Annotated in this window: 46 protein-coding genes, 1 tRNA gene and 4 pseudogenes (1 of these 51 cut by a window edge); 44 read left to right on the top strand and 7 right to left on the bottom strand. The window is 69.8% G+C overall.

The window, feature by feature from the left end; all coding sequences use genetic code 11:
* The 9 genes from F3T56_RS31020 to F3T56_RS30980 form a co-directional block, all read left to right on the top strand.
* Nucleotides 1-1,359: the end of a non-ribosomal peptide synthetase gene (locus F3T56_RS31020; RefSeq protein ID WP_149828656.1), read on the top strand. The gene continues 3,909 nt to the left of window position 1, outside the view; the window shows 1,359 of its 5,268 coding nt (coding positions 3,910-5,268); the start codon falls outside the window, past its left edge; the stop codon is at nucleotides 1,357-1,359.
* A 32-nt stretch (nucleotides 1,360-1,391) separates the two neighbouring features.
* The gene (locus F3T56_RS31015) at nucleotides 1,392-7,817 is read left to right on the top strand and encodes a non-ribosomal peptide synthetase (RefSeq protein ID WP_149828655.1); all 6,426 of its coding nucleotides are present in this window, start codon (nucleotides 1,392-1,394) and stop codon (nucleotides 7,815-7,817) included.
* Nucleotides 7,818-7,890: 73 nt separating this feature from the next.
* Entirely contained in the window at nucleotides 7,891-8,649 is a 759-nt protein-coding gene (locus tag F3T56_RS31010) for a thioesterase II family protein (protein ID WP_246204076.1), read from the top strand.
* 37 nt (nucleotides 8,650-8,686) lie between these two features.
* The gene (locus F3T56_RS31005; RefSeq protein ID WP_149828653.1) at nucleotides 8,687-9,040 is read left to right on the top strand and encodes a nuclear transport factor 2 family protein; all 354 of its coding nucleotides are present in this window, start codon (nucleotides 8,687-8,689) and stop codon (nucleotides 9,038-9,040) included.
* Nucleotides 9,037-10,143, top strand: a complete 1,107-nt coding sequence (locus tag F3T56_RS31000) for a branched-chain amino acid aminotransferase (protein WP_216373022.1) — start codon at nucleotides 9,037-9,039, stop codon at nucleotides 10,141-10,143. The genes F3T56_RS31005 and F3T56_RS31000 overlap by 4 nt, the downstream gene beginning before the upstream one ends.
* A gap of 27 nt (nucleotides 10,144-10,170) precedes the next feature.
* Nucleotides 10,171-10,899, top strand: a complete 729-nt coding sequence (locus F3T56_RS30995) for an alpha/beta fold hydrolase (protein WP_342787009.1) — start codon at nucleotides 10,171-10,173, stop codon at nucleotides 10,897-10,899.
* A 165-nt stretch (nucleotides 10,900-11,064) separates the two neighbouring features.
* Nucleotides 11,065-12,276 carry a LuxE/PaaK family acyltransferase gene (locus tag F3T56_RS30990; protein WP_246204070.1) on the top strand — a complete coding sequence of 404 codons (1,212 nt, stop codon included), beginning with the start codon at nucleotides 11,065-11,067 and terminating at the stop codon, nucleotides 12,274-12,276.
* Nucleotides 12,273-13,628: an acyl-CoA reductase gene (locus F3T56_RS30985; protein ID WP_149828650.1), complete on the top strand. Its 1,356-nt coding sequence runs from the start codon at nucleotides 12,273-12,275 to the stop codon at nucleotides 13,626-13,628. Before F3T56_RS30990 ends, F3T56_RS30985 begins: the two co-directional genes overlap by 4 nt.
* Before the next feature lie 71 nt (nucleotides 13,629-13,699).
* On the top strand, nucleotides 13,700-14,914 hold the full coding sequence (locus tag F3T56_RS30980) for a cytochrome P450 family protein (protein ID WP_149828649.1): 1,215 nt from the start codon (nucleotides 13,700-13,702) through the stop codon (nucleotides 14,912-14,914).
* 235 nt (nucleotides 14,915-15,149) lie between these two features.
* Here F3T56_RS30980 and F3T56_RS47130 read toward each other — a convergent pair whose 3' ends face one another.
* On the bottom strand, nucleotides 15,150-15,563 hold the full coding sequence (locus tag F3T56_RS47130; protein WP_149828648.1) for a PIN domain-containing protein: 414 nt from the start codon (nucleotides 15,561-15,563) through the stop codon (nucleotides 15,150-15,152).
* Complete coding sequence (locus F3T56_RS30970; protein ID WP_149828647.1) at nucleotides 15,560-15,823, bottom strand: magnesium transporter CorA family protein; 264 nt, start codon at nucleotides 15,821-15,823, stop codon at nucleotides 15,560-15,562. Before F3T56_RS30970 ends, F3T56_RS47130 begins: the two co-directional genes overlap by 4 nt.
* A 371-nt stretch (nucleotides 15,824-16,194) precedes the next feature.
* Here F3T56_RS30970 and F3T56_RS30965 point away from each other — a divergent pair, with 371 nt between their 5' ends.
* Nucleotides 16,195-17,307: a tyrosine-type recombinase/integrase gene (locus F3T56_RS30965; RefSeq protein ID WP_246204067.1), complete on the top strand. Its 1,113-nt coding sequence runs from the start codon at nucleotides 16,195-16,197 to the stop codon at nucleotides 17,305-17,307.
* Nucleotides 17,308-17,362: 55 nt separating this feature from the next.
* Here the strand turns inward: F3T56_RS30965 and F3T56_RS30960 are convergent, their stop codons facing one another.
* The 3 genes from F3T56_RS30960 to F3T56_RS30950 form a co-directional block, all read right to left on the bottom strand.
* Nucleotides 17,363-18,037, bottom strand: coding sequence for a nucleotidyl transferase AbiEii/AbiGii toxin family protein (locus tag F3T56_RS30960; protein WP_149828645.1), 675 nt, complete (start codon nucleotides 18,035-18,037; stop codon nucleotides 17,363-17,365).
* On the bottom strand, nucleotides 18,037-18,357 hold the full coding sequence (locus F3T56_RS30955) for a hypothetical protein (RefSeq protein WP_149828644.1): 321 nt from the start codon (nucleotides 18,355-18,357) through the stop codon (nucleotides 18,037-18,039). The genes F3T56_RS30960 and F3T56_RS30955 overlap by 1 nt, the downstream gene beginning before the upstream one ends.
* 413 nt (nucleotides 18,358-18,770) lie before the next feature.
* A tRNA-Arg gene (locus F3T56_RS30950) sits at nucleotides 18,771-18,845 on the bottom strand.
* A gap of 203 nt (nucleotides 18,846-19,048) precedes the next feature.
* Between F3T56_RS30950 and F3T56_RS30945 the strand changes: the two genes are divergently transcribed.
* From F3T56_RS30945 to F3T56_RS30865, 17 genes and pseudogenes are all read left to right on the top strand, one after another.
* The gene (locus F3T56_RS30945) at nucleotides 19,049-19,510 is read left to right on the top strand and encodes a response regulator (RefSeq protein ID WP_246204065.1); all 462 of its coding nucleotides are present in this window, start codon (nucleotides 19,049-19,051) and stop codon (nucleotides 19,508-19,510) included.
* A gap of 165 nt (nucleotides 19,511-19,675) precedes the next feature.
* Nucleotides 19,676-20,761: an ArgS-related anticodon-binding protein NrtL gene (gene nrtL / locus F3T56_RS30940; RefSeq protein ID WP_172639226.1), complete on the top strand. Its 1,086-nt coding sequence runs from the start codon at nucleotides 19,676-19,678 to the stop codon at nucleotides 20,759-20,761.
* Nucleotides 20,762-20,931: 170 nt separating this feature from the next.
* Nucleotides 20,932-22,323: a diaminopimelate decarboxylase gene (lysA, locus tag F3T56_RS30935; protein WP_149828643.1), complete on the top strand. Its 1,392-nt coding sequence runs from the start codon at nucleotides 20,932-20,934 to the stop codon at nucleotides 22,321-22,323.
* Between the two features lie 187 nt (nucleotides 22,324-22,510).
* Nucleotides 22,511-23,803 carry a homoserine dehydrogenase gene (locus tag F3T56_RS30930; RefSeq protein ID WP_172639225.1) on the top strand — a complete coding sequence of 431 codons (1,293 nt, stop codon included), beginning with the start codon at nucleotides 22,511-22,513 and terminating at the stop codon, nucleotides 23,801-23,803.
* A gap of 6 nt (nucleotides 23,804-23,809) precedes the next feature.
* Nucleotides 23,810-24,868: a threonine synthase gene (gene thrC / locus F3T56_RS30925; protein ID WP_149828642.1), complete on the top strand. Its 1,059-nt coding sequence runs from the start codon at nucleotides 23,810-23,812 to the stop codon at nucleotides 24,866-24,868.
* Nucleotides 24,869-25,184: 316 nt separating this feature from the next.
* Complete coding sequence (gene thrB, locus F3T56_RS30920) at nucleotides 25,185-26,138, top strand: homoserine kinase (protein WP_149828641.1); 954 nt, start codon at nucleotides 25,185-25,187, stop codon at nucleotides 26,136-26,138.
* Nucleotides 26,139-26,547: 409 nt separating this feature from the next.
* Nucleotides 26,548-28,587, top strand: a complete 2,040-nt coding sequence (rho, locus tag F3T56_RS30915; RefSeq protein ID WP_149828640.1) for a transcription termination factor Rho — start codon at nucleotides 26,548-26,550, stop codon at nucleotides 28,585-28,587.
* Nucleotides 28,588-28,724: 137 nt separating this feature from the next.
* The gene (locus tag F3T56_RS30910; RefSeq protein ID WP_246204063.1) at nucleotides 28,725-30,488 is read left to right on the top strand and encodes a trypsin-like serine protease; all 1,764 of its coding nucleotides are present in this window, start codon (nucleotides 28,725-28,727) and stop codon (nucleotides 30,486-30,488) included.
* A 212-nt stretch (nucleotides 30,489-30,700) separates the two neighbouring features.
* Nucleotides 30,701-31,828: an LCP family protein gene (locus tag F3T56_RS30905; RefSeq protein WP_149828639.1), complete on the top strand. Its 1,128-nt coding sequence runs from the start codon at nucleotides 30,701-30,703 to the stop codon at nucleotides 31,826-31,828.
* Nucleotides 31,829-32,248: 420 nt separating this feature from the next.
* Nucleotides 32,249-32,470 carry a 50S ribosomal protein L31 gene (rpmE, locus tag F3T56_RS30900; protein ID WP_028804216.1) on the top strand — a complete coding sequence of 74 codons (222 nt, stop codon included), beginning with the start codon at nucleotides 32,249-32,251 and terminating at the stop codon, nucleotides 32,468-32,470.
* A 99-nt stretch (nucleotides 32,471-32,569) separates the two neighbouring features.
* A complete protein-coding gene (gene prfA, locus F3T56_RS30895) occupies nucleotides 32,570-33,646 on the top strand; it encodes a peptide chain release factor 1 (RefSeq protein WP_149828638.1) in 1,077 nt (358 codons plus the stop codon).
* A gap of 81 nt (nucleotides 33,647-33,727) precedes the next feature.
* Nucleotides 33,728-34,567: a peptide chain release factor N(5)-glutamine methyltransferase gene (prmC, locus tag F3T56_RS30890; RefSeq protein WP_149828637.1), complete on the top strand. Its 840-nt coding sequence runs from the start codon at nucleotides 33,728-33,730 to the stop codon at nucleotides 34,565-34,567.
* Between the two features lie 59 nt (nucleotides 34,568-34,626).
* Complete coding sequence (locus tag F3T56_RS30885) at nucleotides 34,627-35,274, top strand: L-threonylcarbamoyladenylate synthase (protein WP_149828636.1); 648 nt, start codon at nucleotides 34,627-34,629, stop codon at nucleotides 35,272-35,274.
* Complete coding sequence (locus tag F3T56_RS30880) at nucleotides 35,271-35,942, top strand: arsenate reductase/protein-tyrosine-phosphatase family protein (RefSeq protein ID WP_149828635.1); 672 nt, start codon at nucleotides 35,271-35,273, stop codon at nucleotides 35,940-35,942. The genes F3T56_RS30885 and F3T56_RS30880 overlap by 4 nt, the downstream gene beginning before the upstream one ends.
* A gap of 76 nt (nucleotides 35,943-36,018) precedes the next feature.
* A complete protein-coding gene (locus tag F3T56_RS30875) occupies nucleotides 36,019-37,257 on the top strand; it encodes a serine hydroxymethyltransferase (protein WP_149828634.1) in 1,239 nt (412 codons plus the stop codon).
* A gap of 129 nt (nucleotides 37,258-37,386) precedes the next feature.
* The gene (locus tag F3T56_RS30870; RefSeq protein ID WP_149828633.1) at nucleotides 37,387-38,757 is read left to right on the top strand and encodes an MraY family glycosyltransferase; all 1,371 of its coding nucleotides are present in this window, start codon (nucleotides 37,387-37,389) and stop codon (nucleotides 38,755-38,757) included.
* Between the two features lie 410 nt (nucleotides 38,758-39,167).
* Nucleotides 39,168-39,820, top strand: a pseudogene (locus F3T56_RS30865) (O-methyltransferase).
* A gap of 20 nt (nucleotides 39,821-39,840) precedes the next feature.
* On the opposite strand, the pseudogene F3T56_RS30860 reads toward F3T56_RS30865, so the two are convergent.
* Together F3T56_RS30860 and F3T56_RS30855 are read right to left on the bottom strand one after the other, a co-directional pair.
* Nucleotides 39,841-40,946 (bottom strand): annotated as a pseudogene (locus F3T56_RS30860) (HAD-IIIC family phosphatase).
* A gap of 17 nt (nucleotides 40,947-40,963) precedes the next feature.
* Nucleotides 40,964-41,818: pseudogene (locus F3T56_RS30855) on the bottom strand (acyl-CoA dehydrogenase family protein); the annotation flags it as partial.
* 164 nt (nucleotides 41,819-41,982) lie between these two features.
* On the opposite strand from F3T56_RS30855, the gene F3T56_RS30850 reads away from it, so the two are divergent.
* The 17 genes and pseudogenes from F3T56_RS30850 to F3T56_RS30780 all read left to right on the top strand — a co-directional run bounded on the left by F3T56_RS30850 (nucleotide 41,983) and on the right by F3T56_RS30780 (nucleotide 57,647).
* Nucleotides 41,983-42,525, top strand: coding sequence for an acyl carrier protein (locus F3T56_RS30850; RefSeq protein WP_149828632.1), 543 nt, complete (start codon nucleotides 41,983-41,985; stop codon nucleotides 42,523-42,525).
* Nucleotides 42,526-42,566: 41 nt separating this feature from the next.
* The gene (locus F3T56_RS30845) at nucleotides 42,567-43,187 is read left to right on the top strand and encodes a 4'-phosphopantetheinyl transferase family protein (RefSeq protein ID WP_149828631.1); all 621 of its coding nucleotides are present in this window, start codon (nucleotides 42,567-42,569) and stop codon (nucleotides 43,185-43,187) included.
* Nucleotides 43,180-43,971: a hypothetical protein gene (locus F3T56_RS48415; protein WP_246204061.1), complete on the top strand. Its 792-nt coding sequence runs from the start codon at nucleotides 43,180-43,182 to the stop codon at nucleotides 43,969-43,971. Before F3T56_RS30845 ends, F3T56_RS48415 begins: the two co-directional genes overlap by 8 nt.
* Complete coding sequence (locus F3T56_RS30840; RefSeq protein ID WP_342787010.1) at nucleotides 43,896-45,014, top strand: AMP-binding protein; 1,119 nt, start codon at nucleotides 43,896-43,898, stop codon at nucleotides 45,012-45,014. Before F3T56_RS48415 ends, F3T56_RS30840 begins: the two co-directional genes overlap by 76 nt.
* Entirely contained in the window at nucleotides 44,990-45,346 is a 357-nt protein-coding gene (locus tag F3T56_RS49465) for an AMP-binding enzyme (RefSeq protein ID WP_342787008.1), read from the top strand. Before F3T56_RS30840 ends, F3T56_RS49465 begins: the two co-directional genes overlap by 25 nt.
* A gap of 31 nt (nucleotides 45,347-45,377) precedes the next feature.
* Nucleotides 45,378-46,860: pseudogene (locus F3T56_RS30835) on the top strand (AMP-binding protein).
* Nucleotides 46,857-48,110 (top strand): type III PLP-dependent enzyme domain-containing protein, encoded by a 1,254-nt coding sequence (locus F3T56_RS30830; RefSeq protein ID WP_149828630.1) that lies wholly within the window; start codon nucleotides 46,857-46,859, stop codon nucleotides 48,108-48,110. Before F3T56_RS30835 ends, F3T56_RS30830 begins: the two are co-directional and overlap by 4 nt.
* Nucleotides 48,103-49,569, top strand: coding sequence for a cobalamin-dependent protein (locus tag F3T56_RS30825; RefSeq protein ID WP_149828629.1), 1,467 nt, complete (start codon nucleotides 48,103-48,105; stop codon nucleotides 49,567-49,569). The genes F3T56_RS30830 and F3T56_RS30825 overlap by 8 nt, the downstream gene beginning before the upstream one ends.
* A 312-nt stretch (nucleotides 49,570-49,881) precedes the next feature.
* Entirely contained in the window at nucleotides 49,882-50,295 is a 414-nt protein-coding gene (locus tag F3T56_RS30820) for a Cg1360 family ATP-synthase-associated protein (protein WP_149828628.1), read from the top strand.
* Between the two features lie 237 nt (nucleotides 50,296-50,532).
* On the top strand, nucleotides 50,533-51,327 hold the full coding sequence (gene atpB, locus F3T56_RS30815) for a F0F1 ATP synthase subunit A (protein ID WP_149828665.1): 795 nt from the start codon (nucleotides 50,533-50,535) through the stop codon (nucleotides 51,325-51,327).
* Nucleotides 51,328-51,399: 72 nt separating this feature from the next.
* Complete coding sequence (locus F3T56_RS30810; RefSeq protein WP_029382919.1) at nucleotides 51,400-51,648, top strand: ATP synthase subunit c family protein; 249 nt, start codon at nucleotides 51,400-51,402, stop codon at nucleotides 51,646-51,648.
* Between the two features lie 42 nt (nucleotides 51,649-51,690).
* On the top strand, nucleotides 51,691-52,239 hold the full coding sequence (locus tag F3T56_RS30805) for a F0F1 ATP synthase subunit B (RefSeq protein ID WP_425473665.1): 549 nt from the start codon (nucleotides 51,691-51,693) through the stop codon (nucleotides 52,237-52,239).
* Entirely contained in the window at nucleotides 52,236-53,051 is an 816-nt protein-coding gene (locus F3T56_RS30800; RefSeq protein ID WP_149828627.1) for a F0F1 ATP synthase subunit delta, read from the top strand. Before F3T56_RS30805 ends, F3T56_RS30800 begins: the two co-directional genes overlap by 4 nt.
* A 121-nt stretch (nucleotides 53,052-53,172) precedes the next feature.
* Nucleotides 53,173-54,771 (top strand): F0F1 ATP synthase subunit alpha, encoded by a 1,599-nt coding sequence (atpA, locus tag F3T56_RS30795; RefSeq protein WP_149828626.1) that lies wholly within the window; start codon nucleotides 53,173-53,175, stop codon nucleotides 54,769-54,771.
* 21 nt (nucleotides 54,772-54,792) lie between these two features.
* Nucleotides 54,793-55,707 carry a F0F1 ATP synthase subunit gamma gene (locus F3T56_RS30790; RefSeq protein WP_149828625.1) on the top strand — a complete coding sequence of 305 codons (915 nt, stop codon included), beginning with the start codon at nucleotides 54,793-54,795 and terminating at the stop codon, nucleotides 55,705-55,707.
* Nucleotides 55,707-57,143: a F0F1 ATP synthase subunit beta gene (gene atpD / locus F3T56_RS30785; RefSeq protein WP_149828624.1), complete on the top strand. Its 1,437-nt coding sequence runs from the start codon at nucleotides 55,707-55,709 to the stop codon at nucleotides 57,141-57,143. The genes F3T56_RS30790 and atpD overlap by 1 nt, the downstream gene beginning before the upstream one ends.
* A gap of 129 nt (nucleotides 57,144-57,272) precedes the next feature.
* Nucleotides 57,273-57,647 (top strand): F0F1 ATP synthase subunit epsilon, encoded by a 375-nt coding sequence (locus F3T56_RS30780; protein ID WP_149828623.1) that lies wholly within the window; start codon nucleotides 57,273-57,275, stop codon nucleotides 57,645-57,647.
* Nucleotides 57,648-57,671: the final 24 nt, after the last annotated feature.

The raw sequence follows: 57,671 nt of genomic DNA, 5'->3' as shown, positions 1-57,671 counted from the left end.
TGCATCACGCACCGCAACGTCGTCCGGCTGGTCCGCGACACCGACTACCTGTCCCTGGAGCCCGGCGACCGGGTGGCCCAGCTGTCCAACACCGCCTTCGACGCCGCCACCCTGGAGGTCTGGGGCGCTCTGCTCAACGGCGGCTGGCTGGTCGGCTTTGGCAAGGACACCGTCCTGTCACCGCCGCGGCTGGCGGCGGCCCTGCGCGACAACGACATCCACACCGTCGTCATGGCCACCCCGCTGTTCACCCAGGTCGTCGGCTACGACCCTGCCACCTTCGCGTCGACCCGCCAACTGCTGGTGGGCGGCGACTCGATGGACCCGAAGCGCGCCCGCGAGGTTGCCGCGCTCAACGGCCCGCTGCTGACCAACGGCTACGGTCCGACCGAGTCCACGACGTTCGCGACGACGCAGCCGCTGTCCGAGGTCCCCGAGGATGTCTGGCGCCTGCCGATCGGCGGCCCGATCGCCAACACCCAGGTGTACGTGCTCGATGAGCGGCTCAACCCAGTGCCGATCGGCGTGCCCGGCCAGCTGTACATCGGCGGCGACGGGCTGGGCCGCGGCTATCTGGGTCGGCCGGACCTGACGGCCGAGAAGTTCCTGCCGGACCCGTTCAGCGGGATGCCGGGGGCGCGTATGTACGCCTCTGGCGACCTGGCCCGCTGGCTGCCGAACGGCACCATCGACTTCCTCGGCCGGGTCGACTTTCAGGTGAAGGTGCGCGGGTTCCGCATCGAGCTCGGTGACATCGACGCCACGCTCACCGCGCACCCGGGCGTGCTGGAGGCGGTCACCGTGGTCGACGAGTCCACGGGCGAGAAGCGACTGGTGGCGTACTACGCCGGTACCCCGACGGTGGACGAGCTGACGCGGCACCTGGCCGAGCGCCTGCCGGAGTACATGGTGCCCGCCCTCCTTGTACGCCTGGAGGAACTGCCCAAGAACCCGAACAGGAAGATCGACCGGACCGCACTGCGACTGCCGGAAGGCGGCTCGGCCGGGGTGGTCGCGGACGTGGGTTCCGGGCTGTTGGCGGAGGTCGCGGCGATGCTCGCGGAGGTGTTGGGCCGGTCGGAGGTGGGGCCGGACGACAACTTCTTCGAGATCGGGGGTCATTCGCTGCTGGCGATCCGGTTGCTGGCGCAGGTCAAGCAGCGTTATGGGGTCGATCTGGCGTTGAACGAGCTCTTCAACGAGCCCACTGCGCGTGCCGTGGCCGGCCAGATCGCGGAGCGGACCGGCGGCGGCTCGGCCGGGGTGGCCGCCGACGCGGCCTCCGCGCCAGGCGGCGTGCCCGCCGGGCCGACCGCGGTGCCGCGCGCCGCCTATGTACGCCGGGACGGCAGCCGGTAGCCGCACCACCCCAGCAACACGGACCAACGATTGTGAGCGAGGACCAGATGAACTCGGGCCAGGTCTATGTCATGCCGGCATCCCCGGCGCAGGTCGGCCTGCGGCTGCTCGTAGAGCTCGACCCGACGTCCACGGCGTACAACGTGCCGGCCGCGATGCGGCTGACCGGGCCGCTGGACACGGGCGCGCTGGAACGCGCCCTGCGCGGAATGTGCGAGCGGCACGAGATTCTGCGGACCACGTTCACCGTCGCCGACGGACACGTGTCCCAGGTGATCCACCCGGAGCCGGCGCTCCGCCCGCGGGTGGAGCACCTGGACCTGAGCGGCCTGGGCGAGGGCGCGGCCGCCGCGTGCCGCGAGGAGTGCGCGCGGCGGGCGGCGGAGCCGTTCGACCTGGAGAACGGGCCGCTGCTGCGGATCGCCGTCCACCAGCTCGGGGACGACGACCACGTGGTGTCGCTTCTGATGCACCACATCATCACCGACGGCTGGTCCATGGGCGTGTTCATCAAGGAACTCACCGTCCTGTACCTGGCCGAGTTGGCCGGCGCGAGCGACGTGCCGCTCCCGCCGCCCGCCCTCCAGTACGCGGACTTCGCCGTGTGGCACGACGAATGGCTGCGGTCCGGCGTCCAGGACAAGCAGCTCGATCACTGGCGCGGCGTACTCCACGACCAGGACCTGGTGCTCGAGCTCCCCACGGATCGCGCACGCCCCCGGGTGCCGTCGTTCGCGGGCGACCGCGTCATCACTGTCCTCGACGACGAACTCGCCCGTCGTATGCGGACGACGGCGGCGCGCCAGGGCGCCACGCTGTTCATGGCGACGCACGCGGCGTTCGCGTCAGTGCTCGCCCGCAACGCGGCCCAGCCGCGGATCAGGCTCGGCGTCCCGTCGGCGAACCGCGATCACCCCAACACCGGGGAGCTGATCGGCTTTTTCGCCAACACCCTGGTCGTACCGACCGACTGGCGGCGCGGGATGTCCTTCGGCGACCTGCTCGTCCAGGTGCGGGAGCGTACGGCGGAGGCGCTCGCCCACGGCGACGTGCCGTTCGGTGAGCTGGTTCGGGCGCTCGGCGGCCGACGGGACCGGTCCCGCAACCCCCTCTTCCAGGCCATGATCGCCATGGACAATGCGCCCGGCGGCTTCGACCTGGCACCGGGCCTGACCGTGCACCGCTTCGACGTGCCGCTGGCCGTCGCCAAGTTCGACCTGACCCTGTTCGTCCACGAGGGTCCCGCCGGTGTCGAGCTGAGACTGGAGTACGCCACCGACCTGTTCACGCGCGCCACGGCCGACCGGCTCCTCGGCGAGGTTCTCGCCGTGCTGCGCGAGGGCGCACTGGCCCCGGACCGGCCGCTGAGCGGCCTGCTCGCGGTGAGCGAGGAGCAGCGGCGGCAGCTCACGCGCTGGTCGGCCGGCCCGACGGTCGTCCCGGAGGCCGAAGGCGCGTCCACTGCCCTCGGGCTCTTCGCCCGGCGGGTGGCCCGGACGCCGGACGCGGACGCGGTCGTCGCCGGTGACCGCCGCGTGAGCTACGCGGAGCTGGACGCCATGGCCGGGTGCATCGCCGCCGGGCTGGCCGGTGCGGGCGTCGGCGCGGCCGACGTGGTGGGCGTGGCCGTGCCGCGCTCGGTGGAGCTGGTGGCGGCGCTGCTGGCGGTGTGGAAACGGGGCGCGGCGTACGTGCCGCTGGACCCGGCGCAGCCGGCCGACCGGCTGGCCGCGATCACCGCAGACGCCCGCCCGGCCGTTGTCCTGGACACCGAGGGGCACGGGGCGGTGGTGGCGGGCGCGGCGCCGGTGCTGGACGTGCGCGCCCTGGTCTCCTCGGCCGCACCGGAGGTTCCGGCCCTGGCGTCCGACGGGCACGACCTGGCGTACGTGCTGTACACCTCGGGATCCACGGGCCGCCCCAAGGGCGTACAGATCACCCAGTCCGGGCTGTTCAACTACCTGACGTGGGCCGCGGCCGAGTACTGCCCGAACGAGCCGCCGGTCGCGCCGCTGCACACCACCGTGGGCTTCGACCTCACGGTGACCAGCCTGTGGGTTCCGCTCACCAGCGGCGGCTCGATGCACCTGGTGGACGAGGCGTCCCCCGTCGAGGGGCTGGTCGGTGCGCTGACCGGTCCCGCGCGGCCCACCCTGGTGAAGCTGACGCCCGCTCACCTGGAAGCGGTGTGCAGGCTGCTGCCCCTGGGCGCGCTGGCCGGGTTGCCGGTCTGCTTCGTCGTCGGCGGCGAGGCACTCCCGCCGAGCCTGGTACGCCGCCTGTTCGCGGTTGCGCCGGATGCCCGCGTGGTCAACGAGTACGGGCCGACCGAGACGGTCGTCGGCTGCTGCGTCGCGAGCGCCGTCGCCTCCGACGACCTGGGCGAGCGGCCCGGCATGGCCATCGGGCGGCCGGTCGGCAACACCCGGCTGTACGTGGTGGACGAGTGGCTGGAGCCGGTGCCGATCGGGGTGCCGGGCGAGCTGCTGATCGGGGGCGCGGGCGTCGGGCGAGGCTATCTCGGCGACCCGTCTCGCACGGCCGCGGTGTTCGTCCCCGACCCGTTCTCGGGCGTGCCGGGGGCGCGGCTGTACCGCACCGGTGACATGGTGCGGTACTTGCCCGACGGCCAGTTGGAGTTCCTGGGGCGCCGTGACCACCAGGTCAAGATCCGCGGCCAGCGGATCGAGCTGGGCGAGGTGGAGGCGGCGCTGCGCGCGATCGACGGCGTGACGGATGCCGTGGTCACCGCCGCGCCGGACCACCACGGCCAGTCCCGCCTGGCCGGTTACGTCACCGGCCAGGTGGACCCCGCCGCCGTCCGCACCGCGGCCGCCGCCGCGCTGCCCGACGCCATGGTCCCCTCGGCCGTCGTCGTCCTCGACACCCTGCCGTTGACGGCGAACGGCAAGGTGGACCGGGCGGCCCTGCCGGCGCCGTCATTTGCCGACCGTTCGGGGTACGTGGCGCCGCGCACGGAGGTGGAGCGGCAGGTCGCGGCGGTGTTCGCGGAGGTGCTCGGTGTGGGGCGGGTCGGCCTGGAGGACGACTTCTTCCGGCTCGGCGGGCATTCGCTGCTGGCCACGCAGTTGGTGGCGCGCGTCCGGGAGCGGTTCGGTGTGGAGTTGCCGCTGCGTGCGCTGTTCGAGCGACCGGTGGTGGGTGACTTCGCGCGGGCCGTGGCCGCGGCCCAGGCCGTCGATGTGGTGCCGCTGGTGCCGGTGGAGCGTACGGGGCGGGTGGAGGTGTCGTACGCGCAGCAGCGGATGTGGTTCCTGCATCAGCTGGAGCCGGACAGTGCCTCCTACAACGTTCCGGCGGCCGTGGTGCTGCGGGGCTCCCTCGATGTGGAGCGGCTGCGCGCGGCCCTGGAGGCGGTCGGGCGGCGGCACGAGGTGCTGCGGACGGTGTTCGCCGAGGTCGACGGCCGGCCCGTGCAGATCATCGGCGACGAACCCCTCATCGACTTCCAGGAGACCGACCTCCAGGACACCGACCAGCCCCGCGTCGCTGCCGAGCGGCTGGCGGCCGAGCTCGCCGCCCGGCCCTTCGACCTGGAGCGCGGCCCGCTGACGCGCTGGGTGCTGGCCAGGGTGGGGGAACACGAGTCCGTCCTGGCCCTGAACATGCATCACATCGTGTCGGACGGCTGGTCGGTGGGTGTCCTGCTGCGTGAGGTGCGGGCCGCCTACGCCGGTGCGGCCCTGCCTGAACTCCCGGTGCAGTACGCCGACTTCGCGGCCTGGCAGCGTGAATGGCTGGCTTCGGGGGTGCTGGAGGAGCAGCTGGCCCACTGGCATACGGCCCTGGAGGGCGCGCCGCCGGTGCTGGAGCTTCCGGCGGACTTCCCGCGCCCGGCCGTCCCCAGTTACCGGGGCGCCCATCTGCGTGCGCACATCGACGAGGACACGGCCGCGCGGCTCGACGAACTGGCGCACGAGCAGGGGGCGACGCTGTTCATGGTCCTCCAGGCCGTGTACGCTGCTCTACTCGCTCGGCGGGCGGGTCAGGACGAGGTCGTAGTCGGTGTTCCGGTCGCGAACCGCTCCCGTACGGAGACCGAGAACCTGATCGGCTTCTTCGTGAACACCCTGCCGCTCCGGACGCGTGTCGATGCCGGTCAGCCGTTCGCGGAGCTTCTGCGGCAGGTGCGGGACACGTCGCTGGACGCCTTCGCGCACCAGGACGTGCCCTTCGAGCGACTGGTCGAGGAGCTGGCGCCGGACCGTGACCTCGCCCGCAACCCGGTCTTCCAGACCATGCTCGTCCTCCAGAACGCACCGCGCACCGGCGTTGCCATGGGCGGAGTGGAGCTCACCCAGCTCGCGGTCGAGGACGGCACGGCCAAGTTCGACCTCATGATGCTGGTCGACGAGTCGGGCTCCACGCTCGACGTGACGCTGGAGTACGCGACGGATCTGTTCGCCGAGGGCACGGCGCGGGCGGTTCTCGACGACTTCGTGCGTGCCTGCCGGGTTCTGGCCGAACGCCGTGGACAGGTCACCGTTTCCGAACTGACCGCCGTCTCCGCACAGGAGCGCACCCGGCTGCTGGAGGAGTGGAACGCCACCGAACGCCCCGAGCAGCTCGGCGGGATCCTGCAGCGGCTGCGTGCTCATGCGGCGGTACGTCCGGATGCCGTGGCCGTGCAGGACGAGCACGCCACCGTCACGTACGGGGAACTCGTCGCGCGCACCAACCACCTCGCCTCCTGCCTGAGGCGTGCCGGAGTGGGGGTCGGTGACCGGGTGGTCCTCCATCTCGACCGTGGCATCGACGCGATCACGGCAGTGCTGGGTGTGCTGAGCGCGGGGGCCGCCTACGTGCCCCTGGATACGCGTGCGCCGCTTGCCCGGAGCGCCGGGATTCTCGGTGACAGTGGGGCGCGTGTGGTGCTGATTGGGCGTGATGGGGAGTCGGTTGCCCGGGAGTTGGCGCAGGGGGCGGGCAGGCCGGTCGATGTGCTGGTCGTCGACGGTACGGCTTCGGCAGGTTCGTTGAGCGAGTCGCTGGGTGATTCCGATGATCTGGCGTACGTGATCTACACGTCGGGTTCGACCGGCCGTCCCAAGGGCGCGATGGTGCATCGCCTGGGCATGGACAACCATCTGCTGGCCAAGGTCGAGGATCTGGCGTTGACGGGTGCGGACGTGGTGGCGCAGAACGCGTCGCTGACCTTCGATATTTCGGTGTGGCAGATGCTTGCCGCGCTGGTCGTGGGCGGGCGCACGATCGTCGTGGGCGATGACACCGCGCTCGACGCCACGGGGCTGTTCGAGCGCGCGGCCGATGCCAGCATAACCGTCCTGGAGGTCGTACCGTCGCTGCTGCGGGCGACGCTGGACGCGTGGGACACCCTCGGCATGGCGCCGGAGCTGCCGCAGCTGCGATGGCTGGTGGTGACGGGTGAGGCGCTGCCGCCGGACCTGTGCGCACGATGGCTGGCCCGGTACCCGCACATCCCGCTCATGAACGCCTACGGTCCCACCGAGTGCTCCGACGACGTCACCCATGCCGTCATCACCGACCCCACCGCACTCAGCCCCGTGCGGGCCCCGATCGGCCGGGTGATCCGCAACACGCGGCTGTACGTCGTGGACGCGATGCTCGAACCCGTCCCCGTCGGCGTGCCGGGCGAGCTCATGGTCGGCGGTATCGGTGTGGGCCGCGGTTACCTGGACGACCCGCGGCGCACCGCCGCCACCTTTATCCCCGATCCCTTCTCCAACGTCCCCGGCGCACGCCTCTACCGCACCGGCGACATCGTCCGCTACCTCCCCGACGGCCAGTTGGAGTTCCTGGGGCGCCGTGACCACCAGGTCAAGATCCGCGGCCAGCGGATCGAGCTGGGCGAGGTGGAGGCGGCGCTGCGCGCGATCGACGGCGTGACGGATGCCGTGGTCACCGCCGCGCCGGACCACCACGGCCAGTCCCGCCTGGCCGGTTACGTCACCGGCCAGGTGGACCCCGGCACCGTCCGTGCGGCGGCGGCCGTGGCGCTGCCGGACGCGATGGTGCCCTCGGCGATCACGGTGCTGGACGCGCTGCCCCTCACGGCGAACGGCAAGGTGGACCGGGCCGCTCTGCCCGTACCCGAGTTCGCGGACCGTTCGGAGTATGTCGCTCCGAACACCGTTCACGAGCATGTGCTGGCCTTGCTGTTCGCCGAGGTGCTCGGTGTGGAACGGGTCGGCTTGAAGGACGACTTCTTCCAGTTGGGCGGGCATTCGCTGCTGGCCACCCAGCTGATGGCCCGCATTCGCGAACAGTTCCGCATCGAACTGCCACTGCGCGCGCTGTTCGAGAACTCGGGGATGCGGGAGCTGGCCGCCGTGATAGCCGAGGCCGAGGCTGAGAAGGCGGCGGCCCCCGACGTGGCCGAGCTGGAGCGGTTGCTCGACGAGATCGGGGGCCTGTCGGACGAGGAGATCGAGGAGCAGCTGGCCCGTGAGGACTGACCACGGCTCAGACCGACCCACTGCGGGAAACGGGGCCGACTCAGGCACGGACCAAGGAGAGCACGTGAAGCCCATGACCGGCCGCTGGTTCGCGGCGGAGACGACGGCACCGGACGCGGTGGCACGGCTGTTCTGTCTGCCGCACGCAGGCGCGGGTGCATCGGCGTACCGCGAGTGGCAGTCGAAGGTCGGCCCGGACGTCGAGGTGGTGCCCGTGCAGTTGCCGGGCAGGGAGGCCCGGTTCGCCGAGCCGCCGGTCACCTCGGCGGCCGAGATCGTGAAGCACCTCGCCGGGTCCCTCGTGGAGCGTGCGGGCGGCAAGCCGTTCGCGCTGTTCGGCCACAGCATGGGCGCCCTGCTCGCGTACGAGTTGACGCACGAGCTGCTGCTGGTCGGCCGGCCGCCGGTCCATCTCGTCGTCTCCGGGTACGGGGCGCCGCATCTGCCGCGGTCCACGGCGTATGGGGTGGTGCACAAGCTGCCGGACGCAGAGCTGGCCCGGCATATCGAGGCGTTGCAGGGGACGGCCGGTGAGGTGCTGGAGCACCCGGAGCTGCTGGAGCTGCTGCTGCCGATCCTGCGGGCGGACTACGAGCTGTGCGAGACCTACCGGTTCGTCGGCCATCCGCCGCTGCCCGTGCCGGTGACCGCGCTGGGAGGAACCGAGGATCCAGGGGCGACCGAGCCACAGCTGCGCGCGTGGGGAGAGCTGACGACGGCACCGTTCACGGCCACGAGCTTCCCGGGTGGTCACTTCTATCTGAACGCGCAGCTCGACGACCTCACCCGCATTGCCCGCGATGCCGTGCTCCCGCCGGCATCACGTGACTGAGCCCGTACTGGCACGCACGCACCCGAGGAGGCTGACGATGGACAGGGAACAGCGCATTCGCCACTACTACGAGCTGGTGGACGCGGGCGAGGTGCCCGAGCTCGTCGAGCTCTTCGACCCGGAGGCGGTCTACCGTCGGCCCGGCTACGACCCGCTGGTCGGCAGGGACGCACTGGAGCGGTTCTACCGGGAGCAACGGGTCATCAAGGAGGGCCGTCACGCCCTGTCCACCGCGCTGGTGCGGGAGGACGGAGCGGCGGTGCACGGCACGTTCGAGGGAACGCTGCACGACGGGCGTGTGGTGGCGCTGCGTTTCGCGGACTTCTTCACGTTCTCGGCGAGTGGAGCCTTCCGTACCCGTGACACCTTCTTCTTCGTCCCCCTCGTCTGACGCGAGTTGCCGGAGAGAGGAGACGACGGGTGACGACGAGACGTGAGTTCGGCGAGTGGTTCACCGACCACATGGTGATGCTGACGTGGACTGCGGAGACCGGCTGGTCGGGCCGTCCGCGGGTCCTGCCCTTCGGTGATCTGCGGCTCAGCCCGGCGATGGCAGGGCTGCACTACGGCCAAGTGGTGTTCGAGGGCCTGAAGGTCCACCGTCGGCAGGACGGGGTGCTCGGCACCTTCCGGCCGGACGCGCACGCGCGCCGCTTCCAGCAGTCGGCGCGGCGCCTCGCCATGCCGGAGCTGCCGGAGGAACTCTTCCTGGATGCCGTGGACGCGTTCGTACGCCGGGACGGCGGGGCGCTGCCGGCCGACGAGGAGGGGCTGAGCCTGTATCTGCGGCCGGTGCTGTTCGCCAGCGAGGCGTCCCTGGCGCTGCGGCCCGCTCGCGCGTACACCTTCCTGCTCATGGGATTCGTGACGGGCGGCTTCTTCTCCGACCGGCCGGACCCGGTGTCGGTGCTGATCAGCCGGGAGTTCTCGCGGGCCGCCCCGGGCGGTACGGGCCAGGCCAAGTGCGCCGGGAACTACGCGGGTGCGTTCCTCGCCCAGCAGACGGCCGCCGACGCGGGCTGCCAGCAGGTGGTGTGGCTGGACGCGGTGGAGCACCGCTGGGTCGAGGAGATGGGCGGCATGAATCTCTTCTTCGTCCGCGGGACCGGACCGACCGCCACCGTGGCGACTCCCCCGCTTACCGGCACTCTGCTGCCCGGCGTGACCCGCGACTCACTACTGACCCTCGCGGAGGAGCGGGGCTACACCGTCAGCGAGGAGCGGATCTCGGTCGACCAGTGGCGGGAGGAGAGCGAGTCGGGCGTCATCACTGAGACGTTCTCCTGCGGCACAGCGGCACTCGTCACACCGGTCGGCCAGGTGCGCGACGGTGAGAACGACTGGCTGATCGGCGGCGGGAAGCAGGGCCCGGTGACGATGGAGCTAAGGGCGGCGCTCACCGACCTCCACCAGGGCCGTTCACCGGACACCTGGGGATGGGTGCGCCGCCATCCTCGCCCGGTCGAGTTACACCACATCGAGAATGAAGGATAGGGATAGATAGTGCTTTCTCATGACATCGTGGGTACCGGCAGTGCGGTCGTGCTCCTGCACTCCTCGGCATGCGACCGGCGCATGTGGGATCCGCAGTGGCACGACCTCATCGACGCGGGGTACCGGGTGGTGCGGTGCGACTTCCGGGGCTACGGAGAGACTCCCGTGCCGGACCAGCCCAACAACGACGCGCAGGACGTGCTCGAACTCCTCGACGAGCTGGGCATCGAGCGCGCCGCGGTCGTCGGCGCGTCCTACGGTGGCCGGGTCGCCCTGGAACTCGCGGCGCGCTGGCCGGAACGCGTGAGCACACTGGCCCTGTTGTCGGCCGGCTCGCCCCTCCACCCGTCCACCGACGAACTGGATGCTTTCGACGAGCAGGAGGAGGCCCTGGTGGACGCGGGCGACCTGGATGGGGCCGTGGAACTCAACGTGCGGACCTGGCTGGGGCCGGACGCCGATGAGGAGGCCCGCGAGCTGGTGCGCGCCATGCAGCGGCACGCCTATGACGTGCAACTCGCCGCCGAGGAGGAATTCGATCAGCTGGAGGCCGAGTTCGAGCTGTCGGCCGTCGCCGCCCGGACCCTGATCGTGACGGGGAAGTACGACATGGGCTACTTCAACGACGTGGCCCAGGACCTGGCCGACCGGCTCACCGACGCCCGGCTGGTTCACCTGCCGTGGGGCGGTCATCTGCCCAGCCTGGAACGGCCCAAGGAGATTTCCGCGCTCCTCGTCGACTTTCTGCGGGGCTGATCCCGGCAGGCGTCCTGCCACTGGCCCGTACGCGTGGGGCAGTGAGCCGGGACCAGGCGCAAAGCCGCCCAACAGGCGATCCCGGCAGCCCCGCGCGTAGGCGGTGAGGCTGCCGCATGCCTGGGCGGAAGACGGCCGCCACCACTGACCAGATCAGGAGAAACCTTGACGACCGCAACAGCCATGACTGACGCGGAACTCGCACGCAGACTTCCCTCGCTCGCCAAGTACTTCCGTCCCCTGACGGTCCCGGAGCCCGCCGAGCTGGCCCATGTGCAGCAGCTGTGCGACCTTCCGACCCCCTTCCGCTCCGACGCCGCCGCGGACGCGCTCTTCGTGACCGCCATGCGCGAGATCAACGCCTGGCACGCCGCCCGCAACCCCCTGTACCAGGCCATGTGGCAAAGCGCCGGCTCGCCGCACATACAAAGCGTCGAGGACATCGGCGACCTGCCGTACATCCACGTCAACCTGTTCAAGCGGCACCCGCTCACCTCAATATCGGCCGACGCCGTCGAACTGCGACTGACGTCCTCGGGCACGGGCGGTGAGAAGACCGAGATCGGCTTCGACACCTGGTCCTTCGGCGCCGCCCAACGCATGGCCGCCTGGACCATCAAGGAACTCGGCCTGATCGACACCGAGCGAGCCGCCAACTATCTGGTGCTCGGTCATGAACCGAATCCACGCCTGACCGTCGGGGCCGCCCACGGCGTCAACGAGCTCTGTGACTTCGCTCCCGTGGCCTCTGTGGGCCACGCGCTCCGCAACACCGGGGAGGGCCACGAGTTCAATCCCATGGGCTCGATCGACGCCCTGATCGAATACGCAGCGCGCGACGAACCCGTGCGCCTCGTCGGATTTCCCGCCTTCCTGCACGCGGTGCTCGAACGGATGGCGGTGATGGGGGTACCTCCGCTGGAACTGCCGGAGGGTTCCCTCGTACTGACGGGCGGAGGCTGGAAGAGCCATGCCGACAAGGCTGTCAGCCGGACCGAGTTCCGTGCCGCCATCCAGGAGCAACTGGGCATTTCCGAAGAGCGGATCAGGGACTGTTACGGCTCGGTCGAGCACTGCCTGCCGTACATCGAATGCCCTTCGCACCACTTCCACGTACCGGTCTGGTCCCGCTGCGTGGTCCGGGATGTGCGCACCCTCGAGCCGGTCGGCCACGGTGTCCCCGGCTACCTGCAGTTCGTCTCGCCGTTCATCACCGCGCTGCCTGCCCACAGCATTCTGATGGCCGATCTCGGCACCCTGCACCCGCCCGGCGCCTGCTCGATCGGCACTCCATGGTTCGAGGTACACGGGCGTGCCGGGGTGCGCCGCAACCGTAATTGCGCCATCGCCGCGACAGATCTTCTGGAGAAGCGATGAAGAGCACCCAGCGCACCACGCCGTACTACTGGCAGGGTGCGTGGATCGACGAGTCCGAGGCCGAGAGTCGCCTCGGAGAGCTCGGCCGCATCCTGCCCACACTGCCCGGACCGCTCGACGTAGGGCATGTGCTGGCCGCGTGCGGGCGGCTCTCTGCGTTCCTCACCAACCGGGCCGGCGCCGAGTACCGTCAGCTGTTCGCCGACCTGACGGACCCCGCCACCACCGGTCTGCCGGCCGCCGACGCGGAGGCGTCCCTGACCGCGCTCGCCCACGCACTCTCTCCCGCGTCCCTGGCAGCACAGCTGACCGCTGAACTCGGAGGCATCACCCCGGACCGGCCCGTGGCCGCTCCCTTCGCGGACGGTGCCACGGAGCTGTGGCAGCCGGTCGGAACACTGGTCCACATCGCTCCGCGGAATGTGGCCGTGGCCGGTGTGATGAGTGCAGTCGATGGACTGCTCGCCGGCAATGTCAATGTCGTCAAGACCAGTGGCATGGAGGGCCTGTTCACGCAGCATGCCCTGGCTGCCCTGGCCGCCGCTGATCCGTCCGGACAACTGCGCCGCCGCCTGGTGGTGCTGCGCTTCTCCTCCCGTAATACCACCTGGATGCGCGAGCTGTGCCGTCCGGCCGACGCAGTGACGGTGTGGGGAACCGAAGAAGCGGTGGCCGGCGTGACCCAGTTCCTCCCGGCCGGGTGTCGGCTGGTGGAGTGGGGCCCGAAGATCTCCCTCACCTACCTCGACCGCACTGGCCGCCGGGACATGGACGCGCTGCGCGGCCTGGCGCGGGACGTCCTCCGCAACGGCCAGCGCACCTGCACCAGCCCGCAGGTCGTCTACGTCGACACCCTCGACGCCGACGTGCTGTTCGCCAAGGCGCGGGCGGTGGCGGACGCGCTGGCGGCCGAGGCCGCGAACGTCCCGGCACTCGCCCCGAGCACCGCGGAGCAGGCCGAGATCACCAATGTGGTCACGGTCGCGCGCCTGGAGGAACACCTCGGTCTCACCCGTGCCTTCAGCGCGCCCGACGGCCGCTGGCACGTCCTCGCGGACACCCGCCCCGGGCTTTCCGCCTCCCCTCTGTTCGGGACGGTCTGGGTCAAGCCCTTGCCACGGGAGGACATCGTGCGGGTCCTGCACCCGATGCGCCGCTATCTACAGACCGTGGGCCTCCACGCGGCGGCGGACAGCACCATGGGCCTGTCCTATGAGTTCTTCCGCGCGGGTGCCCTGCGGGTGACACCCCTTGGCGCGATGCTCGACAGCTACGCGGGCGAACCTCATGACGGCCATCTCACCCTGCAGCGCTACAGCCGCCGGGTGAGCATCACCGTTCCAGAGCGGTGACGCCTAGCGGGCCGCCGACTGGCGGCGGACCCACGCATGAGAACTATAGTTCGAAGGATGTAGAACGCGCTATGGGCATACAGCCGACAGGCACTGGGGTCGTGAAGCCGCGGGAGGCCAGGGACCTGAGGGCCCTATCGACTGAATTCAACCGAGATCCGTATCCGGTTTACGCCCAGCTACACCAGGAAGGCCCCGTGCACTGGGTGCGCATGCCCGACGGGCAGGAGCTCTGGCTCGTTGTCGGCTTCGAGGAGGCACGTGCCGCGCTCGCGGATCAGCGGCTGTCCAAGGACCTCGCACAGATTGGTGCCAGTTCCCTGGATCAGGAGCTACTCGGACCGCATCTCCTGGTGTCTGATCCACCTCGGCATACACGACTGCGGCGCCTTGTATCACGTGAGTTCACGCCCCGTCGGGTTGAAGCGATGAAGGACTGGGTGCAGCAGCATGCGGACCGGCTTCTTGACGAGATGCTGCGCTTGGACCGGGCGGATCTGATCGAGTCCTATGCCTTCCCCCTGTCCATTGGCGTTATCTGCGAACTGCTCGGCGTGCCTTCCATGGACCGTATTGCCTTCCGGGCTTGGTCCAACGCGATCAACGCGCCCATCGGTATTCAGGAGAAGCTGGCGGCCTTCCGTGAACTGGCTGAATATCTGGCCAGCCTGATCGAGAGCAAGCGCAAGGATCAGGGCGACGACCTGCTGAGCACGCTTATCCGTACAACTGACGAGGACGGTGACCGCCTGTCTCCGGAGGAGCTCCGTTCCATGGCGTATCTGCTGCTGTCGGCAGGACACGAGACCACAGTCAATCTCATTTCGAACGGTGTGCACGCACTGCTGCGCCATCCGCGCCAACTGGAGGAGCTGCGCAATGACTTCGGGTTGCTGGATAGTGCGGTAGAGGAAATGCTCCGCTACGAGGGCCCCATCGAGATGGCCACGTTCCGGTTCGCGCTTGAGCCGGTTCCCATCGCGGGCACCATCATTCCGGCAGGGGACCCGGTGCTGGTCGCCGTGGCTGCGGCAAACCGCGACAAGCACAGGTTCGACGTGCCTGAGCGGTTCGATATTCAGCGGAACTCCCAGGGGCATCTTGCCTTTGGACATGGCATCCATTACTGTCTTGGTGCCCCACTGGCCCGCATGGAAGGGGTGATCGCCATCCGTAGCCTTCTGAAGCGGTGCCCAGATCTTGCGCTCAATGCTGAATCGGATGAGCTGAACTGGCTTCCCGGTTCTCTGTTGCGCGGTGTGCGGCGACTTCCGGTCCGCTGGTGAGTCTTGTCCATGACCTTCCCCTCGAAGCGTGGAGACGTTGTTATGCCACTTCGGCCCTGAGCTGGACTGGATAGGTGCCGCGGGTACGTGAGCTCGATCTCCAGCCCGGTGTGGTGTGTCGGCCGGTTCGCGCGCGGCCGGTGCGGTGCAGCTCTGTGGACGCGTCTTGCACCAGATCCTCAGGTACTTCCACACGTCAGCCTCTGACCTCGCCACGCTACGGAAGAGTGCTGGGTCAGATCTTGATGACGGTGATGCGTCTGCCGCACAGCGCGGTGAGGTCCTCGGGGTCCGAGGTGAGGACCGTGACGGGGCCGGGGGCTGTGAGGGCGGTGGCGCTGAGCATGGCGTCGATGGCGTGCTTGTGGCCGTGCAGGCCGGCGTCGGCGAGGAGTGCGGCGGCGTGGCGGGCGATGGGCTCGGTGACCGGCTCGACGACGAGGCGGGACAGGGTCCATTCCAGGGCCGGGCGGTTGATCCGGGGGTGGACCACCTCGACGAGGGTGGCGGCGGAGGTGATGACCCGGAGGTCGTCGGCGCGGGCGAGGGCGAGCCAAGCGGTAACGGTGCGGTCGCGCAGCACGGCCTTGGCCAGCCCTTCGCTGTCGAGGACCAGGGTGCCGCCGGGGACGGCGGGGGAGCGGGTCACGCGGCGTCCGCTCCACCGCGCGTCTGCTGGCGGCGGGCCTGGTGGAGCTGGTCGCGCAGGGCCTGGATCTCCTCCTCGGTGATGGGTCCGTGCTCGGCCTCGACGACGGCGATGAGCTCGTTGAGGTTGTCGCGTTCGATCTGGCGGGTGACGGCGGCAGCGACGTAGGCGGACAGGCCGGAGGGGCCGCTGCGGGCCTTGGCGGCTTCGGCGATGTCGCGCGGCATGGTGATCGAGTACTTGCCGGTAGGCTCACTCATGCTACCTATCCTACCCTCGATCCTCCTGCTCATCGCCTGACGTGGACACTGAGACTCTGAGGATGCCTTTGCCGTCTGGGGCTGCTGCGTTGAGCTGGCTCAGAGAGGTGGTGGACGTCATGAGGAGTTCGGCATTTCAGACGCACGGTGTCCCCGGAAGGAGGCGCGGGGGAGGGGCTGTGATTGCCGCGCGGCCAGGCGGAAGCCGGTCTGCGGGAGGCGCGACAGACGTCAAAGCACTGGTCGACGAACTCGGTGCCGCACTGATCCGTGCCGTCCGGCAAGGCGCTGCCGATGACCTGACCTCTGCGGGGACGGGCCACAGCCCGGCCTCCAGCAGCTGGTACGCCTTCGCGTTGGAATACCTGCGGATGCGTTGGCCGCAGGTCGCGGCGAAGACGCGCAACGAGACCAATGACGCGCTGTGTGCGATCACCCTGGCGATGCTCCGGGACGTGCGGGGTCGCCCGAGTGATGAGCTGCTGCGGCAGGCGCTTCGAAACTGGGCGTTCGTCGTGCCCCGGCCGGAGTTGCGGACGGCGCCCCCGGAGGTGCGGCTTGCCCTGCGCTGGGCGGCGAGGGCGTCACGCCCGCTGACCGACCTGCTGGATCCGGCCGTGATGCGGGCCGTGCTGCAAACCCTGCGGCTGAAACAGGACGGCACGGTCGCAGCCGCCGAGACCCAGCGGCACAAGCGCATGACCCTCGTGAACGCCGTGCGGTACGCGATCGAGCAGGGCGGACTCCGGGACGACCCGTTCGCCAACGTCAACTGGCGGATCGCTAAGACCGTCAAGCAGGTTGATCCGCGGGTGGTCGCCAACCCCGCCCAGGTTCGCTCCCTGCTCCACGCCGTCTCTTACGTTGGCAGCTACCGGCGGGCTCGCGGGCGGCGGTTGGTGGGGCTGTTCGCCGGCATGTACTACGCCGGGCTGCGGCCCGAGGAGGCCGTCGCGGTGACCCTGCCGGACTGCGTCCTACCGGCGGAGGGCTGGGGCAGAGTGTTCCTGCACGTCACTCGGCCCCAGGCGGGCAAGAAGTGGACCGACACTGGGTGCCTCCATGACGAGCGTGGGCTGAAGGGACGCCCGCCGGGGGACACCCGTCCGGTGCCGCTGCCGCCCGAGCTGGTGGCGCTGTGGCGAGAGAGCGCCCACACCTTCGGTACCGCTGATGATGGGCGGCTGTTCTTCAACGAACGTGGTGGCGTCCTCGCCTCCAGTACGTACGACCGCGTCTGGCACGAAGCCCGGGAACTGGCCCTGCCGCCCGGCCTGCTGAACACTCCACTCGCGGCTCGCCCCTACGACCTGCGCCACTCGGCCCTGTCCACCTGGCTCAACGCCGGCGTCGATCCCACGGAGGTCGCGGAACGCGCCGGCAACAGTGTCGAGGTCCTCATGACCAAGTACGCCAAGTGCCTGTACGGACGGGCCGCGATCGCCAACCAGCGCATCGAGGCTCTGCTGGACGAATACCACTGAACTCCCTCTTCCCGCCGGGTGGTTTTCCTGAGTGCTCCGGAGATGACCCGGCTCGCTACTGGGCCGGGTTCTCGTCCTGCGGCGCGATGAGTTGGTGTCGCCAGTCGGCGAACCGCTCGCGCAGCGCTGCGGCCTCGGTGGCAGTAAGGCCGTAGGCGGCGAATTGCTTGTCCGTGTAGCGCTGGATGCGGGCGAGTGAGTCGGCGAACATTCGCGGATCGAAGCCGTCGTCGTTCTGCTTGGCCAGCTCCATCAGGCGTTCGCGGGTGTATCCGGCCTTGAGGAGGCCGTCGACGTCGATGGCGTCGCGGACCTCGGCCCGGCCGTCCAGGGCGGTGGTCTTCCCTGCCGCGACGTCGTCGGGGTGCAGGACTGGGCCGAGTTCGGAGGGCACGGGCGGGTGGTTGAGGAACTCGGCGACGAGCTCGACTTTGTTCTGCGTACCGCTGACCGGGTCGGTGACGTTCAACCGGGTGTAGGTGTGCTCGGAGTTCTGGTGGGCCAGTTCCACAGTGAAACCTGCGGCTTCGTAGGCGGCGATGACGCGTTCGGTAGCGGCAGGCATCTCGGTGGTAGCCCGGTTGATCGGAGCAAAGAGGTCGACGTCGTCACTGACCCGGTTGACGATCTGGTGGGCCTGGACGGCGTAGCCGCCCGCCAGGGCGTAGCCGAAGTCGTCGGCGAGCGCGTCGAGCCCGATGCGGATCAGTCGGCGGTGCAGCTCGTCCACTACGCTGCGGCCGCCGCGGGTGAGAGCTCGTGGAAGCGGGCCTGCCAGGCCGCACGGGCCGGAGCGGGCAGGAACAGGTCCGTCCAGTGCCGGCACAACAGATCGGCGTTCAGGTGCGCCCGTAGGTCGGCCGGGGACTGGGCCTCGCGAATCACCCGCTCGTACATCAGGAGCAGGTCGGCCTCGTCGGTGAGGTCGTACTCGTAGGGCGGGCCCCAGTCGATGTGCCGGGGCAGGATCATGGTGCCGGAAGTCGGCCCGACCAACTCGTCGAGCGACTCCGGAAGCGCGTAGATCCTCGCGGCGGCGTACCTGCTCATACACCCAGCATGCCGTAACCGGCCGCGTCGTGGTGCCGACACCGGCATCCGCGTGAGCAGTGAGCGTCACGTTCGACGAAATGCCTGCTCACAGCCGTGCCCAGTGCTGAGCCGGGAAAGTCAAACGGCCTGTTCCCTCCGTATGTTTTTCGACCGTCCTTGTCGGCAAACGCGCAGGTCACAGCAGGTGTCCTCCGGCTTGGGCTCTGCCTTTCGGCTCTCCCATCCCACGCATGTCCCACGCGAGGCGATTTCATGGGATCGGACATTTGGGATTTCGTCCGCCTGGCGCCGCAAAGTCACAGGTCGGAGGCTCGCTGGGCGGAGCGGTCATGGCCAGGATGGCCGTGTGCGTTTTGGCATGAACAAATTAAGCCCTGACCCACGTTTCTGCAGGTCAAGGCTTGTTTTGGTGGTGCCCCCGGCAGGATTCGAACCTGCGCACACGGCTCCGGAGGCCGTTGCTCTATCCCCTGAGCTACGGGGGCGTGTCGGCTGCCTTGTTCGGCGGCGACGGGTAGAACCCTACCAGCTCTGCAGGGGAGATCATGAACGGGTTTTATGGGGGCGGGGGTGGGGTTGAGCTGGGGGAGACCGCCCGCAGGGGGTGGAAGTGGGGAAAACCCGGACGCGGCGGTGGGTGCGGACCTAGGCTCGAGTTGTGCCAGGCGCGTCCGGTCGGGTGCTTGTTGTGGACGACAACAAGGTCATCCGGCAGCTGATCAGGGTCAACCTCGAGCTGGAGGGCTTCGAGGTGGTGACCGCGGCCGACGGTGCCGAGTGTCTGGACGTCGTCGATCAGGTTTGCCCGGACCTGATCACCCTTGATGTGGTGATGCCCCGGCTCGACGGGCTCCGCACCGCCGCCAGGCTCCGCGGTGATCCCCGGACGCGTCGGTTGCCGCTCATCATCGTCAGTGCCTGTACGCAGTACGAAGTCGAGGCCGGGCTCGACGTCGGCGTCGACGCCTTCCTCGCCAAGCCCTTCGAGCCCTCCGAACTCGTCGCGCTCGTACGACAGTTGGTGGAGCGTGGGGAGACCGACGCCGGTTCGCCGCAGTTCGACATCGGTGCCGGCACCCCGGCGGGCGGGACCGGCGGTGGAGCCGAGCACGCAGAGCACGCTGAGCGTGCCGGGCGCACCGGAAGCTGAACCCGGGAAGCAGAACTCCGGAAGCGGATTCGGCCCCGGCGCCGACGACCCGGCCTTCACCCACCCGCCCTCCGGCCTCCGCAATCACCCCGCCCCCGTCCACATCCCGGACCCCGACGTAAACCGGCTCGCATACCCACCCCCCTCCTCCCATACGCTTGTCCCGTGACTCCCGTCGAGCTCTCCCGCACCGTGCTGCGCGCGGTGCGTTGTGCTGTGGACCGGGGGGAGCTGAGCGTGGCGGTGCCCGCACGGGCGGTGGTCACTGTGCCGGGGCCTGGCGGCAGTGGGGACTACGCGACGAACATCGCCTTGCAGCTGGCCCGGCCCGCGGGGCGGCCGCCCCGGCAGGTCGCCGAGATCCTGCGGCCCCACCTCAGCCGGACCGAGGGCGTCGCCGCCGTCGAGATCACCGGGCCCGGGTTCCTCAACATCCACCTCGACCGGGCCGCCGTCACCGCCCTCGTACGCCGGATCCAGGGAGCCCAAGGGGCCCAGGCCCCGGACCACCCTCACCCCCCCTACGGCCACAGCGGCACCCTCGCCGGGCAGGTCGTCCGGCTCCGTATCCCGTACGACATCCGCGCCGAAGTCGTCGCCGACGCGCTCGTACGGATCGTCGCCAGCCAGAGTGGCCGGGTCGAGGTCGACCACGTCAGGCCCGGGCGGTTCGAAGCAGCCGGAGGAGCTGGCGCGCCCGGCAAGCCCGGCGAACCCGGAGACCCCAACGCCTCCGACCAACCCATCGACCTCCGGCCCGTCCCCGCCCCCGAGGACCCCACCCCCCTCGGCCCCGACGCCCTCCGCTGGGCCCTGCTGCACCCCGCCGCCCACGACCGGCCCCGTATCACCGCCGACCTCCTGGTGCAGCGCGCGAGCAACCCCCTCTTCCGGGTCCGTTACGCCCACGCCCGAGCCCGCGCACTCACCCGTAACGCCGCCGCCCTCGGCTTCACCGGCGAGCCCGGCGCCCTGGACGCCCCCGGCGACACCACCCCCCTCCTCGCCGCCCTCACCGAATACCCCCACACCCTCGCCCGGGCGGCAGCCGACCACGCCCCCGACCGTCTCGCCCGGCAGCTGGTCGTCATCGCCGACGCCCTGCTCGCCCTCCAGCACAGGGTGCTGCCGCGCGGCGACGAGAAACCCTCGGCCGCCCACCGCGCCCGGCTGGCGCTCGCCGAAGCCGCCGGGACGGTGCTGGCCGGCGGCCTGTCCCTGCTCGGCATCGACGCACCCGAATACCTCTGAGCAAGCCATACGAGCCATACGAGCCACACAAGCCAGAAGGGCCCACGAGCCCAAGCCCACCGGCCCATGGCCGACCGGCCCAAGCCCAACGCCCCAAAGCCCACCGGCTCCCAGCCCTCGGCCCCCCGCTCGCCCAGAGTCCGCAGAGTCAGAAAGAGCCCACACCAGTCATGAGCCGATCCGCACACCCCGCCGGCCCCCGTCACGCCGATGTCCTCCCCGAGGGGCACTACGCCGCCCCGCCTGCCGACCTGAACATGCTCGACCCGAAGGTGTGGTCGCAGACGGTCACGCGCGCGGCCGACGGAGTCGTCCGCGTCGGCGGGATCGATGTCAAGACGCTGGCTGAGGAGTTCGGCACCCCCGCCTACTTCCTCGACGAGGCCGACTTCCGCGCCCGGGCGCGCGCCTGGCGTACCGCGTTCGGGCAGGACGCCGACGTCTTCTACGCCGGCAAGGCCTTCCTCTCCCGCGCGATCGTCCGCTGGCTGCACGAGGAAGGGCTCAACCTCGACGTCTGCTCCGCCGGCGAACTCGCCACCGCCCTCTCCGCCGGCATGCCCGCCGACCGCATCGCCCTCCACGGCAACAACAAGTCCACGGACGAGATCCACCGGGCCATAGAGGCCGGTGTCGGGCGTATCGTCCTCGACTCCTTCCAGGAGATCGTGCGCGTTGCGCACATCGCCCAGTCCCTCGGCAAGCGGCAGCGCGTGCAGATCCGCGTCACCGTCGGCGTCGAGGCGCACACGCACGAGTTCATCGCCACCGCGCACGAGGACCAGAAGTTCGGCATCCCGCTCGCCGGCGGGCAGGCGGCGGAAGCCGTACGGCGGGCCCTCAAGCTCGACGGGCTCGAGCTCATCGGCATCCACTCCCACATCGGCTCGCAGATCTTCGACACCTCCGGCTTCGAGGTCGCCGCGCACCGCGTCGTCGGGCTGCTCAAGGAGGTCCGCGACGAGCACGGCGTCGAACTGCCCGAGATCGACCTCGGCGGCGGGCTCGGCATCGCGTACACCAGCGACGACGACCCGCGTGAGCCGCACGAGATCGCGAAGGCGCTCACCGAGATCGTCACGCGCGAGTGCGAGAGCGCCAAGCTGCGCACGCCGCGTATCTCCGTCGAACCCGGCCGCGCCATCGTCGGCCCGACCGCCTTCACCCTCTACGAGGTCGGCACCATCAAGCCGCTGGACGGCCTGCGCACGTACGTCTCCGTCGACGGCGGCATGTCCGACAACATCCGGACCGCGCTCTACGACGCCGAGTACAGCGTCGCCCTCGTGTCCCGGACGAGCGATGCCGAGCCCATGCTCGCCCGCGTCGTCGGCAAGCACTGCGAGAGCGGCGACATCGTGGTCAAGGACGCGTTCCTGCCGGCGGACCTGGCACCGGGTGACCTGATCGCCGTACCCGCGACGGGTGCCTACTGCCGTTCGATGGCCAGCAACTACAACCACGCCCTGCGCCCGCCGGTCGTCGCCGTCGATGATGGAGAGGCCCGGGTGATCGTCCGCCGGGAGACGGAGGAGGACCTTCTCCGCCTCGACGTCGGGTGACCACCGACCATCCGAGGCCCTCAAGGCCCGCAAAAACCCCGGGTACTCGGGGCCGAAAGATCTTCGGTCCCGTCGCCCTGAGAAAATGAAATAGATGTCTCACGATCCGGACGAGGGATAGAAACTCCCGTCCGGTAAGTGAGACTGGTCCAAACCGTATTCGGTGTATGTGAGGAAACGAGGTCGGATGATGCGTACGCGTCCGCTGAAGGTGGCGCTGCTGGGCTGTGGGGTTGTCGGCTCAGAGGTGGCGCGCATCATGACGACGCACGCCGACGACCTCGCCGCCAGGATCGGCGCTCCCGTCGAGCTCGCCGGAGTGGCCGTACGGCGGCCCTCCAAGATCCGTGAGGGCATCGACCCGGCCCTCGTCACCACCGACGCGACCGCGCTCGTCAAACGCGGCGACATCGACGTCGTCGTCGAGGTGATCGGCGGTATCGAGCCCGCCCGCACCCTCATCACCACCGCGTTCGAGCACGGCGCCTCCGTCGTCTCCGCCAACAAGGCCCTCCTCGCCCAGGACGGCGCGGCCCTGCACGCGGCAGCGGACGAAGCCGACAAAGACCTCTACTACGAGGCCGCCGTCGCCGGCGCCATCCCGCTGATCCGCCCGCTGCGCGAGTCCCTGGCAGGGGACAAGATCAACCGGGTGATGGGTATCGTCAACGGGACGACCAACTTCATCCTCGACAAGATGGACTCCACGGGGGCCGGTTACCAGGAGGCCCTCGACGAGGCCACCGCCCTGGGGTATGCGGAAGCCGACCCGACTGCCGACGTCGAGGGCTTCGACGCTGCCGCCAAGGCCGCGATCCTCGCCGGTATCGCCTTCCACTCGCGGGTACGGCTCGACGACGTCTACCGCGAGGGGATGACGGAAGTCACCGCCGCCGACTTCGCCTCCGCCAAGAACATGGGCTGCACCATCAAGCTGCTCGCCATCTGCGAGCGGGCCGCCGACGGGGGCTCCGTCACCGCGCGCGTGCACCCCGCGATGATTCCGCTGACCCACCCCCTCGCCTCCGTGCGCGGCGCGTACAACGCCGTGTTCGTCGAGTCGGACGCTGCCGGGCAGTTGATGTTCTACGGGCCTGGCGCGGGCGGTTCCCCCACTGCCTCCGCCGTCCTCGGGGACCTCGTGGCCGTGTGCCGCAACCGGCTTGCGGGTGCCACCGGGCCCGGTGAGTCCGCGTATGCCGCCCTGCCCGTCTCGCCCATGGGCGAGGTCGTCACGCGCTACCACATCAGCCTCGACGTCGCGGACAAACCGGGTGTTCTCGCCCAGGTGGCCACCGTGTTCGCCGAGCACGGCGTGTCGATCGATACGGTTCGCCAGCAGGGCAAGGACGGCGAGGCCTCTCTCGTCGTCGTCACCCACCGCGCGTCCGACGCCTCCCTCAACGGGACCGTCGAGGCGCTGCGCAACCTCGACACCGTGCGGGGTGTCGCCAGCATCATGCGGGTTGAAGGAGAGTAACCAGCAATGACCCACCAGTGGCGCGGAATCATCGAGGAGTACCGGGACCGGCTGCCCGTCTCCGACACCACGCCGGTCGTGACGCTCCGCGAGGGCGGCACGCCCCTCGTACCCGCGCAGGTGCTCTCCGAGCGCACGGGTTGCGAGGTCCACCTCAAGGTGGAGGGCGCCAACCCGACCGGGTCCTTCAAGGACCGCGGTATGACCATGGCCATCACCCGGGCGAAGGAAGAGGGCGCGAAGGCCGTCATCTGCGCCTCCACGGGCAACACGTCCGCCTCGGCCGCCGCGTACGCCGTACGCGCGGGCATGGTCTCCGCCGTGCTCGTCCCGCAGGGCAAGATCGCGCTCGGCAAGATGGGCCAGGCCCTCGTGCACGGCGCGAAGATCCTCCAGGTCGACGGCAACTTCGACGACTGCCTCACCCTCGCGCGTGAACTCAGCGACAACTACCCGGTGGCGCTGGTCAATTCGGTCAACCCGGTGCGTATCGAGGGCCAGAAGACCGCCGCGTTCGAGATCGTGGACATGCTCGGCGACGCCCCCGACATCCACGTCCTCCCGGTGGGCAACGCCGGCAACATCACGGCGTACTGGAAGGGCTACAAGGAGTACGCCGCCGACGGCATCGCCGCGAAGACGCCCCGCATGTGGGGCTTCCAGGCCTCCGGCTCCGCGCCGATCGTGCGCGGCGAGGTCGTCAAGGACCCGTCGACCATCGCCACCGCGATCCGCATCGGCAACCCCGCGTCCTGGCAGTACGCCCTGGCCGCGCGGGACGAGTCCGGCGGCGCCATCGATGAGGTGACGGACCGTGAGATCCTGCGCGCCTACCGGATGTTGGCCGCGCAGGAGGGTGTCTTCGTGGAGCCCGCCTCCGCCGCGTCCGTGGCCGGTCTGCTCAAGGCCGCCGAGAACGGCAAGGTCGACCCGGGCCAGACCATCGTCTGCACGGTCACCGGAAACGGCCTGAAGGACCCGGACTGGGCCGTCGCGGGCGCTCCGCAGCCGGTGACCGTCCCGGTCGACGCGGCGACGGCGGCCGAGCGCCTCGGTCTCGCCTAGCCGCTCTGGGTAACAGCTCGGGTAACAGTTCGAAACGACCTGCGAGTCGCGCGTAGACGCCGTTTCCCGGGGGATAACCCTGACAGGACCCGACGGGGGGTGCACAGGGGGCTTACGACACGCATCGTGCGCCTCCTGTGCGCCCTATGTCGCCACAGAACCTTCCTTCGATAGGCTGTACTGAACCCGCCCGCTGCATATGCCCCGCAAGGGTGCGGCGCCGCCGTGCCGTCCCGAGCGGCCGCAGGGTTCTCGCGTCGTATCGAATGTCATTCGACAATCGTCAATTTCGCAGTTCAAGGAGAGTCATCGAGCGATGGCCGGTCCAGCGTTTCGCGCAGCCGCCGTACGGGTGCGCGTCCCCGCCACCAGCGCCAACCTCGGCCCGGGCTTCGACGCCCTCGGCCTGTCGCTGGGGCTCTACGACGACGTGGTCGTCCGCGTGGCCGACTCCGGCCTGCACGTCGACATCGCCGGGGAGGGCAGCGAGACACTCCCGCGCGACGAGAAGCACCTCCTCGTACGGTCCCTGCGCACCGCCTTCGACCTGCTGGGCGGGCAGCCCCGGGGCCTTGAGATCGTGTGCGCCAACCGCATCCCGCACGGCCGCGGTCTCGGCTCCTCCTCCGCCGCCATCTGCGCCGGCATCGTCGCCGCCCGTGCCGTGACCATAGGCGGCGAGAACCGCCTCGACGACGCCGCGCTGCTCGAACTCGCCACGGAGATCGAGGGCCATCCCGACAACGTCGCGGCCTGTCTCCTCGGCGGCTTCACGCTCTCCTGGATGGAGGGCGGCGCCGCGCGGGCGATCAGGATGGAGCCTGACGATTCCATCGTTCCGGTGGTTTTCGTCCCGGGAAAGCCGGTTCTGACGGAGACGGCGCGCGGACTGCTCCCGCGCAACGTCCCGCACGTCGACGCGGCCACCAACGCCGGCCGGGCCGCCCTGCTCGTCGAGGCCCTGACCAGGCGCCCCGAGCTGCTGCTGCCCGCCACCGAGGACCGGCTGCACCAGGAATACCGGGCGCCCGCCATGCCGGAGAGCGCGGCCCTGGTCGAGCGACTGCGGGCCGACGGCGTCCCGGCGGTAATCTCCGGCGCCGGACCCACGGTCCTGGCCCTGGCCGACGAGGCCAGCGCCGACAAGGTCGCCCACCTCGCCGGCGAGGGCTGGGCCGCCAACCGGCTGGACCTCGACGCCCGAGGGGCGTGCGTCATGCCGCTGACCACCTCCGTCGCCGAAACCGGCGCCGACATCGGCGACGAGTAGGGGCGCACGGTTGCCGGATTTCGAGAGGGGGAATGTTTGTTGGATCCGGTAGTGTTAACCTCAAGTCTGCACCTGCCCCAGCCATGGCGAGGTGCTTATCGTCCCCGTCCGGGACAACCTCTCTTCCGGGAGTCTCCCCAGCCGCACTGTGCTTCGTACGTCAAGCTGTACGCCGTACGCAGGCACTGAGCGGTCTGCCGAGCAGGCTCCGGAACCGGCGTGACCGAGAGCCGCGTGACACAGACACTGAGTGCCACGGCCCCGTGAACGCCGAATCACCAGCAAATTTTCCTCCGCCGCTTTGGCGGACCACCGCCCCGGCACGGTCCACCCCAACAGGGCCGAAGCCGGACAGCACAACCGGTCGCCGAGCCAGAAGGCCGACGTCCGCTCCAGGGAAGGACCCTTCGTGAGCGACACCACCGATCTGATGGGCGCACGTGTCGAGGAGACCGCTGCCGCGCCCGCCACGGACGCCGCGCCTGCCAGCGGTGCCGGCTCCCGGCGGCGCCGCGGCACCGGCCTCGAGGGCATGGTGCTGGCCGAGCTGCAGCAGGTCGCATCCGGCCTCGGCATCAGGGGCACCGCGCGTATGCGCAAGAGCCAGCTGATCGAGGTCATCAAGGAGGCGCAGGCGGGCGGGGGAGCCCCGGCCAAGGCCGAGGCCGCCACCGAGACCAAGCCGAAGCGCCGCGCCACCTCGAAGGCGCGCACGGGCGAGGACACAGCCGCCACAGCCGCCGAGAAGGCCGCAGCCAAGAAGGCCGAGGCACCCGCCGAGAAGGCCGAGGCACCCGCCGAGAAGGCCGACAAGGCCGAGAAGGCCGTGGCCCAGCAGCAGATCGAGATCCCCGGCCAGCCGGCCGGTGGGGACGAGGCGCCCACCGAGCGCCGTCGTCGCCGTGCCACCGCCGACGCGGGCAGCCCCGAGACGGTCACCGCCGAGGCGAAGAGCGAGCCGAAGGCCGAAGCGCCGGCCCAGGCCCAGCCGCAGGCCGAGGCCAAGGGCGACGCCGCCGAGGGCGACGGCCGTCAGGGCCGCCGTGACCGTCGTGAGCGCGGCCGCGACCGCGACCGCGGCGACCGCCGTGGCAAGGGCGACGAGCAGCAGGGCGGCGGCCGTCAGGACCGTCAGCAGCAGGGCCAGCAGCAGGGCGGCGGCCGTCAGGACCGTCAGCGCGACGCCGGTCCGCAGGACGACGACGACTTCGAGGGCGGACGCCGTGGCCGTCGCGGCCGCTACCGCGACCGCCGTGGCCGTCGCGGCCGCGACGAGATGGGCGGCCCCGAGCCGCAGCTCGCCGAGGACGACGTCCTGATCCCCGTCGCGGGCATCCTGGACATCCTCGACAACTACGCCTTCATCCGTACATCGGGCTACCTGCCCGGCCCGAACGACGTGTATGTCTCCCTCGCCCAGGTCCGCAAGAACGGCCTGCGCAAGGGTGACCACGTCACCGGTGCGGTCCGTCAGCCGAAGGAGGGGGAGCGCCGCGAGAAGTTCAACGCGCTCGTCCGCCTCGACTCCGTCAACGGCATGGCGCCCGAACACGGCCGTGGCCGCCCGGAGTTCAACAAGCTGACGCCGCTGTACCCGCAGGACCGGCTCCGCCTGGAGACGGACCCGGGCGTGCTGACCACCCGCATCATCGACCTCGTGTCGCCGATCGGTAAGGGCCAGCGCGGTCTGATCGTGGCCCCGCCGAAGACCGGCAAGACCATGATCATGCAGGCGATCGCCAACGCGATCACGCACAACAACCCCGAGTGCCACCTGATGGTCGTCCTCGTCGACGAGCGTCCGGAAGAGGTCACCGACATGCAGCGGTCGGTCAAGGGCGAGGTCATCTCCTCGACCTTCGACCGCCCGGCCGAGGACCACACGACGGTCGCCGAACTCGCCATCGAGCGTGCGAAGCGGCTCGTCGAGCTGGGCCACGACGTGGTCGTGCTGCTCGACTCCATCACCCGTCTGGGTCGTGCGTACAACCTCGCCGCCCCGGCCTCCGGGCGCATCCTGTCCGGTGGTGTCGACTCGACGGCCCTCTACCCGCCGAAGCGCTTCTTCGGTGCGGCACGGAACATCGAGGACGGTGGCTCGCTCACCATCCTCGCCACCGCCCTGGTGGACACCGGGTCCCGTATGGACGAGGTCATCTTCGAGGAGTTCAAGGGCACGGGTAACGCAGAGCTGAAGCTCGACCGGAAGCTCGCGGACAAGCGCATCTTCCCCGCGGTGGACGTGGACGCGTCCGGTACCCGTAAGGAAGAGATCCTGCTCGCCAGCGACGAGCTCGCCATCGTCTGGAAGCTGCGGCGGGTGCTGCACGCGCTGGATCAGCAGCAGGCGGTCGAGCTGCTTCTCGACAAGATGAAGCAGACGAAGTCGAACGCGGAGTTCCTGATGCAGATTCAGAAGACGACGCCGGCGCCTGGGAACGGCGACTAGTAGCTCGGGGCCAACAGCACTGGGGTCACCCTCTTTGTGAGGGTGGCCCCAGTTTTGTGTGGACAGGTGTACGATCTCGGTCTTCGTATGATTGATCAACTCTTGACTCATCAGGGGGGACTTGAGTGGCTAGACCCTTGTCCGGAGCCGTTGCCGCGGCGATAACCGGGGCGCTGCTGGTGTCGACGCCGAGTGCCGCCAGCGGCGCCGACTCGTCGACGTCGGACGCGCTGGACATACGGATCGCGCAGGCCATGGCGGCGGACGACACCGCCGGCAGGACACCGGAGCCGGAGCCCTCGTCGTCGGCGAGTGCCGGTTCGGACGCGAGTGAGAGCTCGGAGGCGCCGGGCCGGGAGGCCCAGATCATCGGCGGCTCGGAGACCACGGTCGGCTCGGCGCCGTGGATGGCCCAGCTCTGGTACTACGACGACGTCCAGGGCTTCGGCTTCTTCTGTGGCGGCTCGGTCGTCTCGCCGACGAAGATCCTCACCGCGGCGCACTGTGCCGACAAGACCTCCTACGACTGGGCCAAGTACGGCGCCGTCGTCACGGGCACCGATCAGCTGCCCACGGCCGTCTACAACGACGACGGCAGCCTGAACCACATGGACTACCACGGCGGCACGGTCACCCAGCTGTCGCGCCAGTGGAACCCCACCTCGTACAACGAGGCCAAGATCGACAACGACATCGCGGTGCTCACACTGAGGGCGCCGGTCAAGGCCACGCCGATCAAGATGACGACGTCGAACGACACCGCCTCGTACGCCGCAGGCACCAAGGCCAGGGTCTACGGCTGGGGCCGTACCAGCTCCACCAGTGACGAGATCTCGCAGACGCTGAAGACCGCCGAGATGCCAGTGGTGAGCGACACCACGTGCGCGAACTTCTGGGGGGACTACTTCATCAAGGGCCACATGGTCTGCGCGGGCAAGCCTTCCGGCGGCACCGACGCGAGCACCACCGCCAGCTGCAACGGCGACTCCGGCGGCCCGCTCGTGTGGAACAACAGGGTCATCGGCGTCGTCTCGTGGGGCGTCACGGACTGCGTGTACCAGGGCGCGTACCCGGTATTCGCCAAGGTCAGCAACTACGTCGGGGTGACCCAGCCCCGTGTCGACGACACCAACATCAGCCGGGACGACAAGGCCGACGTCTTCCTGCGCGTGAAGTCGACCGGCACCGGCTACGTCCGCGACTCCAAGGGCTCCTCGCTCGCCACGCGCGAGTCCCTGACCTCGTACGGCAGCTGGAAGGGCTACAACCTCGTCCAGCAGACCGACCTGAACCGGGACGGCTACCAGGACTACGTCCTGCGCCGCTCGTCCGACGGTGACGTCTTCTGGCGGCGTTATGTGCCGTCCACGAAGAAGTGGACGACCACGCAGATCTTCGACAACTGGAAGACCCGCACCCGGATCCTCACCCCCGGCGACGTCACCGGGGACGCCCTGCCCGACCTGCTCTCGGTCGACTCGGCGGGCGCCCTGTGGATCTACCCGGGCAAGGGCAACGGCACCTTCGCGACCCGCGTCAAGGTGGGCACGGGCTGGAACACGTACAACGCGGTGCTCGGTCACGGCGACTTCACGGGCGACGGCAAGGCCGACCTGATCGCGCGCACCAAGACCGGCTCGAACATCTACCTCTACAAGGGCAACGGCAAGTCCGGCACGGGCGCCTTCGCCTCCCGGATCAAGGTCCGCTCGAACTGGAGCGGCTACAACACGCTCATCACTCCCGGTGACGTGAGCGGCGACGGCAGGGCGGACCTCCTGGCCCGTACCACCGGCGGCACGCTGTACCTCTACAAGGGCACGTCGAAGGCCACCAGCGAGATCTTCAGCACACGCGTCTCGCTCGGCACCGGTTACGGCCAGTACGACCTTCTCGGCTGAAACACCAGGTGAGCCCGGACCCGCCGGGCTCATCCGTCACACACGGTGCCCATCGCTCTTACGCGATGGGCACCGTTCGTCGGGCAACCTTTTTCCGAATTACTCCGTCTGACCGTTCGGAGTGACCATGAGCGGTACGGCCACATCCGACCCAGCAGGCCTGGGTCTGAGCGCAGGGGGTAACCGACCGGAACAAGAGGACCGAGGAGCACATGTCCGCCGAGAGCACGGAACCCGGCACTCCGGGGAAGCCCGCCACTACCGGCACCACCGGCCCGCGTCACCGCGCGGCGCGCCCCAAGCGCGGCAAGGCGGTGCTCGTCACCGTCTGGACCGCCGCGGGCATCCTCGTACTGGGCGGCACGAGCGCCGGATACCTGTACTTCAAGCTCAACGGCAACATCAAGAGCGTCGACATCAACCAGTCCCTCGGCACCGACCGGCCCCTCGACGTCGACAACGGCTCCCAGGACATCCTCGTCCTCGGCTCCGACACCCGCTCGGGCAGCAACAAGAAGCTCGGCGGCGGCGTGGACGACGGCAGCGCCCGCTCCGACACGGCGATGGTCGTGCACGTGTACGAGGGCCACAAGCGGGCGAGCGTGGTCTCCATACCCCGGGACACCCTCGTCGAGCGGCCCGAGTGCACCGACCCGGACGGCAAGACGCATCCGGCGGCCACGGCGGCGATGTTCAACTCCGCGTACACCACCGGCGGCGCCGCGTGCGCGGTCAAGACCGTCGAGTCCATGACCGGGATCCGCATGGACCACTACATCGAGGTCGACTTCGCGGGCTTCGAGAAGCTCATCAATGTCCTCGGCGGGGTCGACATCACCACCACCAAGGACATCAAGGACCCCGACAGCCACCTCGACCTCAAGGCCGGGGAGCACACGCTGGGCGGCAAACAGGCCCTCGGTCTCGTCCGCACCCGGCACGGGGTCGGCGACGGCTCCGACCTCGGCCGTATCCAGCTCCAGCAGGCCTTCATCAAGGCGTTGCTCGAACAGGTCAAGGAGGTAGGCCTCTTCTCCAGCCCGAAGAAGCTCTACGACCTCGCCGACACCGCCACGGACGCCGTCACCACCGACTCCGACCTCGACTCCGTCAAGGACCTGGCCTCCTTCGCGAACGGCCTCAAAGGCATCAGCTCCAAGAACATGACCATGATCACAATGCCGGTCCAGTACGACCCGGCGGACCCGAACCGGGTACTGGTCGACGAGAAGAAGTCAACGCAGGTCTGGGCCGCCCTGAAGGCCGACAGGACGATCCCGAAGTCAGCGACAAAGGGCACGGCGACGGGCACGGCGGAGGGGGTCGTGGCTTCTTCTTGAGCGGGGCTTCTGCTTGGACGGGGCCTCTTCTTGAACGGGGCCTCTTCCTGGTGGGGTGCCTATTTTTGACTGGGGGCGCCGGAGGGTCTTTCAGGGGCGCGGGAACTGCGCGACAAGCCACGACGAACCCGCAGCCGCCAACGACGATCAAGAGGCACCCCATGGCGCGTGCTGGGCGGGGTCAGGTCGCGCAGCACGGCGCCGCTGCTGGGTGGGCAGCCTCCCTAGCGGCACGACTGCCCGCAGCTACGCATGGCAGCGGCATGGCTGCAGGGCCGAGGCGGAGCCTGGGGAATACCAGGGGGCACCCCCTGGTTTTGGGAGATGCGGCCAGTGCTGGCAGACTGGTACGTCGGCTCCGGTTCACGCCCTCGCATCCCGCGGCAGCGACCCGGCGCCCTCCCGAAACTAGGAGACACCTTGAAGCGCGACATCCACCCCGAGTACGTCGAGACGCAGGTCAGCTGCACCTGTGGCGCGTCGTTCACCACCCGTAGCACGATCGAGAGCGGCACCATCCGTGCCGAGGTCTGCTCCGAGTGCCACCCGTTCTACACGGGCAAGCAGAAGATCCTCGACACGGGTGGCCGCGTGGCCCGCTTCGAGGCCCGCTTCGGCAAGGCTGCCGCTGCCAAGAAGTAGCGAGCCCACAGCGCCGGTCCTCGGTGCCCCCGGCCGGGGGCTTCCGGGACCGGCGCTTTGCGGTGCAGCCCACTTATCACGTCGTACAGGGAGCCGGAGATGTTCGAGGCGGTCGAGGAACTGGTCGGGGAACACGCCGACCTGGAGAAGAAGCTCGCCGACCCGTCGGTCCACGCGGACCAGGCCAACGCGCGCAAGCTGAACAAGCGCTACGCGGAGCTGACCCCGATCGTCGGCACGTTCCGTTCCTGGAAGCAGACCGGTGACGACATCGACACCGCCCGCGAATTCGCCGCGGTCGACCCGGACTTCGCCGCCGAGGTCAAGGAGCTGGAGAAGCAGCGCGAGGACCTCACGGAGAAGCTGCGCCTCCTCCTCGTCCCGCGTGACCCGAGCGACGACAAGGACGTCATCCTGGAGATCAAGGCGGGCGCGGGCGGCGACGAGTCCGCCCTCTTCGCCGGCGATCTCCTGCGCATGTACCTCCGGTACGCCGAGCGCGTCGGCTGGAAGACCGAGATCATCGACGCCACCGAGTCCGAGCTGGGCGGCTACAAGGACGTCCAGGTCGCCGTGAAGACCAAGGGCGGCCAGGGCGCCACCGAGCCCGGCCAGGGCGTCTGGGCCCGGCTGAAGTACGAGGGCGGTGTGCACCGCGTGCAGCGCGTGCCGTCGACCGAGTCGCAGGGCCGTATTCACACCTCCGCCGCCGGTGTCCTTGTCACGCCCGAGGCCGAGGAGGTCGACGTCGAGATCCACGCGAACGACCTGCGGATCGACGTCTACCGGTCCTCCGGGCCCGGCGGGCAGTCCGTCAACACCACCGACTCCGCCGTGCGCATCACGCACATTCCCACCGGAGTCGTCGCCTCCTGCCAGAACGAGAAGAGCCAGCTGCAGAACAAGGAGCAGGCGATGCGTATCCTGCGCTCCAGGCTGCTCGCCGCGGCGCAGGAGGAGGCGGAGAAGGAAGCCGCCGACGCCCGCCGCAGCCAGGTTCGTACCGTCGACCGCTCCGAGAAGATCCGCACGTACAACTTCCCGGAGAACCGCATCTCGGACCACCGCGTCGGCTTCAAGGCGTACAACCTGGACCAGGTCCTGGACGGCGAACTCGACGCGGTGATCCAGGCCTGCGTCGACGCGGACTCGGCCGCCAAGCTGGCAGCCGCGTAAGGCACGCACGAGGCACGACGAGTACGACCGGAGGATGGCGTGCAGCAACATATCGGGGGTCGACCCCCGAACCCCCGCGGCGTGCTGCTCGCGGAGGTGGCCCAGGCCACCCAGCGCCTGGCGGACGCCGGCGTGCCCTCGCCGCGCAACGACGCGGAGGAGCTCGCCGCGTTCGTGCACGGCGTCAAGCGGGGCGAGCTGCACACCGTCAAGGACTCCGACTTCGACGCCCGGTACTGGGAGGTCATCGCGCGTCGTGAACAGCGCGAGCCGCTCCAGCACATCACCGGCCGCGCGTACTTCCGCTACCTAGAACTGCAGGTCGGGCCAGGAGTGTTCGTGCCCCGCCCGGAGACCGAGTCCGTCGTCGGGTGGGCCATAGACGCCGTACGCGCGATGGACGTCGTCGAGCCCTGCATCGTCGATCTGTGCACCGGCTCCGGCGCCGTCGCGCTCGCCCTCGCCCAGGAGGTGCCGCGTTCGCGCGTGCACGCCGTGGAGCTGTCCGAGGACGCCCTGCGGTGGACCCGCAAGAACATGGCGGGCTCCCGTGTCGACCTGCGCCAGGGCAACGCCCTGGATGCCTTCCGCGACCTCGACGGCCAGGTGGACCTGGTCATCTCCAACCCGCCGTACATCCCGCTCACGGAGTGGGAGTACGTGGCGCCGGAGGCCCGCGACTACGATCCCGAACTCGCCCTGTTCTCAGGGGAGGACGGGCTCGACCTGATCCGTGGACTGGAGCGCACAGCGCACCGGCTCCTCCGCCCCGGTGGTGTCGTCGTCGTCGAACACGCCGACACCCAGGGCGGCCAGGTGCCGTGGATCTTCACCGAGGAGCTGGGCTGGGCCGACGCGGCCGACCACCCGGACCTCAACAACCGGCCGCGGTTCGCGACCGCCCGCAAGGCGCTGCCGTGATGAGCACGCGTCCTACGACATCCCCCCAGCAGCAGTACGTGTACGAGGAGGCCCGCTAGATGGCACGGCGATACGACACCAACGACGCGACCGACCGCGCCACCGGTCTGCGCGAGGCCGCGTCCGCCATCCGCCGGGGCGAGCTCGTGGTGCTGCCGACGGACACCGTCTACGGCGTCGGCGCGGACGCGTTCACGTCGGAAGCCGTGGCCGACCTCCTGGAGGCCAAGGGCCGGGGCCGCAACATGCCCACGCCCGTCCTCATCGGCTCCCCGAACACCCTGCACGGCCTCGTCACGGACTTCTCCGAGATGGCCTGGGAACTCGTCGACGCGTTCTGGCCGGGCGCGCTGACCCTGGTCGCCAAGCACCAGCCGTCGCTCCAGTGGGACCTGGGCGACACCCGCGGCACGGTCGCCGTCCGCATGCCACTGCACCCCGTCGCCATCGAACTCCTCACCGAGGTCGGTCCCATGGCCGTCTCCTCGGCGAACCTGACCGGTCACCCGGCGCCGGAGAACTGCGACGCCGCCGAGGCGATGCTCGGCGACTCCGTCTCCGTCTACCTCGACGGCGGTCCGACCCCCGGCAACGAGCCGTCCTCCATCGTCGACGTCACGGGCAAGGTGCCGGTCCTGCTGCGGGCCGGCGCCCTTTCGGCGGAGGAGCTGCGCAAGGTCGTACCCGACCTCGAGGTGGCGAATTGACGGCCCCTGACGCGGGGCGTGGCATATGGGACGGGGAAGAGACGCGGACCTTCACTGGGCTTCCGCGTGACACCTTTCGCATCCTCCACGTCAGCACCGGCAACGTGTGCCGCTCGCCGATCGCCGAGCGGCTGACCCGGCATGCCCTCGCGGACCGGCTCGGGGACCCGCTGTGGGGCGGCCTGGTCGTCGAGAGCGCGGGGACCTGGGGGCACGAGGGGGCGCCCATGGAGGCGAACGCGGAGGCGGTGCTCGCGGACTTCGGCGCGGACGCCTCCGGCTTCACGGGGCGGGAACTGCTCGACGAGCACGTGATCATGGCTGACCTGGTGCTGACCGCGACCCGTGACCACCGGGCGCAGGTCATCTCCATGGGGCATTCGGCCGGGCTGCGGACCTTCACCCTGAAGGAGTTCACCCGTCTCGTCCGGGCCATCGACCCCACGACCCTGCCGCCGCTGGAGGAGGGCATGGTCGTACGCGCGCGTGCGCTGGTGCGTGCCGCGGCCGCTCTACGCGGGTGGCTCCTCGCGCCGACCGCGGAAGCGGACGAGGTGTATGACCCGTACGGGGCGCCTTTGCCGTTCTTCCGGTCGGTGGGGGACGAGATACAGCAGGCGCTGGATCCGGTGGTGACGGCGCTCACGGGGGTGCCCGCTCGGGCCTGATGGCCCAACACCGGGCGGGCCGCGGCGCGCGGGCCTACATTGGTCGTACGTCATCGTCGACGCACCGGAGTTCGCCATGTCGGTCACCCCTGTCCTAGAGGCCGATGTCCTGCGGCGGCAGGACCCCGAGCTGGCCGACATCCTGCTCGGTGAGTTCGATCGGCAGTCGACGACGCTGCAGCTCGTCGCCGCCGAGAACTTCACCTCGCCGGCCGTGCTGGCCGCACTCGGGTCGCCGCTGGCGAACAAGTACGCGGAGGGCTATCCGGGGGCCCGGCACCACGGTGGCTGCGAGATCGTCGACCTCGCCGAGCGGCTGGCCGTGGAGCGGGCCAAGGCGCTGTTCGGCGCCGATCACGCCAACGTGCAGTCGCACTCGGGGTCTTCGGCGGTGCTCGCCGCGTACGCCGCCCTGCTGCGCCCCGGTGACACGGTGCTGGCGATGGGGCTGCACTTCGGGGGCCATCTCACGCACGGGTCGCCCGCGAACTTCTCCGGCCGCTGGTTCGACTTCGTCGGCTACGGCGTCGAGGCCGAGTCGGGGCTCATCGACCACGACCAGGTCCGCACCCTGGCCCGTACCCGCCGCCCCAAGGCCATCGTGTGCGGCTCGATCTCGTATCCCCGGCACATCGACCACGCGTTCTTCCGCGAGGTCGCCGACGAGGTGGGCGCGTATCTGATTGCCGACGCCGCCCATCCGATCGGGCTGGTCGCCGGGGGAGCGGCGCCCAATCCGGTGCCGTACGCCGACATCGTGTGCGCCACTACGCACAAGGTGCTGCGCGGGCCGCGCGGCGGAATGCTGCTGTGCGGGAGCGAGCTGGCCGAGCGCGTCGACCGGGCGGTGTTCCCGTTCACGCAGGGCGGCGCGCAGATGCACACCATCGCCGCGAAGGCCGTCGCGTTCGGGGAGGCGGCGACACCGGCGTTCAGCGCGTACGCCCATCAGGTGGTCGCCAACGCGCGCGTGCTGGCGGAGGGGCTGGCCAGGGAAGGCCTCGTCGTCATCACGGGTGGCACCGACACCCACCTCCTCACCGTCGATCCCGCGCCACTCGGTGTCGACGGCCGCACCGCCCGTGGCCGGCTCGCCGCCGCCGGGATCGTTCTGGACTGCTGCGCGCTGCCGCACGGGGACGCCCGGGGCCTGCGGCTCGGCACGGCCGCGGTGACCACACAGGGTATGGGCGAGGCCGAGATGTCCCAGCTCGCCGCGGTGTTCGCGCGGGTCCTGCGGGACGGCATGGACACGCAGAAGGCGCGTGAAGAAGTGCGGGATCTGGCCGGAAGATTTCCGCCGTATCCGCGCTGAGGTGGGGTAGACGCACCACCGGACACAGCATCACGTGCAACCATCGTCGCTACCCGGAAGTCCCCAACCATATGCGTGCAACGCTAGGGTGTGGGGCTGAGATGGCCAGCGAGACCTGTGGGGAAGCCTGTGCGTGAATACCTCCTGACGCTCTGCATCACGGCCGCGGTGACGTACCTGCTGACAGGGCCGGTACGGAAGTTCGCGATCGTGGCCGGAGCCATGCCGGAGATCCGTGCGCGCGACGTCCACCGCGAACCCACCCCCCGCCTCGGCGGCATCGCCATGTTCTTCGGACTGTGCGCCGGTCTGCTGGTCGCCGACCACCTGACCAACCTCAGCAAGGTCTTCGCCGAGTCCAACGAACCACGCGCGCTGCTCTCCGGGGCCGCGCTGATCTGGCTCATCGGGGTCCTGGACGACAAGTTCGAGATCGACGCGCTGATCAAGCTCGGCGGGCAGATGATCGCCGCGGGCGTGATGGTCATGCAGGGTCTGACCATCCTGTGGCTGCCCGTCCCGGGCGCCGGCATCGTCGCGCTCACCCAGTGGCAGGGCACCCTGCTCACGGTCGCCCTGGTCGTCATCACCATCAACGCGGTCAACTTCGTCGACGGCCTCGACGGTCTCGCGGCCGGCATGGTCTGCATCGCCTCCGCCGCGTTCTTCATGTACGCCTACCGCCTCTGGTACAGCTACGGCATCGAGGCCGCCGCCCCCGCCACCCTCTTCGCGGCCGTCCTGATGGGCATGTGCCTGGGCTTCCTGCCGCACAACATGCACCCCGCCCGGATCTTCATGGGCGACTCCGGCTCGATGCTGATCGGCCTGGTGCTGGCGGCCGGCGCGATCTCCGTCACGGGGCAGGTCGACCCGGACGTGATGGGCCTGTACGGCTCCGAGCGCAGCACGGTCTACGCGATGGTCCCGGTCTACATCCCGCTGCTGATGCCGCTCACCATCATCGCGATCCCGGCGGCGGACCTGATCCTCGCGATCGTGCGCCGCACCTGGCGCGGTCAGTCGCCGTTCGCCGCCGACCGGGGCCATCTGCACCACCGGCTGCTGGAGGTCGGGCACTCGCACAGCCGGGCCGTGCTGATCATGTACTTCTGGTCGGCGGTCATCGCCTTCGGCACCCTCGCCTACACCGTGAACTCGGCGTCCATGTGGATCGTCCTCGCCATCGCCATGCTCAGCGGCGTAGGCCTCTTCCTGCTCCTGATGCCCCGCTTCGCCCCTCGCGCCCCGCGCTGGGCCGAGCGGTTCGTGCCTCCGCGTTACCGCCGCCCGGTGGTGCGGACCGATGCCGCGCAGCTCACCGCCGACGCCGAGCAGACGCCGACGGCGAGCGCGCCGTCCGTCGCCGCGGCGCGTCCGGCAACCTCGAACGGGACCGCGCGCGAGTGGAGCGGGATGCAGCTCCACGGCAGCACCGCGCTGTCCGAGCTGTCCGGGAACTCCTCGCGCTTCCGGGCGCACGAGAAGGAGCGGACGTAGGGCGCCTCAGCCGCCTCTTTCCCGGCGTCCACGCTGCTGAGCCCGGCTCGGCGTGCCGCCGAGCCGCGTGCGGCAGGCGCATACAGCACGCCGCGTACGTAGACGCAGCACGCCGCGTACGCGGCCCGCAGCACCTCGGCCTGGGCCGTGGCGGAGTGGTGGCGCCGACGCCGCTGGTACGGCGCTGAGACCGCGTCCTCACGCCCGCCGGTCGTGCACCGAGCGGGTCCGCCGCGCCCCCGGCCGGAGCGCGGTGCACCACCCGGCGTGCGATGCGGGGCACCATCGGGGGCTCTGATCCCACATGGTTCCTTCGCACCGGGAAGACGCAAAAACTCCGGGTGCGTTCCAATCGCTCTTGCGTCGCAATGCGTGCCGGTAATATTTTGAGGGCATGGCAAAATCAAATCATGTCCTCGCCGGAATTACTCTCCTATGTGCGTGAAGTGTCATTGCGCGACGATGAGACATTGCGTGACCTTCGAGAACTGACCAGTGAACTGCCCATGAGGCAGGCAATGCAGGTGATGGCCGAAGAGGGCAGCTTCTCGGTTTCCTGGTCGAGCTGACCGGCGCCCGGAACGTCCTGGAGGTCGGGACGTTCACTGGCTACAGCACCCTGTGCATGGCCCGCCGCCTCCCGCACGGCGGACAGGTGCTCACCTGCGACATCAGCGACAAGTGGCCCGCCATCGCCCAGGAGTACTGGACGAAGGCGGGCGTGGCGGCCCGTATCGACGTACGTATCGGAAACGCCGCCGACACCCTCGCCGGGCTGCTCGCCGAGGGAAGGGCGGACACCTTTGACTTCGCCTTTGTCGACGCGGACAAGGGAAATTACCGCCGCTATTACGAATTGTCGCTCGAACTGGTGCGGCCGGGCGGGCTCATCGTCCTCGATAACACGCTTTTCTTCGGGCGGGTCATCGATCCGGAAGCCCAGGACCCCGACACTTCCGCCATTCGCGAGCTGAATCTCTTCCTGCGCGACGACCACCGGGTGGAGATATCGCTCCTCCCGATGGCCGACGGCATCACCCTGGCGCGCAAGAAGTCGACCTGAGCGCGCCCGTCGGCGCAGGGTCAGCGCGTCGGCCCCGCCGCGGCCACGCGGCGGTCCGCGGCCAGGTCCGGTGCGCTGACCCGGATCGTCGCATGCGGCTCGCGCCGCGCCGGAGAGAGGTGCAGCCGCTGCAGAGCGTCGGCGTTCGCCGCGGCAGCGTGCCCGGGCACGTGCAGGACCCGTCGCCGAAACCGGCGAACCGGTAGGCGATCTCCATCATCCGGTTGCGCTCCGTGGGCCGGAAATCGGCGACGAGATGGGCATCCGCCCGCGCGGCCTGGTCGATCAGCCAGTTCAGGATCGCCGCGCCCGCTCCGAACGACACCACGCGGCAGGAGGTCGCCAGCAGCTTGATGTGCCAGACCTCAGGACGCGTCTCCAGCAGCAGCACACCGACCGCGCCGTGCGGCCCGAACCGGTCGGCCATGGTGGTCACCAGCACCTCGTGCCCGGGGTCGGCCAGCAGTCCCCGCAGGTCCGCGTCGGAGTAGTGGACCCCTGTCGCGTTCATCTGGCTGGTGCAGAGTGTGAGCTCCTCCACACGCGACAGCTGTTCCTCGCTCGCCCTGGCGATGTGCATCTCCAGCTCGAGCGAGCGCAGGAACTCCTCGTCCGGCCCGCGGAATGCGGTCTGCTCGGCCTCACGCCGGAATCCGGCCTGGTACATCTGGCGGCGCCGCCGGGAGTCCACGGTGACGTTCCGCGGACTGAATTCCGGTAGCTCCGCCAGTTCTCCCAGCTGGTCGGCGGCGTAGCACCGGACGTCCGGCAGGTGGAAGGCGACTTCGGCCCGCTCGGCGGGCTGGTCGTCGACGAACGCGATGGTGCCGTGGGCGAACTTCAGCCGCTCGGCGATGGACCGCACCGAATCCGACTTCGGGCCCCACCCGATCCTCGGCAGGACGAAGTACTCGGCGACGCCCAGCTCCTCCAGCCGGGCCCAGGCCAGGTCGTGGTCGTTCTTGCTGGCGACCGACTGCAGGATGCCCCGGGAGTCCAGCTCGACGATCAGTTCCCGTACCCAGTCCGGCAGCCGCACCTCGTCGCCCTCCGACAGCGTGCCCTGCCAGAGCGTGTTGTCCAGGTCCCAGACCAGGCACTTCACGGTGGCCGGCTCTTCAGGCATGGATTCCCCCAGGATGGTCACTGCGCCGTCGCCACGGCGTGCTGCGCCAGGATCACCTGGCAGATTTCGTTGCTGCCTTCGATGATTTCCATCAGCTTCGCGTCCCGGTACGCCCGCGCCACGACATGGCCGTCCCGCGCCCCCGCCGACGCCAGCACCTGCATCGCCGTGGCCGCACCCCGGGCCGCGTGGCCTGCGCTGACGTGCTTGGCCAGCACGGTCGCCACGACGAGGTCCGGGGAACCGGCGTCCCAGCACGCGCTGGCGTGCGCACACGACTGGGTCGCGACCTGCTCGGCCACGAACAGGTCGGCGAGGTGATCTGCCACGAGCTGGTGTTCATTGAGCGGTTTGCCGAACTGGACCCGCGAGGCGGCATGCCGTGCCGCCGTGTTCCGGCACGCGCGCAGGATCCCCACGCAGCCCCAGGCCACCGAGATCCGGCCGTAGGCCAGAGCCGTGGTGTCCAGCAACGGCAGCGGCATGCCCGGGGTGCCGAGCAGACTGGAGAGCGGCAGCCGCACCGAGTCGAAGCGCACGTTCGCATGCCCGGCCGCCCGGCACCCCAGCGGATCGGCGACCCGCTCCACCTGCACCCCGGGCGCCGACGTGGGCACCACGACGACCGCCGCGCCCCCCTCGCACTGCCCGAAGACGACCAGCAGGTCGGCGTAGTGCGCGCCGGTGACCCACACCTTGTGGCCGTCCAGGACCACCGAGTCGCCCGACACCTCGATCCTGGTGGTCATGGCGGTCACGTCGGAGCCCGCCCCGGTCTCGCTGAACCCCACCGCGGCCAGCCGGCCGCCGACCAGTTCGGGCAGCAGGGCGGACGACTGGTCCGGGTTGGCCAGACGCTGGATCGTCCACGATCAGCGACGCCTACCACAACGACACCCAGTGGGGCCGCGCCCGCCCCGTACACCTCCCGTACCAGCGGGACGAGTACACCGCACTCCTCAAGGCGCTGCCGGACGGGGCCGAGACCGTACGGTTCACCTCACGGCCGACCGGTGCGCGGCCCGAGCCCGGGTACGTGTCCGGCCCGGCGGCGGAATACCTGCGCGGTTACGCCGAGCACCCCGACCGGCGTGCGGCGCTGGATGCCTTCACCCTCGAGACCTGGCTGCTCGCCCGTTCCCGCCGGCTGCACGCCGCCTACCTGGAGGAGTTCAGCGGGGCCCCGATGAAGGAGCCGGTGCGCCGGCACCTGGAGGGCTGGGACGGTCTCGTCGAGCACGCCTACCTCGCCTTCCGCCGGGTGGACCGCGGCCGGGCCGAACCGCCCGGCCTGTTCGAGCGGGCCGCCGCCGCGCTGCGCGGGGACACCGCCGTGTTCGGGGCCGGAGCAGCCGTGCGCGAGGTCGTGGCCTCCGTCCTCGGCATCGACGAAAGCGCCCTGACCGCAGGGAAGTTGACCGACCGTCCGGAATTCAACTCGATCCGGATGGTGGAGGTCGTGGAGATCCTCGAGGAACGTTTCGCCGTGGAGTTCGCCCCGGCCGACCTGGTGCCCGAGAACCTGCAGAGCATCGAAGGCCTCTGCTCGCTGCTGAACCGCGCGCTCGACCGTGAATAGACCGACTGCACACCGAGGCGGCCCCCGGCAGCTGGGTGACCATGGAGCACGCGGACTCCCCGGCCGACGACCGGACCGGCCTCACCCCGCAGGACCTGGCAGGGGCCGAGCACCTGCCCGCCTGGCGCGCCCGCGAGCACCTCGCCGCGCGCCGGGCGCTGCGCCGGCTGCTGGCCGCCCACTTCCCCGAGGCACGGCACGCGCCCGTCACGTACACCGACCGCGGCGGCCCCCGGCTCCTCGGCCGGCCCCGGATCGGCATCAGCGTCAGCCACGACGGCGACGCGGTCGCCGCCTGCGCCGCCCTCGACCACGCCGTCGGCGTGGACCTCCAGCACCCGCCGGACATCGTGTCCGACGCCCTCCTGCGCCGCTGTGCGCAGGGCCACGCCGAGCAGCTCGCCCTCCTCCCCATGGGCCCGCGGGCATCGGAGTTCGCCTGGCTGTGGACCGTGCGGGAGGCCATCGTCAAGGCCGAGGGCACCGGGCTCGCGGGCGACCTGTGGTCCGCCGACGTCACCCCGTATGCCCGGCGGGGCGCCTGGGGCCGCCACCGGTGGGTGAGCCTGCGCGATCAGTCGCCGATCCCCTTGAGCTGCGCCTACACGGCGCTCCCCGCACCGACTTCCCGACCGAAAGCCCCTGGAGACCAGAGTGAGTGAGCCTCCCGCAGCGCGCGTCCCGGCAGAGCTGAGCCGCTACACCGCGAGCCTGGTGGCCTACCTCGAACCCCGCGTCCCCGGCATCGGGGACACACTCGCGGCGTCCGTCGGCCTGCGGGTGCGCACCGACCCGCCCGACGGCGGGCTGGCCTTCTCCCACCACTCCCGTGTGGACATCGACGACCGGGGACGTGGACTCGCCTACCGGGGCGCGGACGACTGGACCGCGGCACGCGAGGCGCTCGACGCCGAACTGGCCCGGCACGGAGCCGTACTCGCCGTCGGCAACACCCGCCACATCCCCTGGTCCCCGTCGTACGGCGCGGCGGAGACCTCGCACTGGCTGGTGCTCCGCCGGCAGACCGGGCAGAAGTGGTCCGTCCGCGACGACTTCGACGCACTCACCTCGCACGGCACCCAGACGGCGTACGAGGGCCTCCTCGACGACCACGAACTCCGCGACGTCCTCACACCCCTGTCCCGTACGACACCCCAGGCCGTCAGCCGGGACCGCCACGCCCTCGGCGAGGCCGTGGAGCCGGCGCCGTACACCGGGTACCGCTGGCTCGAACTCACCGACGCGCCGGACCCGGCCGTCGCCGGAGGCACGTGGGTGGAGGGGCTGCTGCCCGCGCTGCATCACGTCGCCGACACGGTGCGCGCCGACCCCGGAGCACTCGTCCGCTACGCCGACGACTCGCCGGACGGCTGGCCGCCGCCCTGGCGGCCACCACGGGCGGCCGGCACCCCCGCCGGGTCGGCCTGCTCGCCCTGCGCACCCTGACCGCCTACGCCGGCTACCTCGCCGTACAGCGCCTCGGCGCCACCGTGGTGCCGCTCCACCCCGGCTTCCCGCCCCCGCGCACGGCGGCGACGGCGAAGGCGGCCGCACTGGACTGTGTCCTGGCCGACCCCGGGCACGCGGGTGTGGAGCTGCCGGTCCCGGTGCTGGCGGCCGACGTCACGGCGCCCGGCCACGACCCGGAGGACGCCCCGGACCCGGACGGGGCCCGGGACCGTGAGGACGCCCGGGGCCATGCCGGACCGGACGACATCTGCTACATCCTGTTCACCTCGGGATCCACCGGCACCCCGAAGGGCGTGCCCATCCGGCACCGCAACGTCTCGGCGTACCTGGACCACGTGACCGCCCGGTACGGCATCGGCGTCGGCGACCGGCTCTCCCAGACCTTCGACCTCACCTTCGACCTCTCCGTCTTCGACCTGTTCGCGGCCTGGAGCTCCGGAGCGACGGTCGTCGTACCCGACCGGGCCGACCTGCTGGCCCCCCGTTTCGTCGCCCGGGAACGCATCACCCACTGGTTCTCCGTGCCATCGGTGATCTCACTCGCCCGGCGGCTGCGCGGGCTGGCCCCCGGCAGCATGCCCACGCTGCGCTGGAGCCTTTTCTGCGGCGAGCCGCTGACCACGGACCAGGCCGCGACCTGGCAGGCAGCCGCCCCCGACAGCGTGCTGGAGAACCTGTACGGCCCGACGGAGCTCACGCTGAGCTGCACCCAGTACCGGCTGCCGGCCACTCCGGCCGACCCGCTCCCCGCGAACGGCACCGTACGATCGGCCGGCTGTACCCCGGTCTGGAACAGCTCGTCGTGGACGACGACAGCTGCCCCGCCGACGAGGGCGAGCTGTGCGTACGGGGCGTCCAGCGTTTCCCGGGCTATCTCGACCCCGCCGACAACGCCGGCCGCTTCCTGCGGTACGAGCCCGGCGACGACAGGGCCGCCGCCGTCGACGCCCCCGACGGCCCCGGCGACCGGCTCTGGTACCGCACCGGCGACCGGGTGCGTTCCGCTGAGGGCGGCCTGATCCACCTCGGCCGCCTCGACCACCAGGTGAAGGTGCGCGGCTACCGCCTCGAACTCGGCGAGGTGGAGAGCGAACTGCGCGCCCACCCGCGGGTCCGCGACGCCATCGCGCTGACCCTCCCCGGCCCCGGCGGCGAGAGCCTCCTCGCGGCCGCCTGCACGGGAGACGGCGTCGACCCGGCCGACGTCCTCGCGTCCCTGCGCGCCCGCCTGCCCGAGTACATGGTTCCCGGCAGCCTCACCGTCCTGACGGACCTGCCGCTGAACGCCAACGGAAAGATCGACCGCCGCGCCCTGCGGAACACGCTCACGACCACCACCCGAGCAAGGTGAGACGGGGGAGACACACTTGAACGGCCAGACCATCCACGCCCTGCTGGACGCCGCCGTGGAGGAGGCGCCCGACGCCCCGGCGATCCGGGACGCCGACGGCCGCTGGACCTACCGTGAACTCGACGCGGCCGGCCGGGCGTTCGCCCGCTGGCTGCGCGGCCAGGGCATCGGCCGCGGCGACCGCGTCGTGGTCCAGTTGCCGACCAGCCGGGAACTGGCCGCCATGTTCTACGGCACGTCCCGCACCGGAGCCGTCTTCGTACCGCTCAACCCGGCGATGAAGGAGTTCCACCTCCGCTCCGTGGTCGGCAACGCGGAACCGAAGCTCGTCCTCACCGACGCCGCGGGCGCCCCGGTGCTGCGGCGGATCAGCCCCGCCCCCGTGCACGACATGGCCGACGTACGGCCGGCCCTCGCCCCGGCCGGCGAGGATGCCGACGGGCCGCCCGAGGAGCCCGTGGCCGCCGACGACCTGGCCGTGCTGATCTACACCTCGGGCAGCACCGCCGCCCCGAAGGCGGTCATGTGCCCCCACGCCCAGGTGACCTTCGCCTGCCGGGCCCTGACCGAGGTGCTCGGCTACCGTCCGGACGACGTCGTCTTCTGCCGCTTCCCCATGTCCTGGGACTACGGCCTGTGCAAGGTCCTGATGACCTGCGTCGCACGCTGCGAGATCGTCCTCGCCGACGGCGAGTCCGACTTCCGTCTCCTGCAGCGCATGCGCGAGACCGGTGTGACCGTCGTGCCGATCGTCCCGTCCCTCGCCACGATGATCGTCCGGCTGGCCGGCCGGGACGCCCAGCCCGTGCCACCCGTGCGCATGTTCACCAACACCGGCGCCGCCCTCCCCCAGAGCACCATCGACGCCCTGCGCACCCACTTCCCCGGCACCCGGGTGGTGCGGCAGTACGGCCAGACCGAGGCCAAGCGCATCACGGTCATGCCCCCAGAGGCCGACCAGGGGCGCCCCGACTCCGTCGGCCTGCCGCTGCCCGGCACCCGGGTGCTGATCCTCGACGACGACGGCAGCCCGCTGCCTGCCGGTGACGTGGGGAGATCGTCGCCACCGGGCCGCACGTGATGGCCGGGTACTGGCGCAACCCCGAGGACACCGCCCGCGCCTTCCGCCGCGACCCCCGCACGGGCGAGCCCCTGCTGCACACCGGCGACTACGGATGGCTCGACGACGAGGGCCACCTCTACTTCGAGGGCCGCCGCGACGACATGTTCAAGCACAAGGGCTTCCGGATGAGCACCCTGGAGATCGAGAGCGCGGCCCTGGACATCCCCGGCGTACGCGCCGCCGCCGCGCTGCCCCCGGCGACGGCCACGGACTCGCCCTGTTCGTCGAGAGCGACCTCGACGCCCACCAGGTCACCGCCGAACTCACCAAGCGCCTGGAACTGCCGAAGGTGCCCACCATCTGCCGCGTACTCAAGGAGTTCCCCCTCACCCTGCACGGCAAGAACGCCCGCCGTGAACTCGCGGCCCTGCTCGAGGGGGAGAAGGCATGACCGCGCACCCGCACCTGAGCGAACTGGCCGACCAGTACGGCACCCCTCTCTACGTCTACGACCTCGACCGCCTCGACGCCGCCCGGCACGACCTGTTCGGCGCGCTGCCCGAGGAGTTCGACGTCTTCTACGCCCTCAAGGCCAACCCGCACGTGGACCTCGTACAGGCCCTGCGCGAGGGCGACGGCCGCGCCTGCCGGGCCGAGATCAGCTCCACCGGGGAACTCGCCGCGGCACTGCAGGCCGGACACGACCCGGGGACCGTCCTCTACGCCGGGCCCGGCAAGACCCCCGGCGAACTGCGCGAGGCGGTCGAACAGGGCGTCCGGCTGTTCTCCGCCGAATCGCTCACCGACCTCGAACACATCGGTGAGGCCGCCCTGGCCCACGACACGGTCGCCGACTGCCTGCTGCGTATCAACGACGTGACGGCCAGAGCGGCCACCGGCGTCCGCATGACCGGCCGGCCCACCCAGTTCGGCATCGACAGCGAGACGATCGCCGGCCTGGCGCCGCGGCTGTGCTCGGTACCGGGCATCTCGGTCGCGGGCCTGCACCTGTTCTCCCAGAGCAACGCGGCCGACGAGCAGGCCCTGATCGCCGAGTTCGAGCACACCATCGACACCGCCGCACGCATCGAGCGGGAACTCGGCGTGCCGCTCCGCCTGCTCGACATCGGCGGCGGCTTCGCGGTCCCCTACGGACAGCGCGGCGAGCGGACGGCCTACCCCGCCCTGCGCGCCGCGCTCGGAGCCGCCCTCGACGCGCGGTTCCCCGGCTGGCGGCAGGGCACCCCACGGCTCGCCGTCGAGTCGGGCCGCTATCTGGCCGGCGACTGCGGGACCCTGCTGGCGACGGTCAGCAACGTCAAGGTCAGCCGGGGCCGGACCTTCGTCATCCCCGACACCGGGATCAACACCTTCGGCGGACTGTCCGGCCTGGGCCGGATCCTCCCGGTGTCGGTACGTGTGGAGTCCGAGTCCACGGAGACCGAACGCGTGACCCTCGCCGGACCGTTGTGCACCCCCGGCGACACCCTCGGACGGGACGTCGAGGTTCCCGCCGGACTGCGCCCCGGCGACCTCGTCGCCATGCCCAACACCGGAGCCTACGGCCCCACGGCCAGCCTCCTGATGTTCCTGGGCAGGCCCGCCCCGGCCGAGGCGGTGGTCCGCAGCGGCGACGTGGTCTCCGTCTCCCGCATCGAGCACGTACGGACCTACCGGAAGGTGAAACGGGCACATGACTGATGCGCGAACCGGGACGCGGCGGACCGTCGTCGTGACGTCGATGGCGTCCGACTCCCACACCTGGAACCTGGTGTTCCTGCAACTGCTCCTGGAGGAACTCGGCCACGACGTCGTGAACCTCGGCCCCTGCGTCCCCGACGACCTGCTGGTCACCCGCTGTGCCGCGATCCGCCCAGCGTTCGTCGTGATCAGCAGCGTCAACGGGCACGGCTGCCAGGACGGGCTGCGGGTCATCCGCAGGCTGCGGTCCCACCCCGGGCTCTTTGCCATGCCCGTGGTGATCGGCGGAAAGCTCGTCTCGGCGGTCCGGGCGGCCGCCGCCCGCACCGCCGGCACCATCACGGTCGACGCCCACACCCGGGTCGGCCACCTGGCCGCCGTCGAGAGCGCCCTGCGCGACGGCGTCGCACTCAACGGCTATCTGGTGGTCAGCCACCCCGCCGCCACCACCGCGCAGGTACTGGACGGCATCCACGGCCCGGAATTCCCCGTCCAGGTACGCCACGGCTCGGCGGACCCCGTCGACATCTTCCGCGCCCTGTGCGCCGTGCGCCTGGGCGCCACCGAGGGCGGACCGGTCTCCTACTGCCTGCCGTACGGCCGTACGCCGCTGTCCGAGTCCGTCCACAACTGGGCAGTCGGCTGCGAGCTGTTGGCCCAGCTCCGCGACACCGGTGTGGAGCCGCACCTGGAGACCTTCGGCGGCTGCATGCTCGGTCAGCTGTGCCCGCCCAGCCAGCTGGTGGCCATCAGCGTGCTGGAGGCCCTCTTCTTCGCCCAGCACGGCATCCGCAGTGTCTCCGTCAGCTACGCCCAGCAGACCCACCCGGTGCAGGACCGCGAGGCCGTCGGCGCGCTGCGGCGGCTGTGCGGGGAACTGCTGCCGACCGCCGATTGGCACGTCGTCGTCTACGCGTACATGGGCCTCTATCCGCAGACGCGCGACGGTGCCTACCGCCTGCTCGGACAGGCGGTCGAACTCGCTGTCACGGGCGGCGCGCAGCGGATGATCGTCAAGACGGCCGCGGAGTCCCGGCGCATCCCGAGCATCGAGGAGAACGTCCGCGCCCTGGAGTACGCGGCCCGGGCAGCCCGCCGGGTGCCGCGGACCCCCGTCGACGCTGGAACCGACTCCGCGACCTACGAGGAGGCCGCGGCACTGGTCGACGCGGTGCTGAACCTCGACCCGGACGTGGGCCGTGCCCTGTTGCAGGCGTTCCGGAAGGGCTATCTGGACATCCCCTACTGCCTGCACCCGGACAACAGGGGGCAGACCCGCAGTTTCATCGACCCCGACGGACGTCTCCGCTGGGAGGCGACGGGCGCCCTGCCGTTCGACGTGCCGCAACGGTCCCGCAGCCGGTGGTTCACCTCGGCGGACCTCCTCAGGGATCTCTCCTACGTCCGGCGGAAGTTCGACGAACCGGGATCCGAGGCCGGAGTGGCCGCGACGCGCTGACGCCAAGGTAAGAATCTGACTAATACATTGCCAACGCCTGACGGAATGAAGGCCGCCATACCAGACAATCCAACCCGGTTTTTGCGCAGACGCGCAGCTTCACTCTCATGTGTGACATCCAGCACGCCCACTTGGTAAAGACTGCATCAAATAGTTTGTGATACGGTTCACGAGAACCCGGGAGATACACTTTGAGCCGCCGCGACCTCAGCGGGCTGCTCGGGTGAGGCACGCCTCGTCACTCTCGGGCTGGGGTCGTCACTCGACGACCGCACCGTTTCCCACTCGCACTTCGCCGGAGGAGCTGCCCTCATGCAGTCCCACGACGTCCGAACGCTCCTGTTCTGCTCAACTCCCACCGTCGCCGCCGGTGCCGTGGGAGTCGCAGTTAGTGCCGCCGTGGCCGGCGGCAAGGGTGCGCTCGGCGCCGCCTTCGGCACCCTTCTGGTCGTGCTGTTCATGACGAGCGGCCTCGTGGTGCTGCAGCGGACCGCGCGTTCGCTGCCCCATCTGTTCCAGATGATGGGGCTGCTGGTCTACACGACGCAGATCCTGCTGCTGATGGTCGTCCTGACCGCGCTGCGGGGGACGTCAGCGTTCAATCCCAAGTGCTTCGCCTTCACCCTGCTCGCCGGCACCCTGGTGTGGATCGCCGCCCAGGTGCGTCTGCATATGAAGGCAAAGATCCTTTACGTGGAGCCGGATTCCGCCCGGACGCCATCGTGACCTGTAGGGCCGGTGTAAAGAGGCTTCCGCTCCTTTGCTATGGTCTCGCCACAACTGCGGCAGAGCTGGCGTGGGCGGCAGCCGTGCCTGTGACGCCTCACGGCTCGGAGCCCAGTCGCCGCCCCCATACCCGCAAGTCCAGTCCAGTGCCGTTCCGCGGTCGTACGCCGCGCCGACACATCGAGGTTGCCGTACCCATGCGCCACGCTCAAGGAGCTCCGGGTGAGTAGTGCCAAGATGCTCGCCTTCGAGACCGATTGTCATATTTTCGAAGGGTGCGGTTTCCCGACCCCCGGCCTGCACTCCTTCCTCTTCAAGCCGATGTTCACGGTCGGCGGCATCGAGTTCAACAAGCCGATACTGCTGGCTGCGCTGAGCACGATCATCGTCATCGGGTTCTTCTGGGCCGCGTTCCGCAAGCCGGAGATCGTTCCCGGCAAGCTCCAGATGATCGGCGAGGCCGGCTACGACTTCGTGCGCCGTGGTGTCGTCTACGAGACGATCGGCAAGCGCGAGGGCGAGAAGTACGTCCCGCTCATGGTCTCGCTGTTCTTCTTCATCTGGATCATGAACCTCTGGGCGATCATCCCGCTCGCGCAATTCCCGGTCACCTCGGTCATCGCCTTCCCGGCCGGCCTCGCCGCTCTCGTGTACATCCTGTGGGTCAGCCTGACCTTCAAGCGGCACGGCTTCATCGGGGGCTGGAAGAACATCACCGGCTACGACAGGTCGCTCGGCCCGGTGTTCCCGATGGTCATGTTCTTCGAGTTCCTGTCGAACCTGTTCATCCGGCCGTTCACGCACGCCGTCCGACTCTTCGCGAACATGTTCGCCGGGCATGTGCTGCTGTTGATCTTCACCATCGGCACCTGGTACCTGCTCAACGGCATCGGCATGGCCTACTCGGCCGTCTCGTTCCTGATGGTCATCGTGATGACGGTCTTCGAGCTGTTCATCCAGGCACTCCAGGCCTACGTCTTCATCCTCCTGTCCTGCAGCTACATCCAGGGCGCGCTCGCCGAGCACCACTGAGTACAACCGACCACCCCACATACTCCCGGTGGCCAACCCCCACCGGACCGTGAAAGAGAAGGAAGAAACGGCATGTCCGCTCTCCAGACCCTCGCCGCGACCAACATCCAGGGCAACTTCGCCGCCATCGGCTACGGCCTGGCCGCTATCGGCCCCGGCATCGGCGTGGGTGTGATCTTCGGTAACGGTACGCAGGCCCTCGCCCGCCAGCCCGAGGCTGCCGGCCTGATCCGCCAGAACCAGATCCTGGGCTTCGTGCTCTGTGAGGCGCTCGCCCTGATCGGTCTGGTCATGGGCTTCGTGTACCCGGTGCCTTCCTGATCCGGTCCCGGCCGACGAGACATTTCGACGGAAGGAACTGACGTGATCCCGCCCTTGGTACACCTGGCGGCCGAAGAGGCGCAGAACCCTCTCATCCCGGAGATCCCCGAGCTTGTCATCGGGCTGATCGCCTTCGCGATCGTCTTCTTTGTCCTGGGCAAGAAGCTCCTTCCGAACATCAACAACGTTCTGGAGCAGCGCCGCGAGGCAATCGAAGGCGGGATCGAGAAGGCCGAGGCAGCCCGGATCGAGGCGCAGAGCGTGCTCGAGCAGTACAAGGCCCAGCTCGCCGAGGCCCGGCACGAGGCCGCGCGGCTGCGCCAGGAGGCGCAGGAGCAGGGCGCCGTGCTCATCGCCGAGATGCGCGCCGAGGGCCAGCGGCAGCGTGAGGAGATCATCGCCGCCGGTCACACGCAGCTGGACGCCGACCGCAAGGTCGCCGCTTCCGTGCTGCGTCAGGACGTGGGCAAGCTCGCCACCGACCTGGCCGGCAAGCTCGTCGGCGAGTCCCTTGAGGACCACGCCCGGCAGAGCCGCGTGATCGACCGCTTCCTCGACGACCTCGAGGAGAAGGCCGAGGCCACGCGATGAACGGAGCGAGCCGCGAGGCCCTGGCAGCCGCACGTGAGCGTCTCGACGCGCTGACGGACTCCACGTCCGTGGACGCGACCTCGCTCGCCGACGAGCTGGCCGCCGTCACCGCGCTGCTCGACCGCGAGGTGTCGCTGCGTCGGGTCCTCACCGACCCGGCGCAGGCCGGCGAGGCCAAGGCCGAACTGGCCGGGCGCATCCTCGGCGGCCAGGTCAGCGGGACCACCGCCGACCTGGTTGCGGGCCTGGTCCGTTCCCGGTGGTCGCAGTCGCGCGACCTGGTGGACGCGCTGGAGGAGCTGGCGAACGTCGCGGACCTCACCGCCGCGCAGAAGTCGGGCACGCTCGACGACGTCGAGGACGAGCTGTTCCGGTTCGGCCGGATCGTCTCCTCCAACACCGAGCTGCGTGCGGCGCTGACCAACCGTGCCGCCGGCACCTCCGCCAAGGGCGAGCTGCTGCGCAGCCTGCTCGGCGGCCGTGCCCAGGCCACCACCGAGCGTCTGGTGACGCGCCTTGTGACCGCGCCGCGTGGACGTAGCCTGGAGTCGGGACTCGAGTCCCTGTCCAAGCTCGCCGCCGAGCGCCGGGACCGCATGGTCGCCGTCGTCACCTCGGCCGTCCCGCTGAGCGGACCGCAGAAGCAGCGCCTCGGCGCCGCCCTGGCGAAGCTCTACGGCCGGCAGATGCACCTCAACCTCGACGTGGACCCCGAGGTCCTGGGCGGGATCCGGGTGCAGGTGGGCGACGAGATCATCAACGGCTCGATCGCGGACCGACTCGAGGACGCCGGCCGCCGACTGGCGAGCTAGCGGCAACTTCACAGCAGTACGTACTTACGGCCCTGGTTGGGCCGTGCAGAAGAATCCTGGGGGTCGCCCCCAGACCCCCAAAGTGAAACTTCGGGCCCAACAAGGAGAGCAGGGAACCCAGATGGCGGAGCTCACGATCCGGCCGGAGGAGATCCGGGACGCGCTGGAGAACTTCGTCCAGTCGTACAAGCCGGACGCGGCCTCGCGCGAGGAGGTCGGTACGGTCACCCTTGCCGGCGACGGCATCGCGAAGGTCGAGGGTCTTCCCTCGGCCATGGCCAACGAACTGCTGAAGTTCGAGGACGGCACCCTCGGCCTCGCGCTCAACCTGGAAGAGCGCGAGATCGGCGCCATCGTCCTCGGTGAGTTCAGCGGCATCGAGGAGGGTCAGCCGGTCACCCGTACCGGCGAGGTCCTGTCGGTCGCCGTGGGCGAGGGCTACCTCGGCCGTGTCGTCGACCCGCTCGGCAACCCGATCGACGGCCTCGGCGAGATCGAGACCAGCGGCCGACGCGCCCTGGAGCTGCAGGCCCCGGGCGTCATGGCCCGTAAGTCGGTGCACGAGCCGATGGAGACCGGCTACAAGGCCGTCGACGCGATGACCCCGATCGGCCGTGGCCAGCGTCAGCTGATCATTGGTGACCGCCAGACCGGCAAGACCGCCCTGGCCGTCGACACGATCATCAACCAGCGCGACAACTGGCGCTCGGGCGACCCGAAGAAGCAGGTCCGCTGCGTCTACGTCGCCATCGGCCAGAAGGGCTCGACCATCGCGTCGGTCCGTCGCGCGCTGGAGGAGAACGGCGCGCTCGAGTACACGACCATCGTCGCCGCCCCGGCGTCCGACCCGGCCGGCTTCAAGTACCTGGCGCCGTACACCGGTTCGGCCATCGGTCAGCAGTGGATGTACGAGGGCAAGCACGTCCTCATCATCTTCGACGACCTCTCGAAGCAGGCCGACGCCTACCGCGCCGTGTCCCTGCTGCTGCGCCGCCCGCCGGGCCGTGAGGCCTACCCGGGTGACGTCTTCTACCTGCACTCCCGTCTGCTTGAGCGCTGCGCGAAGCTCTCCGACGAGATGGGCGCGGGCTCGATGACCGGTCTGCCGATTGTCGAGACCAAGGCCAACGACGTCTCGGCGTTCATCCCGACCAACGTCATCTCCATCACCGACGGCCAGTGCTTCCTGGAGTCGGACCTCTTCAACGCCGGTCAGCGTCCCGCGCTGAACGTCGGTATCTCCGTCTCCCGAGTCGGTGGTTCCGCCCAGCACAAGGCGATGCGCCAGGTCTCCGGTCGTCTGCGTGTGGACCTCGCCCAGTTCCGTGAGCTGGAGGCGTTCGCCGCCTTCGGGTCCGACCTGGACGCCGCGTCGAAGGCCCAGCTGGAGCGCGGCCAGCGCATGGTCGAGCTGCTGAAGCAGGCCCAGTACGAGCCGATGGCCACCGAGGACCAGGTCGTCTCCGTGTGGGCCGGCACCACCGGCAAGATGGACGACGTGCCGGTCGCCGACATCCGCCGCTTCGAGAAGGAGCTCCTGGAGTACCTGCACCGCAAGGAGCAGGGCCTCATGACCTCCATCAAGGAGGGCGCCAAGATGTCGGACGACACCATCCAGGCCGTCGCCGACGCCGTCGCCGAGTTCAAGAAGCAGTTCGAGACCGCGGACGGCAAGCTGCTCGGCGAGGACGCTCCGGCGACCGTCAACGTCTCCAAGTGACGTAAGGAAGGGACCTGACTCATGGGAGCTCAGCTCCGGGTCTACAAGCGTCGCATCCGATCCGTCACCGCGACCAAGAAGATCACCAAGGCGATGGAGATGATCGCCGCCTCGCGCGTCGTCAAGGCGCAGCGCAAGGTGGCGGCCTCCACGCCCTACGCGACCGAGCTCACCCGCGCGGTCACGGCGGTGGGCACTGGTTCGAACACCAAGCACCCGCTGACCACGCAGGCCGAGACGGTCACGCGTTCCGCAGTGCTGCTGCTGACGAGTGACCGCGGTCTGGCCGGTGCCTTCAACTCCAACGCCATCAAGGCCGCGGAGCAGCTGACGGCGCGGCTGGAGGCCGAGGGCCGGCAGGTCGACACGTACATCGTCGGCCGTCGTGGTGTCGCCCACTACAACTTCCGTGAGCGCAAGATCGCGGACCAGTGGACCGGCTTCACGGACGAGCCCGCATACGCGGACGCCAAGAAGGTCGCGGGCCCGCTGATCGAGGCCATCGAGAAGGACACGGCGGACGGCGGCGTGGACGAGCTCCACATCGTCTACACCGAGTTCGTCTCGATGATGACGCAGCAGGCGCTCGACGCTCAGCTGCTCCCGCTCCGCCTCGAAGAGGTCGCGGAGGAGAAGCCCAAGGGCGAGATCCTTCCGCTGTACGACTTCGAGCCGTCGGCGGAGGACGTCCTCGACGCCCTGCTGCCTCGCTACGTCGAGAGCCGTATCTACAACGCGCTGCTGCAGTCGGCTGCCTCCAAGCACGCCGCCACCCGCCGCGCGATGAAGTCGGCGACCGACAACGCGGGCGAGCTGATCAACACGCTCTCCCGCCTTGCCAACGCGGCCCGCCAGGCCGAAATCACCCAGGAAATCAGCGAGATCGTCGGTGGCTCCGCAGCCCTTTCCGACGCGACCGCGGGGAGTGACAAGTAATGACGACGACTTCTGAGACGGCCGTTGCCACGGGCCGCGTCGCCCGGGTCATCGGCCCGGTCGTCGACGTGGAGTTCCCCGTCGACGCGATGCCCGAGATCTACAACGCCCTTCACGTCGAGGTGGCCGACCCGGCCAACGCCGGCGAGCTGAAGACGCTGACCCTGGAGGTCGCCCAGCACCTGGGTGACGGCCTGGTCCGCACCATCTCGATGCAGCCCACCGACGGTCTGGTCCGCCAGGCCCCGGTCACCGACACGGGTACGGGCATCACCGTCCCGGTCGGCGACTTCACCAAGGGTAAGGTGTTCAACACCCTCGGTGAGGTGCTGAACGTCGACGAGACCTACGAGGGCGAGCGCTGGTCCATCCACCGTAAGGCCCCGAACTTCGACGAGCTCGAGTCGAAGACCGAGATGTTCGAGACCGGCGTCAAGGTCATCGACCTTCTCACCCCGTACGTCAAGGGTGGAAAGATCGGTCTGTTCGGTGGTGCCGGCGTCGGCAAGACGGTGCTCATCCAGGAGATGATCTACCGCGTCGCCAACAACCACGACGGTGTGTCGGTGTTCGCCGGTGTCGGTGAGCGCACCCGTGAGGGCAACGACCTCATCGAGGAGATGTCCGACTCGGGCGTCATCGACAAGACCGCACTGGTCTTCGGTCAGATGGACGAGCCCCCGGGCACCCGTCTGCGTGTGGCCCTCGCCGGTCTGACCATGGCGGAGTACTTCCGCGATGTGCAGAAGCAGGACGTGCTGTTCTTCATCGACAACATCTTCCGCTTCACCCAGGCCGGTTCCGAGGTGTCGACCCTGCTCGGCCGTATGCCCTCCGCGGTGGGCTACCAGCCGAACCTGGCCGACGAGATGGGTCTCCTCCAGGAGCGCATCACCTCGACCCGTGGTCACTCGATCACCTCGATGCAGGCGATCTACGTCCCCGCGGACGACCTGACCGACCCGGCCCCGGCCACCACCTTCGCCCACCTCGACGCGACGACGGTTCTCTCCCGTCCGATCTCCGAGAAGGGCATCTACCCGGCCGTGGACCCGCTGGACTCGACGTCCCGCATCCTCGACCCGCGGTACATCGCCGCCGACCACTACTCGGCCGCGATGCGCGTGAAGAGCATCCTGCAGAAGTACAAGGACCTGCAGGACATCATCGCGATCCTCGGTATCGACGAGCTCGGCGAGGAGGACAAGCTCGTCGTCCACCGTGCCCGTCGCGTGGAGCGCTTCCTGTCCCAGAACACCCACGTCGCCAAGCAGTTCACCGGCGTCGACGGGTCGGACGTGCCGCTGGACGAGTCGATCACCGCGTTCAACGCGATCATCGACGGCGAGTACGACCACTTCCCGGAGCAGGCGTTCTTCATGTGCGGTGGCCTTGAGGACCTGAAGAAGAACGCGAAGGAGCTCGGCGTCAGCTGACGTCAGGCACTCGTGAACAGAGGGGGCGAGACCACACCTCATGGGGTGCGTCCCGCCCCCCTCTGCACTCCATCTAGAATTGAACCCAACACCCGGCGGAGGCGCCGGGTGGTGACCCGAGGAGCCACCTTGGCTGCTGAGCTGCACGTCGCGCTGGTCGCGGCCGACCGAGAGGTCTGGTCGGGCCGGGCCACCCTGGTCGTCGCGCGCACCACGTCCGGCGACATCGGCGTCATGCCCGGTCACCAGCCGCTGCTCGGTGTGCTGGAGTCGGGCCCGGTGACCATCCGTACGAGTGAGGGCGGCACGGTCGTCGTCGCCGTGCACGGCGGTTTCATCTCGTTCGCGGACAACAAGCTGTCCCTGCTGGCCGAGGTCGCCGAGCTGGCCGAAGAGATCGACGTCCAGCTTGCGGAGCGGGAGCTGGAGCGCGCGAAGGCGGAGGGCGACGCCGCCGCCGAGCGCCGCGCGGATGTCCGACTGCGGACGGTGTCGGCGCGCTGAGCCCGTACACCGTGTGATGCTGTA

The organism is Streptomyces tailanensis, from assembly GCF_008386495.1.
Taxonomy (GTDB): domain Bacteria; phylum Actinomycetota; class Actinomycetes; order Streptomycetales; family Streptomycetaceae; genus Streptomyces; species Streptomyces tailanensis.
The sequence above is the reverse complement of the archived record's forward strand: the minus strand, read 5'-3'. Positions and strand labels throughout refer to the sequence as shown.

Excerpts from the sequence above, each read along its gene's own strand:
- atpD (WP_149828624.1), top strand. The coding sequence starts at position 55,707 with ATGACGACGACTTCTGAGACGGCCGTTGCCACGGGCCGCGTCGCCCGG.
- thrB (WP_149828641.1), top strand. The coding sequence starts at position 25,185 with ATGGCCGGTCCAGCGTTTCGCGCAGCCGCCGTACGGGTGCGCGTCCCC.
- F3T56_RS30980 (WP_149828649.1), top strand. The coding sequence starts at position 13,700 with ATGGGCATACAGCCGACAGGCACTGGGGTCGTGAAGCCGCGGGAGGCC.
- F3T56_RS30955 (WP_149828644.1), bottom strand. The coding sequence starts at position 18,357 with ATGAGCAGGTACGCCGCCGCGAGGATCTACGCGCTTCCGGAGTCGCTC.
- atpA (WP_149828626.1), top strand. The coding sequence starts at position 53,173 with ATGGCGGAGCTCACGATCCGGCCGGAGGAGATCCGGGACGCGCTGGAG.
- F3T56_RS30820 (WP_149828628.1), top strand. The coding sequence starts at position 49,882 with ATGCAGTCCCACGACGTCCGAACGCTCCTGTTCTGCTCAACTCCCACC.
- F3T56_RS30800 (WP_149828627.1), top strand. The coding sequence starts at position 52,236 with ATGAACGGAGCGAGCCGCGAGGCCCTGGCAGCCGCACGTGAGCGTCTC.
- F3T56_RS30825 (WP_149828629.1), top strand. The coding sequence starts at position 48,103 with ATGACTGATGCGCGAACCGGGACGCGGCGGACCGTCGTCGTGACGTCG.
- atpB (WP_149828665.1), top strand. The coding sequence starts at position 50,533 with ATGCTCGCCTTCGAGACCGATTGTCATATTTTCGAAGGGTGCGGTTTC.
- F3T56_RS30790 (WP_149828625.1), top strand. The coding sequence starts at position 54,793 with ATGGGAGCTCAGCTCCGGGTCTACAAGCGTCGCATCCGATCCGTCACC.
- F3T56_RS30875 (WP_149828634.1), top strand. The coding sequence starts at position 36,019 with ATGTCGGTCACCCCTGTCCTAGAGGCCGATGTCCTGCGGCGGCAGGAC.
- F3T56_RS30830 (WP_149828630.1), top strand. The coding sequence starts at position 46,857 with ATGACCGCGCACCCGCACCTGAGCGAACTGGCCGACCAGTACGGCACC.
- thrC (WP_149828642.1), top strand. The coding sequence starts at position 23,810 with ATGACCCACCAGTGGCGCGGAATCATCGAGGAGTACCGGGACCGGCTG.
- F3T56_RS30985 (WP_149828650.1), top strand. The coding sequence starts at position 12,273 with ATGAAGAGCACCCAGCGCACCACGCCGTACTACTGGCAGGGTGCGTGG.
- F3T56_RS30885 (WP_149828636.1), top strand. The coding sequence starts at position 34,627 with ATGGCACGGCGATACGACACCAACGACGCGACCGACCGCGCCACCGGT.
- F3T56_RS30930 (WP_172639225.1), top strand. The coding sequence starts at position 22,511 with ATGATGCGTACGCGTCCGCTGAAGGTGGCGCTGCTGGGCTGTGGGGTT.
- F3T56_RS30845 (WP_149828631.1), top strand. The coding sequence starts at position 42,567 with ATGGAGCACGCGGACTCCCCGGCCGACGACCGGACCGGCCTCACCCCG.
- F3T56_RS31005 (WP_149828653.1), top strand. The coding sequence starts at position 8,687 with ATGGACAGGGAACAGCGCATTCGCCACTACTACGAGCTGGTGGACGCG.
- F3T56_RS30970 (WP_149828647.1), bottom strand. The coding sequence starts at position 15,823 with ATGAGTGAGCCTACCGGCAAGTACTCGATCACCATGCCGCGCGACATC.
- lysA (WP_149828643.1), top strand. The coding sequence starts at position 20,932 with ATGAGCCGATCCGCACACCCCGCCGGCCCCCGTCACGCCGATGTCCTC.
- F3T56_RS30810 (WP_029382919.1), top strand. The coding sequence starts at position 51,400 with ATGTCCGCTCTCCAGACCCTCGCCGCGACCAACATCCAGGGCAACTTC.
- F3T56_RS30905 (WP_149828639.1), top strand. The coding sequence starts at position 30,701 with ATGTCCGCCGAGAGCACGGAACCCGGCACTCCGGGGAAGCCCGCCACT.
- F3T56_RS30965 (WP_246204067.1), top strand. The coding sequence starts at position 16,195 with ATGCGTTGGCCGCAGGTCGCGGCGAAGACGCGCAACGAGACCAATGAC.
- prfA (WP_149828638.1), top strand. The coding sequence starts at position 32,570 with ATGTTCGAGGCGGTCGAGGAACTGGTCGGGGAACACGCCGACCTGGAG.
- F3T56_RS31010 (WP_246204076.1), top strand. The coding sequence starts at position 7,891 with ATGACCGGCCGCTGGTTCGCGGCGGAGACGACGGCACCGGACGCGGTG.